Raw genomic sequence first — 57,671 nt, 5'->3', positions numbered from 1 at the left:
GCGATCTACTTCACCCTCCGCAGCACGTCACCCGAGCTCTGGGCGTCGCAGAGCGCCAAGCTCGACGTCCCGTTCGCGGCCTTCAACACCATCACGCTGGTTCTCTCCAGCGTCACCTGCCAGTTCGGCGTCTTCGCCGCCGAACGCCTGCAGGGCAAGCGCACGGGCAAGCTCTTCCAGGTGTCGAAGTGGGGCCTGGTCGAATGGTTCTTCCTCTCGTACGCCATGGGCGCCGTCTTCGTCTCCCTGCAGACCTACGAGTACACGAACCTGATCGCCGAGCACGTGACGCTCCAGTCGAGTGCCTACGGCTCGGCCTTCTACCTGACGACCGGCTTCCACGCCGCGCACGTCACGGGCGGTCTCCTCTGCTTCCTGTTCATCATCGGCCGCGCCTATGCGGTCAAGAACTTCAGCCATCGAGAGGCCACCAGCGCCATCGTCATCTCGTACTACTGGCACTTCGTCGACGTCGTGTGGATCGGCCTGTTTCTCGTCGTCTACATCTTGAAATAAGCATCGTCTCAAATAGGCATTGGATTCCCACAGCAGAATGTTCTCCTCCTCTAAAGCCACCGCCACGGCCGGCCGCAAGCGCGTCGGACGCCGCTCGCCGCTCGCCACCGTCTCGCTCATCGTCGTCGGCCTGCTGACCACCGGCGGTGCGTACGCGCTCTTCACCTCGACCGCCACGGCCGAGACGGGCAGCGGCACCACCTCCGCCGTGTCGCAGGACAAGGTGAACGAGGGTCAGAAGCTCTTCGCCGCCAACTGCGCCACGTGCCACAACATGAGCGGCTCTGGCACGACCGAGGGCCCGAGCCTCATCGGCGTCGGCGCCGCTGCCGTGGACTTCCAGGTCGGCACCGGGCGCATGCCCGCCGCGGCGAACGGTCCGCAGGCTCTCGAGAAGCCCGTGCAGTTCACGAACGAGCAGATCCAGGCGATGGCCGCCTATGTGGCCTCGCTGGGCACCGGCCCTTCGGAGCCTCAGTCGAAGTACCTCAAGGAGAACGGCAACGCCGCCAACGGCGCCGAGCTGTTCCGCATCAACTGCGCCATGTGCCACAACGTCGCCGGCGCCGGTGGCGCGCTGACGGAGGGCAAGTTCGCTCCCTCGCTCAAGGGAGTCTCGTCCAAGCACATCTACGAGGCCATGCTGACCGGCCCGCAGAACATGCCCGTGTTCAACGACATGAACATCACCCCGCAAGACAAAGCGGACATCATCACGTACCTCAAGTACCTCGAGAAGAACCCGTCGCCGGGCGGATTCCAGCTCGGCGACCTCGGTCCCGTCTCCGAAGGCCTCTTCATCTGGATCTTCGGCCTCGGCGCGATCGTCGCCATCACGGTCTGGCTGACGGCCCGCTCGCACTAATCCCCTCTCGCGGGCACGGCGATCAGACCGGCTCGCGAGCACCGAAGTCAGTACCACCGATTTTTTGAGTCACGAGCTCACCGAAAGGCAGCACCATGGCAGATCACGACGACGAGACCCTCGCGGGCTCGGCTGTCGAGAAGGCTGAGCCGCAGAAGATCTCCGCGGGTACCGCGGTCATCCCTGCAGACCCCTTCGAGAATCCGGGCGAACCGCAGCATCACATCCGGATGACCGACAAAGACCCGGCGGAGGAGAAGCGTGCGGCCCGTCAGGTCTCGACGCTGTTCTTCGCGTCGATCGTCTTTAGCTGCCTGGCTGTGGCCGCCTACATCGCCTTCCCGATCAAAGACGGCGACACCGGCTCCATCCGCCTGAACAACCTGTTCCTCGGTCTCGGCATCGCACTCGGCCTGCTCGCCATCGGCATCGGGGCCGTCCACTGGTCCAAGACGATCATGCCCGCGCGCGAGATCACGGAGCAGCGTCACCTCACACGCGGCTCGGATGCGACCCGCGCCAAGGCCGTCGAGGTCTTCGAGCTCGGCAACAAGGAGTCGGGCTTCGGTCGCCGCAGCCTGATCCGCAACAGCCTCTTCGGCGCCCTGTTCGCCTTCATCCTCCCCGGCGTGGTCATCTTCCGCGACCTCGGCCCGAAGGTCGACCCGAACGTCGTTCTGAGGCATACACTCTGGAAAAAGGGTATGCACCTCACCCTCGACCCTTCCGGCACTCGCATCAAGGCTGCCGATGTGACCCTCGGCTCGGCTTTCCACGTCATCCCCGAAAGCCTGCTCGACTCCGAGGATCTGCTCGAAGAGAAAGCCAAGGCTGCCGTTCTCCTCATGCGCCTGAAGCCTGAGGACCTCCACGAGCCCGAGGGCCGCGAGGACTGGCAGTACAACGGAATCGTTGCCTATTCCAAGATCTGCACGCACGTCGGCTGCCCTGTGGCGCTGTACGAGCAGCAGACACACCACCTGCTCTGCCCCTGCCACCAGTCCACGTTCGACGTGACCGAGAACTGCAAGGTCATCTTCGGACCGGCCTCACGGCCCCTGCCGCAGCTGCCCATCACGGTCGACGACCAGGGCTACCTCGTGGCACAGAGCGATTTCCACGAGCCGGTTGGCCCGAGTTTCTGGGAGCGTGACCGCGCATGAGCGCCACGACCGAATCACCCGTAGAGACCCACGAAGTGGGCTACGCCGAACAGGGCAACATGCCGCTGCGCCCCGCCAAGGGCAGCAAGCTCATGGGTGCCGCCGCCAACTACATCGACGAGCGCACGAGCGTCTCCGGCCTGGTCAAAGAGGTGGGTCGCAAGATCTTCCCCGACCACTGGTCGTTCATGCTCGGAGAGGTCGCCCTCTACAGCTTCGTCGTGATCCTGCTCTCGGGCACTTTCCTGACGTTCTTCTTCCAGCCATCTATGGCCGAGGTCACCTACAACGGCTCGTACGTGCCTCTCAAGGGCATCGACATGTCGGCGGCCATGCAGTCGGCCCTGAACATCTCGTTCGAGATCCGCGGTGGCCTCCTCTTCCGCCAGATCCACCACTGGGCGGCCCTGCTGTTCATCGCTGCAATCGGCCTGCACATGCTCCGCATCTTCTTCACGGGTGCGTTCCGCAAGCCGCGCGAGATCAACTGGTTCATCGGCTTCGTGCTCTTCATCCTGGCGCTGGCCGAGGGTTTCACCGGCTACTCGCTCCCCGACGACCTGCTCTCGGGCAACGGTCTCCGAATCATCGACGGCATGGTCAAGGGCATCCCCGTCCTGGGCGTGTGGATCTCGTACCTCCTCTTCGGCGGAGAGTTCCCCGGAACCGCGATCGTGAGCCGCCTGTACTCGCTGCACATCATGTTGCTGCCGGCGCTCCTCATCGCGATGCTCGGCGCCCACCTCCTGCTGCTCGTCATCAACAAGCACACGCAGTTCTCGGGCCCCGGCAAGACGAACAACAACGTCGTCGGCGTGCCGGTCATGCCGGTGTTCGCGGCCAAGGCCGGTGGGTTCTTCTTCATCGTCTTCGGTGTCATCGTCCTGATCGCGTCGCTCTTCACGATCAACCCGATCTGGAACTACGGACCCTACGACCCTTCCCCGGTCTCCGCGGGCACGCAGCCCGACTGGTACATCGGCTTCGCCGACGGCGCGCTCCGACTGGCGCCGCCTCACTGGGAAGTCGTCTGGGGCGGGTATACCGTCTCGTTCAACATCCTGGTTCCGATCGTCGTCCTGATGGGCCTTCTCGCAACCGTCGCCTTCTATCCCTTCATCGAGGGCTGGGTCACCGGCGACAAGCGCGAGCACCACATCCTCGACCGTCCGCGAAACGCTCCGACGCGCACGGCCATCGGTGCCGCTCTCATGACGCTGTACGCAGCGCTGTGGGCCGCAGCCTCGTCCGACCTCATGGCGACGCACTTCAAGCTGTCGATCGATCAGGTGATCCACGTCATGCAGTTCTTGACCGTGGTAGGCCCGTTCATCGCCTTCTGGATCACGAAGCGCGTCTGCCTCGGCCTTCAGCGCAAGGACCGCGAGATCGCTCTCCACGGCCACGAGTCGGGCCGCATCGTCCGCCTCCCCGGTGGCGAGTTCATCGAGGTCCACACCCCGCTCACCGAATACGAGCGCTGGACCCTGGTCAGCTACAACGAGTACGAGCCCCTCATGGTCCGCCCCAACGAGCGCGGAGTCATCACGCCCGTCGAGCGTGTTCGGGCCGCCGTCTCGGGGTTCTTCTTCGAAGACCGTATCTCCCCCGTCACCAAGGCTGAGATCGAGGCGTCGCACCACGACAGCCAGGGAGCCATCGACGCTGGCGACTCGCACCACTGAGCGCTCGGCCGCTCGCACAACCCCCGTCTGCACTCCGGTGCGGGCGGGGGTTTTGCGTTGGCGGAGCGACCGGTACTGCGCTGGTGGCGTGAGCGGGGTCGTGCCGTGGTGGCGTGAGCGGGTCGTGCGCCGGCGCCGTGCGCGGGGTCGTGCGCCGGCGCCATGAATCCGAGAGCTCTGCGGTGCAGATTCGCGGCGTAGGGCCAGCCTGGGCACTCAGGAGGCAGACCTCCGCCGGCCTCAGCGCCGGGCTCCCGCCGGGACTCCCGGCGGCGGCGAACCCGCTCCTAGCGGGACTCCCCCGCCGTCCGGCCGGTACCTCGTCGGCGGGCTCCACTTGCGGCCCGCAGTGGCGTTATCACCTCCGCCAGGTCACTCTCCGCCCGGCGCGGTGTCGCTAGGTGGCCCTGCGGACTACGCAGCGCGGCGATAGGGCAGCCCCTGACAGGCCATTGTGGACGTCGCGCTCCTCCGCCTCCGCGGAGGCCTCTTCCCGGCAATCCCTGCCCCGCACCACGATCGGGACTCGGCGCCACTATCATTCGTGGCGCCGAGTCCCGATCATGGATCGGCACGCAGCAGGCGCGCCCAGCTACTCGGGCTCCCTTGGCGAGCATGGACCCGCAGAGCCGCGCCACGATCGCGACGTGAAACCACGATGTGGAGTGGTGTCATGTCGAGATCGTGGGCGGGGCGGCCGATGGCGGGGTGAGCGACCGCGGCACTGGCAGCGGCGGCGGTTTGCCGTTCCTGCGCCCGAGGGAACGGCCGGGACGCGAAAGCGGGGCACCACCCGAAGGTGATGCCCCGCTAGGAGAACGCGCAGTGCGACTCAGTGCTTGTACACGCCCCGGTAGTTCTCGTAGACCCAGCCGACGAGGGCGACGGCGGTGAGAGCCGCACCGATGAAGATGAGCCACATGCCGACCGCGAGGGCAAGGAAGACGATGGTGCAACCAGCCGCGAGGAAGATCGGCCACCAGCTGAACGGGTTGAAGAAACCGATCTCAGGGTCGCCGTCGTCGATGTTGGCGTCGAGACGGTCTTCGGGCAGCTCACCGCTCTGCGCGAAGTGCGAGCGGTTCATGTAGAACCCGAGGAAGACCGACATGATTCCGGCGAGGCCGATACCGAGGGTTCCGGTCCACTCGACGGTCTGGAACTCCCGCGAGAGGAGGCTCCAGACCGTGTAGCCGGCATCAGCGACGAAGAAGAAGACCGCGAGGATCCAGAAGATGTTCGATTGAGCTCTCATGACGCGTCTTTCTACTTGACCGTGTTGTCGCCAGCGTCGTACGTGGGGGCATCAGGCGCATCTTTCAGCGGGCCCACGCCGACCGGGATGCCGGCCTCGGGGTGGTTGAGGTCGAACGCCGGGGACTCGGAGCGGATACGCGGGATCGACTCGAAGTTGTGGCGCGGGGGCGGGCACGACGTCGCCCACTCGAGCGAACGCGAATAGCCCCAGGGGTCGTTGACAAGCACCTTCGGCGCCAGTCGAGCCGTGATGTAGACGTTGTAGATGAACGGGAGCATCGACACGCCGAGCAGCATGGCGCCCATCGTGGAGAGCTGGTTCATCCACTCGAAGCCGTCTTCAGGCTGGTAGGTGGCGTACCGACGCGGCATGCCCAGGACGCCCAGCCAGTGCTGGATGAGGAACGTCGTGTGGAACCCGATGAAGAGCAGCCAGAAGTGGATCTTGCCGAGACGCTCGTTGAGCATCTTGCCGGTCCACTTCGGCCACCAGAAGTAGAAGCCGGAGAACATCGCGAAGACGACCGTGCCGAAGACCACGTAGTGGAAGTGCGCGACGACGAAGTACGAGTCGGAGACGTGGAAGTCGAGCGGCGGCGAGGCCAGGATCACGCCGGTGAGACCACCGAAGGTGAAGGTGATGAGGAAGCCGATCGCCCAGAGCATAGGAGTCTCGAATGTGATCGAGCCCCGCCACATCGTGCCGACCCAGTTGAAGATCTTCACGCCGGTGGGCACTGCGATGAGCATCGTCATCAGAGAGAAGAACGGCAGCAGGACAGAGCCGGTGACGTACATGTGGTGAGCCCACACCGTGACCGACAGAGCGGCGATCGCGAGCGTCGCGTAGATGAGGGTCTTGTAGCCGAAGATCGGCTTGCGGCTGAAGACCGGGAACACCTCGGAGACGATGCCGAAGAACGGCAGCGCGATGATGTACACCTCGGGGTGGCCGAAGAACCAGAACAGGTGCTGCCACAGGATGGCGCCGCCGTTGGCGGGGTTGAAGATGTTCGCGTCGAAGACTCGGTCGAAGCCGAGGCCGAACAGGGCTGCGGCGAGGACGGGGAACGCCATGATCACGAGGATCGAGGTGACGAGGGTGTTCCAGACGAAGATCGGCATGCGGAACATGGTCATGCCCGGGGCGCGCATCGTGATGATCGTCGTGATGAAGTTGACACCACCGAGGATCGTCGAGAAGCCGGTCAGCGCCAGGCCGAAGACCCAGAGGTTTCCGCCGAGACCTGGAGTGAATGTCGTGTCGGACAGCGGCGCGTAGGCGAACCAGCCGAACGAGGCCGCACCCTGCGGGGTGAGGAAGCCGGCGATGACGACGAGCGCGCCGAAGAAGTACAGCCAGAAGGCGAAGCCGTTGAGCCGCGGGAACGCGACGTCGGGCGCGCCGATCTGGAGCGGCATGATCGCGTTAGCGAAACCCGAGAACAGCGGCGTCGCGAACAGCAGCAGCATGACCGTGCCGTGCATCGTGAACAGCTGGTTGTACTGCTCCTTGGTCTGGACGATGTCGAGACCCGGGGCGAACAGCTGCGCCCTGATGATCAGCGCCATGACGCCGCCGATCAGGAAGTAGATGAACGAGGTGATCAGGTACATGTACCCGAGGACCTTGTGGTCGGTGGAGGTGATCCACCGCACGACGACGTTGCCCTTGCGGCCGACGCGAGTCGTGTTGAAGTTCTGACCGGAGGACTGGCCGCCTGTCTCGGGGCGGGTAGCAGTGGCTGAGCTCATCGAATGCGCCTTACTTGCTCGAGGTGCTGTCGGCGCCTGCGGCGACCGGGGTCTTGTTGTCGGGCTCGTTGGTGTTGGTGTTGTACTGGTCGCCCAGATCACCGACGTTGCCCTCGTTGCGGAGCGTGTCGAGGTACGCCTCGTAGGCGGACGGCGAGACGACCTTCACGTTAAAGAGCATCAGCGAGTGGTACTCGCCGCACAGCTCGGCGCACTTGCCGGTGTACGTGCCCTCTTTCTCGGGCGTGAAGTACTCGTAGTTGGTCTTGCCGGGGATCATGTCTTTCTTGTACAGGAAGTCGACCACCCAGAAGGAGTGGATGACATCCCGCGACTTGAGGATGATCTTGACCGTCTTGCCCTTGGGCAGGTAGAGCACGGGAAGCTTCGACTCGTCGACGTTTCCGTCGCCAAGCTCCTGCGCCTGGATGCCCTGGTAGTAGACGCTGTTGGCCTTCGTCTGGGTGTCCATGTAGTTGAAGTCCCAGGCCCAGCGCTTCCCGTAGACCGTGATGGTCACGTCGGGGTTGGCGGTGGGCTTCTCGATGTCGGCCTGGTCGCGGGCCGTAAAGAAGAAGAAGCCGAGCACGAGGAACAGCGGCACGATCGTGTAGAAGATCTCGATCGGCATGTTGTACCGGAGCTGGACGGGAAGGCCCTTGTCGGCCTTGCGGCGACGGTAGACGACGACGGCCCAGATGATGAGGGCCCACGTGATGACGCCGACGCCGAGGAGGACTATCCAGGACGTGACCCAGAGGCCGATCGTGGCGTTGACGTGGTTCGTCGTGCCGCGCTCGGTGGGAAGCCAACCCTGAAGCTGCTGCTCAGTACAGCCGGACAGGGCCAGAATCGAGATCGCTGCCACAGGAATGGCGGCGAGTAGACGACGTTTTGAGCGCACTGTTACCTCTCGGATGACTCAGCTGTAGGGCACGCTCCCCCGCCGACCAGAGCCGGAGCTCTCAGTAAGAGAAGGAACATGCTTAGCCTACTCGCAGGCAAGGGGTGCATTCGTCCCACCCGGCCGCGGTTCGCTTGATGATGAGACGAAAAAACGGCAGGGCCCCATCCGTCTGGATGAATCCCTGCCGTTCTCTGGATGAACGCTCAGTGGAAGCTGTCGCCGCAGGCGCAGCTGCCCTGCGCATTGGGGTTGTCGATCGTGAAGCCCTGCTTCTCGATGGTGTCCTCGAAGTCGATCGAGGCGCCCTCGAGGTACGGGACGCTCATCTTGTCGACGACCACCTCGACGCCGTCGAAGTCGACGGTCGCGTCGTTCTCGAGCAGGCGCTCGTCGAAGTAGAGCTGGTAGATGAGGCCCGAGCAGCCGCCAGGCTGGACGGCGACGCGAAGGCGCAGGTCGTCGCGGCCCTCCTGCGTGAGGAGGCTCTTCACCTTGTTTGCTGCGGCGGCCGAGAGGCCGACCTTGTGCGCGGGCGCGTCAGCGACGATGGGTGCGGTGGCGATGTCAGTCAAAGTGCCTCCAGGTTCAGGGGTTGTCACACAAGTGTAAGCAGGTCAGGATCGCGCGTCGAGCCTCGCGAGCAGGAGCGCCTCGCTCAGGATCGAACGGTGGAAGACGCCGAGGTGCTGCGACTCGTTCGGGCTGTGGGCCCGTGTGTCGGGGTCCTCGACGCCGGTGACGAGGATCTGCGCCTCCGGGAAGACCTCGGCCAGGTCGGAGATGAACGGGATCGAGCCGCCGGCACCCGTCTGGACGGGCGTCTCGCCCCATCCCTCGGCCAGCGCAGCGAGCCCTTCGGCGAAGCCCCACCCGGAGGTGTCGACGAGGAACGGGTTGCCGGTGTCGACGTCGCTGATCTCGAGGTGCGCTCCGAACGGCGCGTTCGACTCGAGATGCGTCTTCAGCGCCTGGAACGCCTCGACGGCCGGCTGGCCCGGCGCGACGCGGGCGCTGATGCGCACCGAGACCGTGGGCAGGAGGGTGTTCGACGCGTTGGCGACGCTCGGCGCGTCGATGCCCGTCACGGTGACGGTGGGCTTCGACCACATGCGGCTCAGGATCGGGCCGTCGCCGATCAGCGAGACGCCCTCGAGCAGGCCTGTCGTCTGACGGATCTCGGCCTCGTCGAACTCCGGGTACTCGGCCTCGCGCGAGGTCATGCCCTCGACGGCGACGGAGCCGTCTTCGGCGTGGAGGGAGGCCAGGAGGCGGACCATCGCCAGCATCGCGTCGGGGACGGCGCCGCCCATCATCCCGGAGTGCGACGCGTGCGCCAGCGTCGACACGGTGAGCTTGAAGGTCACGTTGCCGCGCAGGCCGACGGTGAGCGCCGGCACGGAGGTGGTCCAGTTGTCGGCGTCGGCCACGACGATCACGTCGGCGGCGAGCTCGTCGTGGTGCTGGGCCAGGAAGTTGGTGAACGAGCGCGACCCGAACTCCTCCTCCCCCTCGATGAAGACGACGATGCCGAGGTCGAGGTCGTCGCCGACCACCTCGTGGATGGCGCGGAGAGCTGCGACATGGCTCATGACGCCGGCCTTGTCGTCAGAAGCCCCGCGCCCGTAGAGGCGCTCGCCCCGCACCGTCGGCTCGAAAGGCAGAGTCTCCCACAGCGCCTCGTCGCCCTCCGGCTGCACGTCGTGGTGCGCGTACAGGAGGACCGTCGGCCGGCCGTTCTTCGCGGGGCGCTTCGCGAGCACGGCGGGGTGGCCGAGCTGGTCGCCCTCGATCGGGGCGCGGCTGGTCGTCACCGACTCGAAGAGGCCGGTCGACTCGATCAGCGCCGCAACCGCCTTGGACGACACGACGACGTTCTCCGGGTCGAAGGTGTCCCACGAGACGCTGGGAATCCGCACCAGGGCCGAGAGGTCGGCGATCGACGCGGGCAGAGCCCCCTGAACGCTCTCCCGGAGCTTGGCCGAGAGTTCGGGATCCAGCGGGGCAGGAGAATAGGAGGTCTCAGTCATGACAGGTAATCTTAGGTTCTCCGACGAAACCAAGGATCTCCCCGTGGCCAAGGCACCCATCATCTCCCCCGACAACTCGACGAAGAAGTCGACCGAGTCCGACGAGCCGATCACGATCGGCAAGGGCCGAGCCACTCCGACCCGCAAGGAGCGCGAGGCCGCGAACCGCCGCCCGCTCGTGCCGGTGGGCAAGGAGGCCCGCAAGGAGCAGCGCGACCGGGTCGCCGTCGAGCGCAACAAGGCCCGGCTCGGCCTCGCCAACGGCGAAGAGAAGTACCTCCCGGCCCGCGACAAGGGCCCGCAGCGCAAGTTCGTCCGCGACTACATCGACGCGCGCTACTCGGTCGGCGAGATCATGCTGCCCCTGATGGTGATCGTCATCGTGCTCAGCTCGGTGCCGGCCCTCGCCAGCATCGCGCTCTTCGCGATCTGGGGCTTCGTGCTCCTGGCCGTCATCGACTGCTTCTTCGTAGGCCACCGCATCGTCAGGAAGCTCGAGGCGAAGCACGGCAAGGAGCACGTCGAGCGCGGACTCCGCTGGTACGCCGCGATGCGCGCCCTGCTCATCCGCCCGATGCGCACGCCGAAGTCGCAGGTCAAGCGCGGCTCGTTCCCCGCCTAGCCGGTCCCCGGCCTAGCCGGTCCCCGGCCTAGCCGCTTCCCCGATCAGCCGCTCCCCCGCGTCGTCCAGGGTCCTAGCGGCGCAGGTCGCGCAGACCACGGTTGATCTCGCGTGCCCACAGCGGCCCGCGATACAGGAACGCCGTGTAGCCCTGCACGAGCGTGGCGCCGGCGTCGAGGCGCTCCTGAACGTCGGCGGCAGTGGTGACCCCGCCGACCGAGATGACGCAGAGAGTCGCAGGAACTGCCTGGCGGATCACGCGCAGCACGTCGAGCGACCGCTGCTTGAGCGGGGCACCCGACAGGCCGCCGGCCCCCGCCTTCTCGACGAGCTTCAGGTCGCTGACCAGACCGTCGCGCGACAGCGTCGTGTTCGTGGCGATGATCCCGCCGAGACCGAGCTCGACCGTCAGCTCGGCGACGCGGCGCACGGCATCGTCGTCGAGGTCGGGCGCGATCTTCACGAGCACCGGCGTGCGGCCGGCGGCGTCGCGGACGGCCGTGAGAAGAGGGGCGAGCTTGTCCAGCTCCTGCAGGCCACGGAGCCCGGGCGTGTTGGGCGAGGAGACGTTGACGGCGAGGTAGTCGGCCAGCGGCGCTAGCAGGCGGGTCGAGACGAGGTAGTCGTCGACGGCGTCGTCGACCTCGACCACACGGCTCTTGCCGATGTTGACGCCGATGACCGGGCGGTGACGGAGATGGCGGGCGCGGCCGACGACCCCGGCGGCCCTGAGAGCACCGCCGTTGTTGAAGCCCATGCGGTTGATCACGGCACGGTCGGCGACCAGCCGGAACAGACGCGGCCGGTCGTTGCCGGGCTGCGCCTTCGCAGTGATCGTGCCGACCTCGACGTGGCCGAACCCGAGGGCTCCGAGGCCGGCTATGCCCTTGGCGTCCTTGTCGAAACCGGCGGCGACGCCGAACGGCGAGGGGAAGGTCAGGCCGAGCGTCTCGACGCGGAGCGAGCGGTGGGGCTTCGTGGCGCGACGGATGAGCGTCGACACGACGGGGATGCCCGGGATCGCCTTGATGAAGCCGAACGCCAGGTGATGCGCGCGCTCGGGGTCCATGCGGACGAAGAAGTGCCGGAAGACGAACCCGTACACGCCGGCGTCGTCGTGGGCGTCGGTCTGGCTCACTTGTCTGCCGCCGACGTCGCCTTCGGATGATTCGCGTGGTCTTCTCGGAGGACGCGGATCGACTCCTCGAAGTCGTCGAGCGAGTCGAAGGCCTGGTAGACGCTGGCGAAGCGGAGGTACGCGACCTCGTCGAGCTCACGGAGCGGAGGCAGGATCGCCAGGCCCACCTCGTTCGCGTCGATCTGCGAGGCGCCGCTCGCGCGAACGGCCTCCTCGACCTTCTGGGCCAGGACGGCGAGGTCGCCGTCGGTGACCGGACGGCCCTGGCAGGCCTTTCGGACACCCGAGATGATCTTCTCGCGGCTGAACGGCTCGAGGACCCCGTTGCGCTTGATCACGGCGAGGCTCGCGGTCTCGGTCGTGGAGAAGCGGCGGCCGCAGTTCGGGCACTGGCGGCGTCGACGGATCGACGTGCCATCGTCGCTGGTGCGGGAGTCGACGACTCGGGAGTCGGGGTGGCGACAGAATGGACAGAACATATGCGACCAGGCTATCGCGAGAGGCCGGGTGCCTACGGGCGCTCGAGGCGCGCGGCGACGGCCTCGCCGTGCGCGGGCAGCAGCTCGGCGTTCGAGAGCGCGACCAGTCGCTCGGCGACATCCGCCAGCGGCGCGGCGGTGTAGCGGACGATCTGCTGCGGGCGCAGGAACGTGTACGCCCCGAGGCCCGACGAGAACCGCGCTTGACCGCCGGTGGGCAGCACGTGGTTCGAGCCGGCGAGGTAGTCGCCCAGGCTCACGGGCGTGTCGGGCCCGACGAAGATCGCGCCGGCGTTGGTGATGCGCGCCAGCACGGAGTCGTCGTCGCCGGTCTGGATCTCGAGGTGCTCGGGACCGTAGGCGTTGCTGAAGTCGGCGGCGCGTTCGAGATCGTCGACGAGCACGACGGCCGACTGGGGCCCCGCGAGAGCGGTCTGCACGCGTTCGGCCGAGTGAGTCAGCGGCGCGAGTCGGCCCACCTCGGCGACGACGGCCTCGCCGAAGTCGGCGGAGTCGGTGACGAGCACGGCCGAGGCCTGCTCGTCGTGCTCGGCCTGGCTGATGAGGTCGACCGCGACGAGCGTGGCGTCGGCGGTCGCATCGGCGATGACGAGGATCTCGGTGGCTCCCGCCTCGGAGTCGATGCCGGTGACCCCGCGTACGAGGCGCTTCGCAGCGGCGACGTAGTTGTTGCCCGGACCGGTGATGACCTGGACCGGCTCAAGGTCGGCATCGTCGACGCCGTACGCGAGGGCGCCGATGGCACCGGCCCCGCCCATCGCGTAGACCTCGTCGATTCCGAGGAGCCCGGCCGCGCCGAGGATGGTCGGGTGCACCGAGCCGCCGAACTGCGCCTGCGGCGGAGACGCCAGGGCGATCGAGGTGACGCCGGCGACCTGCGCGGGGACGACGTTCATGACGACGCTCGACGGGTAGACCGCCTTGCCGCCGGGCACGTAGACCCCGGCGCGGGCGACGGGCTGCCAGCGCTGGACGATGGTGGCGCCGTCGGCGGGGTGGGTGGTCTGCGATGCCGGCACCTGCGCGGCGGACGACGCCGTGACCCGCGCGATCGACTCGACGAGCGCGGCCTTCACCAGCGGATCGAGGGCTGCGACGGCCGCGTCGATGTCGGCCTGCGGCACGCGCAGCGAAGCGGGGCGCACCCGATCGAAGCGCTCTGCCTGGTCGAGCAGCGCCCGGCTGCCGTGCTGACGGACCTCGGCGATGAGCGTCGCCGCGGCGGCGCTGGCGGCGGCGACGTCGACGGTCGCACGAGGGATCAGGGCGAGCAGCTCGCTGGAGGTGGACGTCTGGCCGCGGAGGTCGAGGGTAGCGATCATGGCCCGGTCAGCCTACCGGGAACGGGTGAGTGGGGCGGCCGTCAGACAGCCGACGGCAGGGTCGCCGCCAGACGGCGGAGAGCCGTCTGATCGGCCGCCGAGGCCGACTCCAGCAGCGCCTCGATGCGCGGCTCGACGACGGCCTCGATGCGCACGGCGGCCTCGCGACCCGCGGCGGTGAGACCCACGGTCACGACGCGGCGGTCGGTCTCGGAGGGAGCTCGCTCGACGAGCCCCTTGGTCGCGGCGCGGTCGACCAGACCCGATACCGACGACCTGTCGAGCGCCAGCTGGTCAGCGAGCGACGCCATCGTGGGAGTTCGGTCGCGGAGGATCCCCAGCATGCGCAGCTGCGTCACCGACAGGCCGAGCTCGGCCGCAGCCCGGGTCAGCACCTCGTGCACGGCGAAGGTGAGCTGAGCTGCGGCATCGACGAGCGAGAGGTCTTCGGGCATGCCCCCAGCCTACTTGACATGGTTGGTAGCACCAACTATATGATTGGTGATACCAACTACTTTCGCCAGTCAGGAGCTCCCTATGAAGGCCGCAGTCGTCACCTCGTTCGAACAGCCGCCCCGGTACGGGGAGTTCGCGTCTCCCGTTCCTGCGTCCCCTCACGACGAAGTCGTCGAGGTGCTGGCGTCGGGGCTGCACCCGCGCGTCCGCTCCCAGGCCGACGGGTCGCACTACACATCGACCGACGAGCTGCCGCTCGTGCCCGGGATCGACGGGGTCGGCCGCCGTGAGAACGGGGAGCTCGTCTACTTCGTGCTCGGCGACGGGCCCCTCGGCGCCATGGCGGAGCGGACGCTGATCGACACGCGCCGCAGCGTCACACTGCCGGCCGACGTCGATCCCGTCGCGATCGCCGCGGCGATGAACCCGGCGATGTCGTCGTGGATCCCGCTGCGGACGCGCGTCGACTTCCGGCCCGGGCAGTCCGTCCTCGTGCTCGGCGCGACGGGGTCGGCCGGCCGGCTCGCGCTGCAGACGGCCAAGCGGCTGGGCGCCGACCGCATCGTCGCCGCCGGTCGCGGGGCCGAGCGCGTCGAGGCCCTGCGCGACCTCGGTGCCACGCACGTCGTCGACCTGTCGGCGGAGCCCGACGCCGTCGCCGCGCAGATCGCCGCCACCTCCGCGGAGGTCGACGTGGTGCTCGACTACCTCTGGGGCTCGCCGACCGAGGCCGCCATTCCACCCCTCCTGAAGGCGCGCGGTGATCGCTCTCGCGCGCTCGACTGGATCGAGATCGGCGCCGTCGCCGGCCCGGAGATCGCGCTGCCGTCGACGGTGCTGCGGCAGGCGAACGTGCGGTTCCTCGGCAGCGGGCAGGGGTCGGCGAGCGTCCGCGCGATCGTCGAGTCGCTGCCCGCGCTCGCGGCTGAGATCATCGCGGGCACGTACCGGCTCGACGCAGACGCCGTCCCCCTGCGCGACGTCGAGGCCGCGTGGGCGACGCGGGCCTCGCAGCGCGTGGTGCTCGTCCCGTAGCCGCGATGCTCGTCGGGTTCGGCGGGCGCTCGTCAGTCAGGGCGTGTCGCCGGGGGGCGCGCCGATTACGACGCGGACCCGCACGAGCATGATTCCAGCCCCCGCACGATCCCGCCCCGGCGAACCACGGCCCTCCCGCTGACGACGGCAGGAACTCGACGTGGCCAGGCAGGCAGGCCCCTCCCGCTCGGGGCCGCGCCCCGCCTAGCCTGAGCGCGTGACCGACATCGACGCCCTCCTCGCTCCCCCGACCCCCGCCGCCGCGCTCGCCCTCGAGGCGGCGCGCGAGTGGATGAGCCCCGCGCTCGTCGCCCACAGCCTGCGCTCGTGGGCCTGGGCCGTCGCGCTCGCGGAGCGAATCGACCTGCCTTACGACGCCGAGCTGCTCTTCGTCGCGGGGATGCTGCACGACGCCGGGCTGGCTCCGCACTTCGACGCCGTCGCCGTGCCCTTCGAGGAGGCGGGCGGTGCCGTCGCGGCCGTCTTCGGGGCCGGAGCGGGCTGGGCTCCTGTGCGGCGCGGGCGCGTGCGCGAGGTGATCGAGCGGCACATGTGGAGGTCGGTCGACCCCGCATTCGATGCGGAGGGGCACCTGCTCGAGATGGCGACGTCGCTCGACGTGCGTGGTTCCGGGGCCTCCGACTGGGATCCCGCGCTGCTTCGCAGCGTGACGGAGCGGCTGCCGCGGTCCGGGTTCAGCGACGAGTTCGGCGGCTCGATCGCGGCGCAGGCGGCGCGCAAGCCGGAGTGCAGCGCCGTGCGGCTGCACTCCGCCGGCGGAGCGGCGGCCGGCGCCGTCGCGTGGGCAGCGCTGCTGCCTTAGCCGCGCGGATCAGACCCCCGCGATCGGCCCATCTGCCAGTCCGCGGTCCGGCGAAGAGGACGGATCGGTGGGTCTAGCGGACGGGCACGCCGCCTAGAGCAGGCAGCTGGGCCCGAGCAGGCTCTTCAGCTCGCCGTAGAGATCGGCCGTGATATCGACGGGCATCGGGATCTCGAACGTCCGGGCGTTGTCGCCCTTGAGCAAACGCAGGCGCACCTCGGTCGCACCGGCGTGGCGGCCGAGGACGGCCCCGAGCTCGGTGACGACGTCGGTCGTGGCGCGGAACTCTGGCATGCTCAGCACCAGCGGGCCGCTGCTGGCGGCGACGCCGAGGTCGGGCATGAACATGCTGACGGCGTGAAGGTTCTTGCCGTCGTCACGGACGCTGACGCGGCCCTTGAGCACGATGACGGAGTCGCCGACCAGCGAGGGCCCGAACTCCTGGTAGGTCTTGCCGAGGAACATCGCGCTGATCTCGCCGCCGAAGTCTTCGACGGTGATGATGCCGTAGGGGTTGCCCGAGTTGCGGGCGACGCGGTGCTGGACGCTCGTGATGAGGCCGGCGATGGTGACCGTCTCGCCGTCGATGGAGTCGTCGGCGGCCGTGATGGTGGTGACCGTGGTGGAGGCGTGCTTGGCAAGCGGCAGCTCGAGGCCGGCCAGAGGGTGATCGGACACGTAGAGGCCTAGCATGTCGCGCTCGAAGGCGAGCTTGTCGCGCTTCGTCCACTCGGGGCGCACCGGCACCTGCTGGGCGTGCGCCGGTTCGTCCCACAGCGAGTCGAAGTCGAAGCCGACCTGGCCGTTGGCCTCGGCCCGCTTCTCGCTGACGGCGCCCTCGACGGCGGCCTCGTGGATCTCGACGAGGGCACGCCGGGTGTCGCCCATCGAGTCGAACGCGCCGGCCTTGATCAGCGACTCGACCGTGCGCTTGTTCGCGACGGGAATCGGGACCTTCGACAGGAAGTCGTGGAACGAGGTGAACGCGCCCTTGCTCTCACGGGCGGCGATGACATGGTCGACGACGTTGAAGCCGACGTTGCGGATGGCGCCCATGCCGAAGCGGATGTCTTCGCCGACCGCGGCGAAGAAGCCGATCGACTCGTTGACGTCGGGCGGGAGCACCTTGATGCCCATGCGGCGGCATTCGTTGAGGTAGAGGCCGAGCTTGTCGCGGGAGTCGCCGACGCTCGTGAGGAGCGCGGCCATGTACTCGGCCGGGTAGTGCGCCTTGAGGTACGCCGTCCAGTACGACACGACGCCGTACGCCGCCGAGTGCGCCTTGTTGAACGCGTAGTCGGAGAAGGGAAGCAGGATGTCCCAGATCGCCTTGACGGCATCGGCCGAGTAGCCGTTGTCGAACATGCCCTGCTGGAAGCCCGCGTACTGCTTGTCGAGCTCGGACTTCTTCTTCTTGCCCATCGCGCGACGGAGGATGTCGGCCTGGCCGAGAGAGAAGCCGGCGAGCTTCTGCGCGGCGCTCATCACCTGCTCCTGGTAGATGATGAGGCCGAAGGTGCCGCCGAGGACCTCGCTCAAGGGCTCTTCGAGCTCGGGATGGATCGCTGTGATCGCCTGGAGGCCGTTCTTGCGCAGCGCGTAGTTCGTGTGCGAGTTCGCACCCATGGGCCCGGGTCGGTAGAGCGCGATGACGGCCGAGATGTCTTCGAAGTTGTCGGGCTTCATCAGCCGCAGCAGGCCGCGCATGGGCCCGCCGTCGAGCTGGAAGACGCCGAGGGTGTCGCCGGAGGAGAGGAGCTCGTAGGCGCCGACGTCGTCGAGCTCGAGGTCTTCGAGCACCAGGTCGAAGTCGCGGTTCGACTTGATGTTGTCGAGGGCGTCGTTGATGATCGTGAGGTTGCGGAGCCCCAGGAAGTCCATCTTGATCAGGCCGAGCGCCTCGCTGGCCGGATAGTCGAACTGCGTGACGATCTGGCCGTCCTGCTCGCGCTTCATGATCGGGATGATGTCGAGCAGCGGGTCGCTCGACATGATCACGCCGGCCGCGTGGACGCCCCACTGGCGCTTCAGCCCCTCGAGGCCGAGCGCCGTGTCGAACACGGTCTTCGCCTCGGGGTCGCCCTCGACGACGGCGCGGATGTCGCCGGCCTCCTTGTAGCGCTCGTGCTCGCGGTCGAAGATGCCGGTCAGCGGGATGTCTTTGCCCATGATCGCGGGCGGCATCGCCTTGGTGAGCTTCTCGCCCATGCCGTAGGGGAAGCCGAGCACGCGCGAGGAGTCTTTCAGCGCCTGCTTCGCCTTGATGGTGCCGTACGTGACGATCTGCGCGACGCGCTCGGAGCCGTACTTGTCGGTGACGTAGTTGATGACCTCCGTGCGCCGACGGTCGTCGAAGTCGACGTCGAAGTCGGGCATGGAGACGCGGTCGGGGTTCAGGAACCGCTCGAAGATCAGACCGTGGCGGATGGGGTCGAGATCGGTGATCTTCATCGCGTAGGCGGCCATGGAGCCGGCTCCGGAGCCTCGGCCCGGCCCGACGCGGATGCCGTTGTCTTTCGACCAGTTGATGAAGTCGGCGACGACGAGGAAGTAGCCCGGGAACCCCATCTGCGCGATGACGCCGACCTCGTAGTCGGCGCGCTCCTGGACGTTCTGCGGGATGCCGTCGGGGTAGCGGTACTTCAGGCCCTCGGCGACCTCCTTCTTGAACCAGGTCTCTTCGGTCTCGCCCTCGGGGACGGGGAACCGCGGCATGTAGTTCGCCTCGGTGTCGAACTTGACCTCGCAGCGCTCGGCGATGAGCAGCGTGTTGTCGCACGCCTCGGGGTGGTCCCGGAAGAGGTGGCGCATCTGCGCCGCGGTCTTGAGGTAGAACTCGTCGGCGTCGAACTTGAAGCGGTTCGGGTCGGAGAGCGTCGAGCCGGACTGGACGCAGAGGAGGGCCGCGTGGCTGGTGGCGTCGTGCTCGTGCGTGTAATGGAGGTCGTTCGTCGCGAGGAGCGGCAGGTCGAGCTGCTTGGCGAGCTTCACGAGGTCGTCCATGATGCGGCGCTCGATGCCGAGGCCGTGATCCATGATCTCGGCGAAGTAGTTCTCTCTGCCGAAGATGTCGCGGAAGTCGCTCGCCGCCTTGAGCGCCTCGTCGTACTGGCCGAGGCGCAGGCGGGTCTGCACCTCGCCGCTGGGGCAGCCCGTCGTGGCGATGAGACCCGTGGAGTACTGCGACAGGAGCTCGCGGTCCATGCGCGGCTTGAAGTAGTAGCCCTCGAGCGACGCCTTCGACGACAGGCGGAACAGGTTGTGCATGCCCTCGGTCGTCTCCGAGAGCAGGGTCATGTGCGTGTACGAGCCGGCGCCCGAGACGTCGTCACGGCCCCCGTCGCCCCACTTGACGCGGGTCTTGTCGCCCCGGTGCGTCCCCGGCGTGATGTAGGCCTCGGTGCCGATGATCGGCTTGATCCCTGCGGCGGTGGCCGTCTTGTAGAAGTCGAACGCACCGAAGACGTTGCCGTGGTCGGTGACCGCCACGGCCGGCATGCCCTGCTTGGCGGCCTCCTCGATCAGGGGCTTGACGCGTGCGGCGCCGTCGAGCATCGAGTATTCGCTGTGGACGTGCAGGTGCACGAAGGAATCGCTCGAAGACAACTTTTCTCCCCTGGGTCAAGGCGTGCGACAAGCGTAACCGGGGCCGCCGACATCCCTCGGCGCGTCGCTCCAAATCGCAGTCAGGAAGACCGAAGGACCTCAAGCGCGTGTTGAAGGTCTGCCGGGTACTCGGACCGGAACGACACCCAGTCACCCGTCGCCGGGTGATCGAAGCCGAGCTGGACGGCGTGCAGCCACTGCCGCGTGAGCCCGAGCTTGGCCGACAGCGTCGGGTCCGCGCCGTAGAGCGCGTCGCCGACGCACGGGTGGCGCTGTGCGGCCATGTGGACCCGGATCTGGTGCGTGCGGCCGGTCTCGAGGTGGACCTCGAGCAGCGACGCGGCGGGGAACGCCTCGACCGTCTCGTAGTGCGTGACGGACGGCTTGCCGTCGACGACGACCGCGAACTTCCACGACGACGAGGGATGGCGGCCGAGCGGCGCGTCGATGGTGCCGATCAGCGGGTCGGGGTGCCCCTGCACGACGGCGTTGTAGATCTTCTCGACGGTCCGCTCGCGGAAGGCCTGCTTGAGGAGCGTGTAGGCGCGCTCCGACTTCGCGACGACCATGAGGCCCGAGGTGCCCACGTCGAGGCGGTGGACGATTCCGGCGCGCTCGGCCGCACCGCTGGTGGCGATGCGGAACCCTGCCGCGGCGAGACCGCCGAGCACGGTCGGGCCCGTCCAGCCCATCGACGGGTGCGCGGCGACGCCGACGGGCTTGTCGACGACCACGAGGTCGTCGTCGTCGAAGACGATGCCCATGCCGGGCACGTCGACCGCGACGACCGTCGGCTCTTCTTTCGGTTGCCAGGTGACCTCGAGCCACGCGCCGGCCTCGAGGCGGTCGGACTTGCCGACGATCCGCTGGTCGACGCTCACTCCCCCGAGCCCTGCCACCTCGGCGGCGAAGGTGCGGCTGAAGCCCAGGAGCTTGGCCAGGGCGGCGTCGACGCGCTCCCCCGCCAGGCCGTCGGGCACCGGCAGCGAGCGGGACTCCGTCACGAGGCGTCCCGGGAGGACGGCTCGGGGCTCGTCGCGGCGGCGTCGGGTCGGGCGACAGCGGCGGGATCCTGCGCCGGAGTGCCTTTCGGCACGCGCACCACGCGCTGGCCGTCGAGGCCGATGCCCAGAAGCGTCAGCAGGAGCAGAAGGCCCATGCTCGAGACGATGAAGGTGTCGGCGACGTTGAAGATCGCCGGCAGGAGCTTCGGGAAGTAGATGAAGTCGACCACGTGGCCGACGCCGAAGCCCGGCTCGCGGAACAGGCGGTCGGTCAAGTTGCCGAGAGTGCCGCCCAGCAGCATGCCGAGCATGAGCGCCCAGCGGAACGAGCGGATGCGCCGGGAGAAGACGATGATCGCGACGACCACGGCGGCCGCGGCGATCGAGAACACCCAGGTCGATCCGGTGGCGAGCGAGAACGCGGCGCCGGGGTTCTTCACGAAGTGCAGCTGCAGGAACTCGCCCAGGACGTCGACCTGCTCGCCCACGATGAGGCTGTGCACCACGAGGTACTTGCTGCCCTGGTCGAGCGCATAGACGACTACCGCGACGAAGGCCAGTGTCAGCAGGACGCGGACACTGGCCTTCGGGGTAGCCGTTCTAGTTCGAGCCAAAGCCCTGGAAGCTGGCCGGAGCGGCGGACTGCGCCGACACCGGCTCGGGGGCGCCTTCGCCGTCGAGCTCGCGAAGCTGGCCCTCGATGTAGCTCTTGAGCTTGGCGCGGTACTCGCGCTCGAAGCCGCGCAGCTCGTCGATGCGGTGCTCGAGGCCGATGCGCTCGTTGTCGAGGCGCTCGACCTGCACGCGCTGCTCGCCCTCGATCTTCTCCTGGCGGGCGCGGAACTCGGTGTCGAACTGGTCGGCCTTGGCCTTCTGCTCGGCCTCGAGCGCGGCCACGCGGGCCTGGTGCTCGGCCTCGAACTGCTCGGTCTTGGTGCGCGAGGTGGTCTCGGCCTCGGAGACGAGCTGAGCGGCGGTGGCGTGACCCTCGGCGATGAGCGCGTCGCGCTTCTCGATGCCCTCGCGGACGTGCTCCTCGTGGAGGCGGCGCGCGAGCTGCAGGAGGTTGTTCGTGCTGGTCGTCTCGTCGACGGTCGGCGCGGAGTAGGCGGGAGGAGCAGAGACGGCGGCGGCCGCCGGAGCGGGCTCCGGCTCCGGCTCGACGACCGGGGCGGCCGCGACGGGCTCCGGGGTCGGCTCGGGCTCGGGGGCCTTCTCGATGGCGACGGGAGCGGCCGCTGCCGGGGCGGCGGACGCCTGGCGCTGAAGGTCTTCGGCCTTCGACTCGCTCGTAGCGAGACGCTGGCGCAGCTCTTCGTTCTCCTGGCCGAGACGACGAAGCTCGACCACGACCTCGTCGAGGAAGTCGTCTACCTCGTCTTGGTCGTAGCCCTCACGGAACTTCGTCGGCTGGAACCGCTTGTTGACTACGTCTTCAGGCGTCAAAGCCATTGCCGTCACCTCGTGAATCTCTGGTACATGGTCTGGGAATGGTGTCTGTCGCTTCGTCTCGCCCTGAACGAGAGAGGCCGATGGGGACACCGTAGTGACTCAGCCTACAACGACAACAGTCGACCTGACCTGAAGGCTGAGGGTCATCCGCGCGTCGCGGTAGTCGCGAGACGAACCGGCCGTCAGCGCTGGAGGGCCGAGGCGACGCTCATCAGCACGACGACGAGCAGCATCACGATGCTCCAGCCGAAGTCGAGCGCGACAGCACCGAGGCGGATCGGAGGGAGCACCCGCCGGATCGCCTTGATGGGCGGATCGGTGACGGTGTAAGTCACCTCGGCGAGCAAGAGGAGCGGACCCTTGGGGCGGTACGTGCGGCTCACCGACTGGGTCAGGTCGAAGATGAACCGCGCCCACATCAGCAGGAAGAAGATGAGGAGCGCGACGTACACGATCGTGGCAATGGGCTGGACGATCATCGAGGGGATTCAACTCGCTGTGGTAGTGCGGGGAGGCCCCGCCGGCGGAAGCCAGCCCCGGGGAGGTTCTCAGGACTGGGCGAAGAACGACGCGTCGATGTCGGACTCTGCCTCGGCCTGGTCGCCGCTGACGGCGATGTGCGACGGCGAGAGAAGGAACACCTTGTTCGTCACCCTCTCGATCTTGCCGTACAGACCCTGGGAGAGTCCGCTGGCGAAGTCGACTAGACGACGAGCATCGCCCTCGCTCATCTGCGAGAGGTTGATGATGACGGGGATGCCGTCGCGGAAGCTGGCCGCGATCGACTGGGCGTCCTTGTACTCGCGCGGGTGGACGGTGAGGATTTCGTTCATCTCGGTGGCTACCGCATTCTTGGTCGACGTGGGGCGCCTCAGGGGCGTCACAGGGGCCTTGTTCGCCACGGGAGCCGGGACCGGCTGCACGGGCGAGGCCGGAGCCTGCTTGTGGGGGTGCGCGGACTTCTGCGCGGGGTGCGCGACAGCCGGCTGCGGCGCCGTCTGCTGCACGGCGGCCGGCTGGGGCCGCGACTCGCTCTGGGGGGCGTTGCCGTCGTATTCGAGTTCTTCGTCGGCAAGCCCGAGGTAGATCAGGCTCTTCTTGAGGGGGTTCGCCATGGTGTCCTCCGGTCGTGGCTCGTCTGCATCGACATTAACGAGCGTCGGGGCGGTTTCCGGTGATTGCGGTGCCGATTCGTAGGTGTGTCGCGCCTTCGGCGATGGCCTCGGCGAAGTCGAGAGACATCCCGGCGGAGATCCGGTCGGCCCCGGGCGACAGGGAGCGCACGCGCTCGGAGAGACCCCGGAGGCGTGCGAAGGCGAGCCGGGGGTCTCCTTGCACGGGAGCGACCGCCATGACGCCGCGGAGCACGATGCCGGGACACTGGAGGACGCGCTCGGCGACCGATTCGAGGTCGTCCGCCTGCACTCCGCCGCGACCCGGATCGTCGGTGAGGTTCACCTGCACGAAGCCGTCCACCACAGTGCCGTCGTCGGTCGCCAGGGCGTCGATCACACTGGCGCGGTCGAGCGAGTGCACGACAGAGGCGTAGGCACGAGCCTGACGGGCCTTCTTCGACTGGAGCTGTCCGACGAAGTGCCACCGGAGCCCGTCGAGATCGCTCGTCTCGGCGGCCTTGGCCTGCGCCTCCTGATGGCGGTTCTCGCCGACATCTCGGATTCCGAGCGCGTGGAGGTCTCGAACGAGCTGCGCCGGATGGAACTTCGTCACGACGATCGTCGTGAGCTCGTCCGGGTGCCGACCAGCCGAGCGGGCCGCATCGGCGATGCGTCCGAAGACGTCGTCGACACGGCCCGCGAGGTCGGAGGGCGCAGCCATAGCCGGAGGGATGGCCGCTACTTGAGGAAGTCGGGGACGTCGAGGTCGTCGTCGCCGTCGTCGAACACCGGGTCGGGGCTCTGGGCGGGCTCCTGGGGGCGGGTGTACGTCGGGGCCGCGCCGCTGTCGGCGATGGCCGAGACACCGGCGACCGTGGTGGTGGCGGGGCCGTCGGTCTCGACGAAGCTCGCGCGGCGCTCTTTGGTCTTGGTGGTCGGCTCGCCGCCGTCGAAGCCGGCGGCGATGACGGTCACCCGGACCTCGTCGCCGAGCGTGTCGTCGATGACGGCACCGAAGATGATGTTCGCCTCGGGGTGCACGGCCTCCTGGACCAGGCGCGCAGCGTCGTTGATCTCGAAGATGCCGAGGTTCGAGCCGCCCTGGATCGAGAGCAGCACGCCGTGGGCTCCGTCGATGGAGGCCTCGAGCAGCGGCGACGCGACGGCCAGCTCGGCTGCCTTGATGGCGCGATCGGCGCCGCGCGACGAGCCGATGCCCATGAGCGCGGAGCCCGCGCCCTGCATGACGCTCTTCACGTCGGCGAAGTCGAGGTTGATCAGACCCGGGGTCGTGATGAGGTCGGTGATGCCCTGCACACCCGCGAGGAGCACCTGGTCGGCGGTGCCGAAGGCCTCGACCATCGAGATGCCGCGCTCGGAGATCTCGAGGAGGCGGTCGTTCGGAACGACGATGAGGGTGTCGACCTCTTCTTTGAGCTGCGCGACGCCGGCCTCGGCCTGCGCCTGACGACGACGACCCTCGAAGCCGAAGGGCTTCGTGACGACGCCGATCGTGAGGGCGCCGATCGACTTGGCGATGCGAGCCACGACCGGAGCACCGCCGGTGCCCGTGCCACCGCCCTCGCCCGCCGTGACGAAGACCATGTCGGCCCCGGCGAGAGCCTCCTCGATCTCCTCGGCGTGGTCTTCGGCGGCGCGACGACCGACCTCGGGGTCGGCGCCTGCGCCGAGGCCTCGCGTGAGCTCGCGGCCGACGTCGAGCTTGACGTCGGCGTCGCTCAGCAGCAGAGCCTGCGCGTCGGTGTTGATCGCGATGAACTCGACGCCGCGAAGCCCGAGCTCGATCATGCGGTTGACGGCGTTGACGCCACCGCCGCCGACACCGACGACCTTGATCACGGCTAGGTAGTTATGGTTCGTTGTCACGTCCGGCCTCCGCCTGGTGGAAGTTCTCGCAAACCTTCAAGTTGAACTTCAAGGTTAATGTTATGCGCAGTATGCATATCTGCAGTCACAAGGTAGGTCGACCCGGCGCGACCTGTGTCGACGTGAGCCGCGTGTCGCGCGAATCGGGTCGACCTCCACGCTACTTGGTGCGGATGATGCCGTTGTCGGGAGCCGACACGTCGTACTGCACCGACTGCTGCGGATCGCGCGCGTTGTGGTCGCGGATGAGCCCCGTCAGCAGCTGCGCCTTCTTCGCCGACCGGTCGGCGCTCCCCCAGACGACCTGCTCGCCGCCCGTGAGCGTGAGCGTGACGTCGTCGGCGGTCGACGCCGAGACCGACGCCACCTTCTTCAGCAGCTCGGCCGGCAGCGCCAGAAGCACCTCCGCGGTCGACCGGAACACCTTGCCGTCGACGCTTCCGCCCTTGAGGCCGACGACCGGGACACCGGCGGGCTTCCTGGTCGACGTCGCGATGACCACGCCGGCCGGGTCGACGAGCTCGTACGTCTTGCCGACCTTCACCGAGGCGATCGGCTCGCGCTCCGTGATGCGGATCACCAGCGTGTGCGGCGGCTTCGTCTCGGTGACGTACGACTCGATCAGCGGGAACTCCGAGAGGTCTCTCTTGACGGCAGTGAAGTCGATCAGCGCCAGCGGCTTGCCGACCTGTGCGTCCAGTGACGAGAGCACCTGCGCCCTATCGACGCGCGATGTTCCCTGGACGGTGATGGTCTGCAGCGACAGGGCCGGCGAGAACACGCTGATCGTGACCGTCGCGACCAGCGCGAGCACGACGGCGCCTGCGGTGATGAGGGTAGCGCGGCGGTGGCGCGTGCGGCGGGTGAAGCGGCGCACCTCGGTCCGCTCGACGGCTCGGCGCGCAGCGGCCGCACGCCGGGCCTGTCGGCGCGCGTCACGGGCGCGATCGCGCGCCTCGGCGGCACCGCGGTCCTCCCGGGGCAGATCGACGGGCGCAGGAACTGCGGGCTCCACCGCCGGGGCCTTCGCCCGCGGGCCCGGCACCGGCACGGCGGGCCTGCTCGCAGCCGGCCTCGACGGCGCGACCCCGGCGCGAACGGGCTTCGACGGTGCTGCCGCCTGTGGTGCTTCGGGCCGCTCGGCCGGAGCGTGACGGTCGAATCCCTCGGGGCGCTTCATGAGTCGCCTGTCACGCGGCGCTCTCCGGCGTCGCCTCGAGGCTGCCGAGCAGCTGCGGGACGATCCGGTAGACGTCTCCGCAGCCGAGGGTGATCACGAAGTCGCCCTCGCGGGCGATCTCGGCGACGCGGTCGGCGGCCGCCTGCCAGTCGGGGACGTAGTCGGCCTTGGCGGCGTTGCGGAAGCGCTCGGTGACGAGGGCACCGGTCACTCCGGGCACCGGGTCTTCGCGTGCGCCGTAGACGTCGAGCACCACCGTGTGGTCGGCGAGGGACTCGTACGCGTCGGCGAACTCTCCCGCCATCATCTGGGTGCGGCTGTAGAGGTGAGGCTGGTGGACCGCGATCAGGCGACCGTCGCCCACGACGCTGCGCGCGGCCTGCAGCGCGGCCGCGACCTCGGTCGGGTGGTGCGCGTAGTCGTCGAAGACGCTCACCCCGCGCACTGTCCCGTGCAGCTCGAAGCGGCGCTGGGTGCCGCCGAAGACCTCGAGGCCCGCGATGGACTCCTCGGGGCTGAGCCCGAGCCCCGTGAGCACGGCGTAGGCGCCTGCGGCGTTCAGGGCGTTGTGGTGGCCGGGCACGCTGAGCTGCACGCGGCGCTCGACGCCTGCGTGCACGAGGGTGAAGGCCACCGGGCCCGAGGTGGTGACGTCGGCGACGCGGATGTCGGCGTCGGCGGCCGCGCCGAAGGTGACGACCTTCGAGCGGTCGAGCTTCTGCGACACGGCGACGGCACCGGGATCGTCGCTCGAGATGGCGACGAACTCGCTCGCCGCCGAGGCGAAGGCGACGAACGCCTCGTCGAAGGCCTCGCGTGAGCCGTAGTGGTCGAGGTGGTCGGCGTCGACGTTCGTGATCAGGGCGATCGACGTGTCGTAGAGCAGGAACGAGCCGTCGGACTCGTCGGCCTCGATCACGAAGAGGTCGTCGGCACCGCCCTTGGCGCTGACGCCGAGCGACTGGATGACGCCGCCGTTGACGAAGCTCGGGTCGCGGTCGGCCTCGAGCAGAGCCGTGATGATCATGCCGGTCGAGGTGGTCTTGCCGTGCGCGCCCGCGACCGACACCAGCCGGTGCCCGCCGATCAGCCACGCGAGCGCCTGCGAGCGGTGGAGCACGGGGATGCCCCGCTCGAGGGCGAGCTGGTACTCCGGGTTGTCCTGCCAGAGGGCGCCGGTCACCACGAGGGTGTCGGCGTCGCCGACGTTGGCCGCGTCGTGGCCGATCGCGACGGTGGCTCCGAGCGCGCGGAGCGCCTCGACGTTGCCGCTCTCGCGCGAGTCGGAGCCCGAGACCGGGATGCCTGCAGCGAGGAAGACGCGGGCGATGCCGCTCATGCCGGAGCCGCCGATTCCGACGAAGTGCGCGCGCCCGATCGTCTCGGGAAGCGGCTGGTCGAGGTCGGGCTTGATCATGAGTTCGCGATTCGTGTGGAGGTGGACGCGGGAGTGGCCTCGAGGACGAGGTCGACCGTCTTGTCGGCGCCGTCGCGCACCCCGACGGAGGCCGCGCGGACGGTCATGTCGGCGATGCGGGCCCGGTCGAGCAGGATCGGCACGAGCTTCGAGCGCACCCACGCCGGCGTGAACTCGGCGTCGGCGACCAGGACGGCGCCGCCGGCGTCGACCACGTCGGTGGCGTTGAAGCGCTGCTCGCCGTTGCCGACGGGATAGGGCACGAGCACGGCGGGCAGGCCCAGGGCGGTCAGCTCGGAGACGGTCGCTGATCCTGCGCGGGAGACGACGAAGTCGGCAGCGGCGAGGGCGAGATCCATGCGATCGCAGTACTTCACGATGTGGTAGTTCGCCAGGCTGGACGGCCCGAGCTCGGACTTCTCGCCGGTGATGTGCAGGATCTGCCAGCCCGATCCGAGCACGACCTCGGCGGCCCTCGACAGCGTGTCGTTGATCCGTCGCGCGCCCGTCGACCCTCCCGTGACGAGCAGGGTCGGCAGCGACTCGTCGAGGCCGAAGAACTGGAGCGCCTCGCTCTTGACCGCGTGGCGGTCGAGGGTCTCGATCTCGACGCGCAGGGGCATCCCGACCTGGCGCGCGTGGCGCAGCTTCGTCGACGCGAAGACGACGCCGACGTGCTTCGTCGCGAACGAGCCGAGCACGTTGGCGATGCCGGGCTTGGCGTTGGCCTCGTGCACGACGATCGGAACCCTGGCGCGCCAGGCGGCCAGGTAGGCGGGCGCGGCCGCGTAGCCGCCGAACCCGATGACGACGTCGACTCCGCGGTCGCGGAGGATCGAGCGGACGCCGCGCACCGAGCCGACGATCCGCGATGGGAAGCGGAGGGCGGCCGCGTTCAGGCGCCGCGGGAAGGGAAGACGCGGCACGGTGAGCAGCTCGTAGCCGCGGGCCGGGACGAGCCGGGCCTCGAGGCCCTCGGCGGTGCCCAGCACCAGGATCGTCGCGTCGGGCTCGCGGCTGCGGAGCCGATCGGCAGTCGCCAGGAGGGGGTTCACATGCCCGGCGGTGCCGCCGCCGGCGAGGAGGTACGTCGTCACCGGAGAGACCCTACCTGCTCGTCGGAGCGCAGCGCTGACACCGGGTCGCCCGGCCGTCGGTGCACGAACGAGAGCACCACGCCGATGGCGATGAGAGTGAAGATGAGCGACGATCCGCCCGCGCTGATCAGCGGCAGGGGCACGCCGAGCACCGGCAGGAGGCCGAGCACCACCGCGATGTTGACGAGCGCCTGGCCGATCACCCAGGTCATGACGCCGCCGGTGACGATGCGGACGAAGGGGTCGTCGGTCGAGCGCAGGATCTTCATGAACGACACGGCGAGGACGATGAACAGGGCCAGGACGACGCAGGCGCCGATGAGGCCCAGCTCTTCGCCGACGATGGCGAAGATGAAGTCGTTGTCGGCCTCGGGCAGCCACGACCACTTCGCCTTCGAGTTGCCGAGACCCACGCCGAAGACCCCGCCCGAAGCGAGCGCCCAGAGCCCGTGCACGGTCTGCCAGCAGGTCGACTGGTACGCCTCTTCGGAGCTGCAGCCCGACATCCACGCCGAGATGCGATCGGTGCGCGAGCTCGCTCCCGACGTGATCACCGGGAGCACGCAGGCGAGCAGGATCAGCGGGGGGACGAAGAACCGCAGCTTGACGCCGGCCACGAACACCGCGACGGCGACGAGCATGATCAGGATCAGCGTGGTGCCGAGGTCGCCGCCCTTCATGACCAGGCCCATGGCGATCAGGACGACCGGGATCAGGGGGACCAGCAGCTCTTTCCAGTCGCCGAGCTTGCGCTCCTTCTTGACGAGGATCATCCCGATCCAGATCACGAGAGCGAGCTTCAGGAACTCGGAGGGCTGGGCGCTGAACGAGGAGCCGATGCGGATCCAGTTGCGGTTGCCGTTGACGGTGGAGCCGAGGGGCGTGAAGACCAGGAGCTGGAGGAACATCGCGAGCACGAGCAGGTGCCAGGCGTACTTCTTCCAGGCCCAGGTGGGCACTCGGCTCACGACGAGCATGGCCGGGACACCCAGCGCCGCGAAGATGCCCTGGCGCAGGAACGCGCCGAAGAAGTCGTGCGTGGCGACGTACTGCTCGACGCTCGACGACGACAGGACCATCACGAGGCCGAAGACGACCAGGAAGAGCGCGGTCCCGAGGATGACGAAGAAGCTGGTCTCCTCGGCCGCGAACAGCTTCTTGACCGCGACGCGAGCGGCCCCGGTCGGTGCCGATCTGATTCGGCCCGCGACGGCGTCCGAGAGGGTGCGGCTTCGCGCCGACCCGTCAGACTTCAGGCGTCGCGGGAGGCTCGACGGCGTGTCGGCCATCGGCGTCACCTCCCAGGTGGTCGTGCACGGCTCGGGCGAACGCGTCTCCGCGCGCGCCGTAGTCGGCGAACTGATCGAACGATGCCGCGGCCGGCGCGAGGAGGACGGTGTCTCCTGCCTCGGCGACCGCGGCCGCGAATGTCACGGCCTGCGGCATCACTCGTTCAGTGTCGGTCTCGTCGACCTCGAAGACCGGCATGCCGGGCGCGTGTCGCTCGAAGGCCTCCCTGAGGATCTGCCGGTCGCTGCCGATCAGGACGGCGGCTTTGACGCCGCGACGCACCTCGGCGACGAGCGGCGCGGGGTCGACGCCCTTGAGCAGGCCGCCGACGATCCAGACGACGCTCGGCGAGGCGGCGAGTGAGGCCTTGGCCGCGTGCGGGTTCGTGGCCTTCGAGTCGTCCATCCAGACGATGCCGCCCGCGGTCGCGACGACCTCGGAGCGGTGGTGGTCGGGCCGGAAGGCCGCCGTGGCGAGCCGGATCGCCTCGGGGGCCACGTCGAGGGCGCGGGCGAGCGCGGCCGCGGCGAGGACGTCGGCGACCAGGTGCGGGGCGGCCAGACCCGACGCGGTCAGGGTCTCGAGGGTGGACAGCTCGAGGGCGCGGTGCGCGCGGTCGGCCAGGAAGGCGCGGTCGACGAGGATCTCTTCGACCACCCCGAAGTCGCCGACCGGCGGGGTGCCGAGGCCGAAGCCGACGGCGCGGCAGCCCTCGACGACGTCTGCCTCCTGCACGAGCAGCCGCGTGGCGATGTCGGCCCGGTTGTAGACGCAGGCGACTCTCGTGTTCGCGTACACGCGGCCCTTGGCGGCCCGGTAGGCGTCGGCGCCGCCGTGCCACTCGAGGTGGTCGTCGTCGATGTTGAGGATGACGCTGGCCACCGGGCTGAGCGAGCCGGGGCCCTCGATGGGCAGGTAGTGCAGCTGGTGGCTCGACAGCTCGACGGCCAGGACGTCGAAGCCGAGCGGCTCGCGGATGGCGTCGAGCACCGGGAGCCCGATGTTGCCGCAGGCCGCGACGCTCCGGTCGTCGGCGGCGACCATCGCGGCGACGAGCTGCGTCGTCGTGGTCTTGCCGTTCGTGCCGGTGATGAGCACCCAGTCGGCGATGTGCTCGGGGGTCTTGTCGCGCACGCGCCAGGCGAGCTCGACGTCGCCCCACACCGCGGCGCGCGAGGCGGTGGCCCAGACGACGAGCGGGTGGTGCGGGGCGAAGCCCGGGCTCACGACGACCACGTCGGCGTCGAAGGCGACGAGCTCGGCGGGAGGCGTCGACAGGTCGGCCTGGACGATCAGGCGGGCGCCGATGACCGGGACGAGCTGCGCGCGATCGGACGCCTCGTCGGGCGCGACCACGACCACGTCGGCACCGAGCTCGGCGAGGGTGTCGGCCGACGAGAAGCCGGAGACGCCGAGGCCGAGCACCGCGACGCGGAGCCCCGACCAATCGGCGTGCCAGCTGATGAGCGAGTCGAGGGGAGCCGCCATCAGGACTTCGAGATCCACTCGAGGTAGAACACCCCGACGCCCGCGGCGACGAACAGGCCGGCGACGATCCAGAAGCGCACGACGACCGTGACCTCGGCCCAGCCCTTCAGCTCGAAGTGATGGTGGAGGGGGCTCATCAGGAAGATGCGCTTGCCATGGGTGAGCTTGAAGTACGCGCGCTGCAGGATCACCGAGCCGGTGACGACCAGGAAGAGCCCGCCGATCAGGATCAGCAGGAGCTCGGTGCGGCTGAGGATCGCGAGGGCGGCGAGGGCGCCGCCGAGACCCAGCGAGCCGGTGTCGCCGAGGAAGATCTGCGCCGGCGACGTGTTCCACCAGAGGAAGCCGATGAGGCCGCCCGACACGCAGGCTGCGACGACGGCGAGGTCGAGCGGGTTCGTCGTCTCGTAGCAGGCCGACTGGACGGCGCGGGCGCTCGTGCAGAGCTGATTGTTCTGCCAGAACCCGATGAAGATGTACGACCCGATCGCCAGGATCGAGGCGCCGGTGGCGAGCCCGTCGAGGCCGTCGGCCACGTTGACGCCGTTCGAGGCCGACGCGGTGATCATGATCACCCAGATGGTGAACAGGATTCCGCCGAGGAGGGGGCCGGCGAACGCCAGGTCGAGCCACGGGATGTCGCGGACGCCCGAGATCATGGTCGACGCCGAGGACTGCCCGACGCGGCTGTGCACGGAGAGCGCCAGCACGGCGAAGAGGACGGCCACGAGCACCTGCCCGAGGATCTTCGCCCAGCCGGTGAGGCCGAGGCTGCGCTGGTTGCGGACCTTCGTGAAGTCGTCGAGGAAGCCGACGAAACCGAGGCCGACCATCATCAGCAGCACGAGGAGACCGCTCGGAGTGAGTCGGTCGCCGCCGGCGAGGTGGCCGACGAAGTAGCCGATGACCGTGCCGAGGATCAGGACGATGCCGCCCATGGTCGCCGTGCCGCGCTTGGTGTGGTGCGACTGCGGACCGTCGCTGCGGATGAACTGGCCCCAGCCGAGGCGGTGGAACAGCCGGATGAACAACGGCGTGAGCAGCAGGGTGAAGACGAGCGACACCGCACCGCCGATGAGGAGGGCGATCACGCGGTCACCCCCGCGAGGCGGTCGCCGAGGAACCGGAGACCCGCCGACTTGGACGATTTCACGAGGACGACGTCTCCTTCTCGCAGATCGGCGCGGACGGCGTCGTACGCCGCGTCGATGTCAGGGACGAGGAGGGACTCCCCGCTCCAGCTGCCCTCGAGGCCGGCGGCCATGTGGACATGGCGGGCGGCGTCGCCCACGACAACCAGCCTGTGGATGTTGAGGCGCACGGCGAGACGGCCGATGCGGTCGTGCTCCTCCTGCGCGAACTCGCCGAGCTCGGCCATCTCGCCGATCACGGCGACGGAGCGCTGGCCCGGGCCGACGATCTGCGCGAGCGTCTTGAGAGCCGCCGCCACGGAGTCGGGGCTGGCGTTGTAGGCGTCGTTGATGATGGTGACGCCGGGGCCGCCGTCGAGGACCTCCATGCGCCAGCGCTCCGCGCGAGCGACGCCCTCGAGGACGGTGGCCGCGCGGTCGACGTCGAGGCCCCACTCCCCCGCGACGGCGAGGGCCGCGAGGGCGTTCATGACGTGGTGCTCGCCGAGGATGCGGAGGTGGACCGGACGCGTGAGGCCCGGCGCGTGGAGGACGAACGCGGTGCCCGAAGCGGTGACGTCGACGTCGGATGCCCGGTAGGACGTTCCTGCGCCCAGACCGAAGGTCACGACGCGAGCGTCGGTCAGGTCGGCCATCGAGCTGACGCGGAAGTCGTCGGAGTTCAGGATCGCGGTGGCGGTCTCGGGCAGGTCGGTCACCATCTCGGACTTCGCCCTCTGCGTGGCCTCGATGCCGCCGAATTCGCCCGCGTGCGCGAGACCCACCTTGAGGACGACGCCCGTGTCGGGCTTCGCGATCGCGACGAGTCGGGCGATCTCGCCGGAGCCGGAGGCGCCCATCTCGACGACGAGGTACTTCGTGGCCCCGGTGGCACGGAGCATGGAGATCGGCGCGCCGACGTGGTTGTTGAACGACCCCTCGGGCGCGACCGTGGGAGCGAGGTCGGACAGGATCGCGCGCAGCATGTTCTTCGTGCTCGTCTTGCCGTTGCTGCCGGTGATTCCGACGACGCGGAGGCGGTCGTCGCCGGACGCCGACTCGCGGACCCGGGCGACGACGGCGCGGGCCAGGTCGGCCAGCGCCGTCACGCCGTCGTCGACGACGAGGAGCGGGGCGGCGCAGGCGACCGGGCCCTCGCTGATGACGAGCGCGGCGCCGTTCTCGACGGCCGACGGCACGAACAGGCGGCCGTCGGTGACCTCGCCCGGAAGCGCGAAGAAGATCGAACCGGCCGTGACCAGACGCGAGTCGGTCTCGACGGAGCCGTCGACGATGGTCGCACCGGAGGTCTCGGAGGCGAGCGCGAGAGTGCCGCCGACGATCTGCTGGATCTCGGCGAGGGTCAGCGCGATCACTCGGCCCACCCCGCCTCACGGAGCGCCGCGCGGGCCTCCTCGCGGGCGGAGTAGGGCGTGCGCACGCCCTGGATGTCGCGATAGTCCTGGTGGCCGGGGCCGGCCCAGAGGATCGAGTCGCCCTCGCCGGCCAGCGCCACGGCGGTGCGGATGGCGGCCTCCGGCGGGCTGACCTCGTGGATCTCGTGATCGGGATACGCCTCGCGCGCCGCGTCGACGAGTGTCTTGCGGATCGCGTCGGGGTCTTCGAAGCGCGGGTGGTGGTCGGTCACGACGAGGATGTCGGAGCCGGCCGCCGCCACGCGGGCCATCTCGGGCCGCTTCGTGGTGTCGCGGTCGCCGTCGGCGCCGAACAGCATGACGACCTTGCCGGGAGTGAATCGGCGCACGGCCGCGAGGGTGGTGAGGAACGCGTCGGGGCTGTGGCCGAAGTCGACGAAGACGCTCGGTCCGCGCGCGCCCGAGACGCGCTCGGTGCGGCCGGGCAGGTAGGCGACGATGCCGCCGTCTTCGTCGAGGGCCTGGCCGATGGCCTCCAGCTCGAAGCCCGCTTCGACGAGCATGACGATGCCGAGGGCGGCGTCGGCGGCCATGTGCCAGCCGATCATCGGGACGCGGGTCACCAGCGAGCGGCCCTCGGGGCCGGACAGGCGGAACTCGGTGTAAGCGGCCTGCTCGTCGAGCAGCTCCACGCTCCAGTCGGCGTCGCGCTCGACGCCGGCGATCGCCGGCGTCATCGCGATCGTGGTGACGGGGATGCGGCTCGCCTCGACGACGCGCTGGCCGTAGTCGGAGTCGAGCGAGACGACGGCGCGCTTGGCGCGGTCAGGCTGGAAGAGCGGCAGCTTCGCCTGGAAGTACTCCTCCATGTCGGCGTAGTCGTCGAGGTGGTCGTGGCTGAGGTTCGTGAAGCCGGCGACGTCGAAGACGATCCCGTCGACGCGATTGCGGCTGAGGGCCTGCGCGCTGACCTCGACGGCCACGGCCCGCACCTCGCTCTCGCGCATGCGGGCGAGGAGGGCGTGCATCTCGGTGGCCTCGGGCGTGGTGAGGCGCGAGACGACGGTGAGATCCCCGATGTGGCGCTCGGCCGTGGACGAGAGGCCCGTGACGAGGCCGAGCTGCTTGAGGATGCCCTCGAGGAGGTACGACGTGGAGGTCTTGCCGTTGGTGCCGGTGACGGCGAAGAGCAGCGGCGCGTCTTCGCCGGTGCGGTAGACCCAGCTCGAGACGTCGCCCAGGGCGGCGCGCGGCGAGTCGACGAGGATGACCGGCAGGCCGCTGTCGGCGGCGATCTCGGCGCCATCGGCGTCGGTGAGGAGGGCGACGGCGCCGCCCTCGCGAGCCTGCGCGGCGAACTCGGCGCCGTGGCGGTTCGCCCCGGGCACGCCGACGTAGAGGTCGCCGGGGTGCAGGTCGCTGGTCGAGAGGGTCACTCCCGTGATCTCGATGCCGTCGAGCGAGCCGATGTGCTCGAGTCCGAATTCGCTGGCCAGCTGGCCGAGCGACCTCGCCGAGGGATGTTCCGGTCGCAGGACCGGGGGGATCCGGGCACTCAAAGAATCCTCATTTCTAGCTCAGGTCAGGAGCCGGGGGTGTCGTGCTGCCAGGTGGCGTGCTGCCAGGCCTGTGTCACCACGTGTCTGGCAGGTCGGTGGCCGGCGTGGTCGACGGCTTCACCCGGTAGGTCTCCAGGACCTGGGACATTATCTCGCGGAAGGCCGGAGCCGCCGCGAACGAAGTCTTCAGCGTAGTCGGCTTCGTGAAGGTCACGAGCACGACGTACTGGGGGTTCTCGGCCGGAGCGATGCCGGCGACCGAGATCACGTAGTCGTCGCCGTATCCGCCCCCGGGCGCGTCGGCGATCTGCGCCGTGCCGGTCTTGGCCGCGACGTTGTAGCCCGAGATCGGCGTCATGCCCTTGAGCGTGCCCTCGGGGATGGTGTTCTCGAGCATGTCGACGACGTCGCGCGCGGCCTTCGTCGACACGACGCGCGTGCCGCTCGTGCTCGGCTTGTCGATGACGGTCCCGTCGGCCTGCTTGCAGCCCTTGACGAGAGTGGCCGGCATGCGGACTCCGCCGTTCGCGAGCGTCTGGTATGCGCTGGCGATCTGGATCGCCGACGTGGCGATGCCCTGGCCGAACATCGAGTTGATGTCGGTCTGGCTGTCCCAGCTGCTCGGCGTGCCCAGCTGGCCGACCGTCTCTCCCTGGAAGCCGACCGCGGACTGCGAGCCGAGGCCGAACTTCTTGAGGTAGTCGTAGCGCGTCTGCTTCGAGAGCCGCTCGCCGACCTGGGTGATGCCCACGTTGGACGAGTTCGCCAGGATGCCCGCGAGCGTCAGGTGCTCGGTCTGGTGGAACTCGGCGTCGCTGATCCGGCCGCCCCACGGGAACGTTCGGCTGTAGGGGACGGTCTCCGGCGTGCCGGTGTTCGCGACGCCCTGGTCGATGGCTGCGGCGGCGATCAGCGACTTGACCGTCGAACCGGGCTCGTACGAGTCGGTGAACGCCTTCGAGCCAAGGTTCGTGACCGGCGTGCCGTCGACGTCGTTCGGGTCGACCGAGTCGGAGTCGGCCACGGCGAGGAGCGATCCGTCGGAGACCTTCATGACGATCGCGGTGCCCGACTGCGCGCCGAGAGCCGTGACCTGCTCATCGAGGTCCTGCTGCACCTGGTACTGGAGGTCTTCGTCGATGGTCGTCATCAGAGTGCCGCCGTCGACCGCCTCCTTGGTCGTGACCGTGCTGCCGGGCAGCTTGACGCCGTCGGCGCCGCGCTCGTAGGTCTGCTCGCCGTTCGTTCCGGCGAGGCACTTGTCGTACATGTACTCGAGGCCCTGCTGCGCGCCGTCGGTGCCGAGGAATCCGACCAGGTTGCCCGCCACCCCGCCGTTGGGGTAGACCCGCGAGGTGGTGCGCTGCGGGGACAGCCACGAGATGCCGAGCTTGACGATCCGGTTGTAGGAGTCGACGTCTACGGCGCTGGCGACCTTCGCGTACAGGCTCGTCTTGTCGGCCGTCAGAGCTTTGAGCACGGTCGAGGACTTCTGCCCGGTCGCGGACGCGATCTGCTTCGACGCCTGCGCCAGCGTGTAGGTCGTCTTCACGCCCTTCTTGGACGTGACGCTGTAACCCGCCTGCGCGTACTTCGGAACGGCGAGGATGTCGTAGCGGAGGACGGTCGCCGCGAGCACCTTGCCGTTCGTGTCGAGGATGTCGCCGCGGTCGCCGTAGAGCGTCTGCGGGACGCTCCTCTTGTCTTGGCTGTCCGTGTTCAGCGACGCGGCCTGGACCACCTGGATGTCGACGAGGCGGACCACGAAGATCGCGACGAGCGCGAAGATCACGATGCCCGCGACCGTCGCGCGACGGCGACGCCCCCGGTGCGCGATCGCGGCCGGACTCAGCTTGCCTCGTCGGGCGTTACTCACAGAGCATTCCTCACCGCTAGCGGGTCTCTGGTGCCGCCAGCTCGTTCGAATTCGACGTTACGGAACCGGTGGCGGATTTCACGTCTGCCGCGCCCGTCGTCGACGTAGAGTCGGCTGAGTCTTTCGCCGCGGTGCTCTTCGTGGACTTCGTCACGACGGGAACGCCCTTGAGGAGGCTGTTCGCCACGAGGTTGTCGCTCGTCGCGGCGTCGGAGGCCGCGGGAGTGGGCGTGCCGAACACCTTGAGCGTGTTCAGGTCGAGGTAGACCGGGTTCTGGTTGCGGACCATTCCGAGGGCTGTCGCGTTGTTGGCGATGTTCTGCGGCGACGACAGCACCTGCAGCTTCTCGGAGTACTTCGCCTCGGACCGGTTCAGAGTCGTCTGCTCGTTCTGCAGCGCCGAGATCTGGTACGCACCCTGGCTCAGGGCGATGCTGATCGCGAGCTGGGTCAGGAGCAGCACGAACAGCGCCGCGGTGGCGATGAGCGCGTAGACGAGCCGGGGTCGCGCGCGGCGCTGGGCCAGGCTCGACACGATCTCGATGGGACTGCGGCGCGGACCCAGATCGTCGAGGACGCTCTCATCGGGCTCGAGGCCGATCTGCGCGGTGGCGAGGGTGGTGCTCATGCCTGTCTCCGGATTCGCTCGGCGGCGCGCAGCCGCACGGGTGTCGCACGAGGGTTGACGTCTTTCTCCTCATCGCTGGCGAGCTCGGCGCCTCGCACGAGGAGGGAGAACTCGGGGCGGTGCTCGGGCAGCTCGACCGGCAGCCCGCGGGGTGCCGTCGACGTCGTCCGTGCCGCGAGCTCGCGCTTGACGAACCGGTCTTCGAGCGACTGGTAGGCGAGCACGACGATCCGCCCGCCGACCGCGATGCGGTCGAGGGCGGTCGGAAGGGCCGACTCGAGGGATGCCAGCTCGGCGTTGACCTCGATGCGCAGGGCCTGGAAGACGCGCTTGGCGGGGTGGCCGGCGCGGCTGAGGGCGGCCGGGGTGGCCTCCTGGAGAAGGTCGACGAGCTCGCCGCTGCGGACGAGAGGCGTGTCGGCACGACGCTCGACGATGCGGCGGGCGTAGCGCGGAGCCAGCTTCTCCTCGCCGTACTCGTAAAAGATGCGGCGGAGCTCCGCCTCGGAGTACGTGGCCAGGATGGTCTCGGCGGTCGTGCCCTGGGTCGGGTCCATCCGCATGTCGAGCGGGGCGTCCTTCGAGTACGAGAACCCGCGGTCGACCTGGTCGAGCTGCAGCGAAGAGACGCCGAGGTCGAAGAGGACCCCCGTCACCTCCGGGATGCCCAGCCCGTCGAGCGCGCGGCCGATGCCGTCGTACTCGGTGTGGACCAGCTTCGCGCGGTCGCCGAACGGGGCGAGCCGCTCCCCCGCGATCGCCAGGGCCTCGGTGTCGCGATCGAGCCCCACGAGGGTGAGCTCGGGGAAGCGCGACAGCATCGCCGACGAATGGCCGCCCATGCCGAGCGTGCAGTCGACGACGACGGCACCGGGCGTGGAGATCGCGGGGGCGAGGAGCTCGAGGGTGCGCTCGAGCAGGACGGGAACGTGGATCTGGTCGTCTGCCATGAGTGACGGAGTCTGATTCCTCGGCCCTGATCCCCATCCATCCCACCTGGCACCGGGGAAGGTGTGCCAGGGGTGGACGGCTGGGAGTCAGGGCCGAGGGCGTCAGAGGAGCCCGGGGATCACCTCCTCCGTGGTGTCGGAGAAGGAGGATTCGTGCTCGTCGTAGTAGCTGTTCCACGCCGCGGTATCCCAGATCTCAGCCCGGTTGCCGGCGCCGATCACGGTGAGGTCGCGGCTGAGGCCGGCGTACGCCCGGAGGTTCGCAGGGATCGTCACACGGTTCTGCTTGTCGGGGATCTCGTCCGAGGCGCCGGACAGGAACAGGCGGAGGTAGTCGCGGGCCTGCTTGCTCGTGATGGGCGCCTTGCGGATGTTCGAGTGGACGACTTCGAACTCGCGCTGACTGAAGACGTACACGCAGCGCTCCTGCCCACGCGTCATCACGAGGCCGGAGGCCAGCTCGTCGCGGAACTTCGCAGGAAGGATGATCCGGCCTTTCTCGTCGAGGCGCGGCGCGTAGGTACCGAGGAACACTGCACGTCACCCCCACTCGCCCGCCGTTTCCTCCACTTTACTCCACACTGCGCCACCAAAGCGATGCCTTGGCCCGAACGGGGGGTCGATGACATGCAAAAACCCCGCAGACACAAGGGTCTGCGGGGTGGAGGAAAATGGAGTGAATCAGGCGTCCGAGGCGCGTTTCACCACAAAAAAGGACCGACCCGGAGGTCGGCCCTTTCAGAAGAAGAGGAGGTCAGCGCTCGTCGCCGCCCTGGCGGCGGTCCCAGCGATCGTTGAGGCGGTCCATCATGCTGCCGCCACCCGCCTTGCGGCCATTGCGCCCGGCGGAGCCGCCCGGAGTGGAGGACTGGGGAGGGACCGGTGCAGGCCCGAGGGAGCCACGTCGACGGGGAGGAGCAATAGCGAAGAGGGCACCCGCAAGAAGGAGGATGAAGCCCGCGACGCCGATGAGCGGCTGGCGGAAGGCGACGCCGGCGACGACGACGGCGACACCTGCCAACGCACCGAGGATGCCCACGACGACCAGCGTGTAACTCGGTCGTCCTCGACGCGAGTTCATGGTGGTGACGAAGTCGGAGTCGTTGTTGTAGAGGCTGCGCTCCATCTCTTCGAGCAGCCGCTGCTCCTGTTCGGAAAGAGGCATCTTGATTTCCCTTCAGGCTGAGCCTCTTCAGGCGGAGCCCCTTCGGGCTGAGCCTCTTCAGGCAGAGCCCCTACAGGCTGAGCCTGAGACTGGTGGTGCTGGCACGGAATCGCCCGGTCGGACCGGTCGTTTCGTGCGCGGCTGGTGGCTACCGATCTTACGACCGCCAGCTGTGGTTAGGCTAGGCGGCGTGGCTGAGAGTACGCGGTTAGTAGACGTCGTTCAAGACCGGATCGATACCTTCCTCCGGGGACAGCGTCCGCATCTGGACAGCATCGGCTCGGACCTCGACCCCTTCTCCCGTTTCTCGGCCGATCTGCTGCACGGCGGCAAGCGGTTCCGGGCCCTCTTCTGCTACTGGGGATGGCAGTCCGTCGCGGGTCTGGCCACCAGCTTCGACCCGCTCTCCAGCGGCTCGGGTCGAGAGGCGCTCGCGAGCGTCATGACGGCGTCGGCCGGCCTGGAGTTCTTCCACGCAGCGGCGCTCGTGCACGACGACATCATGGACAACAGCGACACCCGTCGCGGGCAGCCGGCAGCCCATCGCCGCTTCGAAGGCCTTCACCGCGACGAGTCCTGGCTCGGCGACGGCGAGGCCTTCGGGCGCAACGCCGCGCTCCTCTTCGGCGACCTCCTCCTCTCGTGGAGCGACGAGCTCGTCTCGGAGGCGTTCGACTCGCTCGAGTCGCGCGCGGCTGCCCTCGCGGCGCGGCGCGAGTTCAACCGCATGCGCACCGAGGTGACGGTCGGGCAGTACCTCGACATCCTGGAGGAGAGCGCCTGGGGCAGCGTCGACGACGAGCTCCTGCTGTCGAGGGCGCAGCGCGTCATCGTCTACAAGTCGGCGAAGTACTCGGTCGAGGCGCCCCTGCGGATCGGCGCGGCGATGGCCGGGGCCGAGACGCCGGCGCTCGACGCGCTGAGCGCCTTCGGCCTGCCGCTCGGCATCGCCTACCAGCTGCGCGACGACCTCCTGGGCGTCTTCGGCGACCCGCAGGTGACCGGGAAGCCCGCCGGCGACGATCTCCGCGAGGGCAAGCGCACCGTGCTGATCGCGACCGCGCGGGCTACCCTCCCCGCCAACGCGGTCCGGCTGCTGGACGAGCTGCTGGGAGACCCGGAGCTCGACGACGACCAGGTCCAGATGCTGCAGGCGACGATCCGCGAGTCGGGTGCTGTCGACGCGATCGAGGAGTCGATTGCCGAGCAGGTCGAGAAAGCGCAGCGCGCGATCATCTCGGCGCCCCTGTCGGGCAGTGCTCGGCAGCAGCTCTCGCAGCTGGCCGAGACCGTCACGGCCCGCAGCGCCTGAGGGCGTCGCTGCCGCGGGGGGCGCCAGCCCGACAGATCAGAGCATCGACTGCGCGACGCGCCGCACCTCGGCCTTCCGCCCCGCCTGAAGCGCCGCGACCGGGCTCGTCCCCAGCGCGTCGTCGTCCGACAGAAGCCAGTCGAGGGCCTCGTCGTCGGTGAAGTGGTTGTCGGCGAGCACCGTGAGGGTGCCGCGGATCTCGTGCATGGGCTCGCCGTCGACGATGAGCACCGCGGGGATCTTGCGGACGCCGTCGACCCGGGTCGCGATGAGCACGTGCTCTTCGAGGAGGCGCCGCACGCGGCTTGCGGTGGTGCCGAGCTTCTCCGCTGCATCGGGGAGGGTCAGCCAGGCCGTGTCTGCGAACCAGGGTCGCGTCGAGAGTTCGGTCACCCCTCAAGAGTGCCACGGGTTCGCGGGGGCCGGTGCCCCTCCCCCGCTTTGGGGCCCGAGTCACATCAGCCACACCCGCCTCATGAGTTGACTCGCCTATACAGGTGTGTCACGGTTGACGACGTCGACACGCCGGTCGGGCGCCGTCGGATCACACCAGGGGACATCAATGACCGAACAGGAACGACCCGCATCCCGCACGGCCGCGTACCGGATCGGACGCGGCATGCTCGGCACCGTCCCGATCGTGCTCGCCTCGTCGATGCTCGTCAGCGCGAACGTCACCGGACCGCTCCTGGCGGCCGACCACGTCCAGCCGCACCAGAAGCGCCCTGGCGTGAGCCCCGACCCAGTGAGGGCGACGGAGTCGACCACGTTCGACCTGACGGCCGTCACCACCGACACGCCCGACGTCGAACTCGCCTCGGCGCACATCGAGACGGCCTCCGCGCCCACCACCTACTCGGTCAAGAAGGGCGACACGGTCTCGAGCATCGCCGGCCGGTACGGCCTCTCCACCGCGTCGGTGCTCGCGATGAACGGCCTGAGCTGGAAGTCGACGATCTACCCCGGACAGACGCTGCACCTGTCGTCGGCCAAGGCGAGCGCCGGCACGACGACGAAGAGCACCGCCTCGACGACGAGCGCCGGAGGCCGCTACACCGTGGTGCGGGGCGACACGCTCTCGTCGATCGCCGCGCGGCACGGTGTGACCACGGCCGCCCTGTTGAAGGCGAACGGCCTGGGGCTCGCCAGCATCATCTACCCCGGACAGAAGTTGACGATCCCGGGAAAGGGGACCACCTCGAGTTCCAGCGTCCCCTCTGCCTCGTCGTCGAGCTCGTCGAGCTCGCACTACGTCATCCGGTCGGGCGACACGCTCTCGTCGATCGCCAAGGCGCACTCGACCACGGTCGAGAAGCTGATGAGCGCCAACGGCCTCAGCTGGACCAGCACGATCTACGCCGGCAAGAAGCTGACGATCCCGTCGAAGGCGGCGACCGTCACGGCGGCCTCGACCGCGACCAGCCCCGTGCAGAAGTCGGGCTCGGTGCCCGCGTCGGCCCTCGACGCCGAGCAGCGCGCCAATGCCCGCACGATCATCGCCGTCGGACGGTCGCTGGGCGTCAGCGACTACGGCATCGTCATCGCCCTCGCGGCGGCGGCCCAGGAGTCGAGCCTCTACAACCTGTCGTCGGGCGATCGCGACTCGGTGGGGCTGTTCCAGCAGCGGCCGAGCCAGGGCTGGGGCTCGAGGAAGCAGCTGCTCGACACCGCCCACGCGGCGCGGCTGTTCTACGGCGGATCGCACAACCCGAACGCCGGGTCGACGTCCGGGCTGCTCGACGTGCGCGGCTGGTCGCGCATGACCGTGACGCAGGCCGCGCAGTCGGTGCAGCGCTCGGCGTACCCGACGGCGTATGCCAAATGGGAGCGGTCGGCGCGCATCTGGCTCGCGAGCCTGTAGGGGCTGCCCGCCGTACGCCCAGAACGGGGCAACTCGACGCCGAGAACGCCCGGAACTGGGCAACTCGTTGCCGGGAAGGCCCGGATCCGGGCAACTCGCACATAACGGTTTGACCCTCGGCGGTGAGCCGCGACTGGGGGTCGCCCCGCTTTCCGTAGCATTCTCGGCGTGAGCTCCAGCCAATCCGACCCGATGATCGGCCGTCTGATCGACGGTCGATACCAGGTCCGCTCACGCATCGCCCGCGGCGGCATGGCGACGGTCTACCTCGCCTCCGACCAGCGGCTCGAGCGCCCGGTCGCCGTGAAGATCATGCACGGCCACCTCGCCGACGACGAGAACTTCAAGGAGCGCTTCATCCAGGAGGCGCGCTCGGCCGCCCGGCTGGCGCACCCCAACGTCGTCAACGTCTACGACCAGGGGCAGGACGACGAGTCGGCCTACATCGTCATGGAGTATTTGCCCGGCATCACGCTGCGCGAGCTCCTCCAGGACCACCGCGTGCTCACCGCCGACCAGGCGACCGACATCCTGGAGGCCGTGCTCGCCGGTCTCGCGGCCGCCCACCGCTCCGGCATCGTGCACCGCGACCTCAAGCCCGAGAACGTGCTGCTGGCGGACGACGGCCGCATCAAGATCGGCGACTTCGGCCTCGCCCGCGCCGCCTCCGCCAACACGGCCACCGGTGCGGCGCTGCTCGGGACGATCGCGTACCTCTCTCCTGAGCTCGTGACCCGCGGCATCGCCGACACCCGCAGCGACATCTACGCCCTCGGCATCATGCTCTTCGAGATGCTCACCGGCGAGCAGCCGTACAAGGGCGACCAGCCGATGCAGATCGCCTACCAGCACGCCAACGACACCGTGCCGATGCCGAGCTCGGTGAATCCGCGCGTTCCCGCCGAGCTCGACGAGCTGGTGCTGTGGGCGACAGCCCGCGACCCCGACCAGCGGCCCCGCGACGCCCGCGCCATGCTCGACCACCTGCTCGAGCTGCAGCGCGGCGGCGGAGCGCCCACGGGCATCCAGAAGACCATGGTGCTGCCGGCCGCGATGGCACCGGTCGGCCCGGCCCCGGCGCAGAGCACCGGGCCGACGTCCGGCCCCGGCTCCACCGGCGACACCCTGATCCTCGCGAAGGGCCGCCACCGCACCGGGCCGGTCCTGCCCGCCGGAGCGCCGACCGACAACGCCGCCGCCCTGACCCGCAAGGCGCGCGCCCGCCGCCGCCGCGGCGTCGTCTGGCTCGCCATCGTCATCGTCCTCGCCCTCGTCGCCGGCGCGGTCGGCTGGTGGTTCTCGAACGGCCCGGGCGCCCACGCCGTCGTCCCGTCGATCGCGAACTCCAGCGTCGCGCAGGCGACGTCGACGCTCGAGGGCGACGGCTTCGCGGTCAGCTCCCAGCGGGTCAAGCAGTTCGACCCCGACATCGCCATCGGCCAGGTGCTCGGCACCCGGCCCCGCGGCGGCGCGACGGTGGCCAAGGGCGCCAAGGTCGTGCTCGTGATCTCGCAGGGACCGCAGTCGCTGCCCTTCCCCGCCGTCGTCGGCGAGGCCGAAGACACCGCGAAGTCGCAGCTCGGCTCGTTCACCGTAGGCGACTCGACCTACCGATTCGACGGGTCGGCCGCTAAAGGCACCGTGCTGTCGGTCGCCGGCAAGAACTCGGCCGGCGACACCGTCGACCTCGGCTCGGCCACGACATACAAGGAGAAGCGTCCGGTCACTCTCACCGTGTCGCTCGGCGGAGTACCCGACGTCACGGGCAAGGCGCTCTCTGACGCGCAGTCCACGCTCGAGGCCGTCAACCTGCAGGGCGTCGAGGCGTCGAGCGAGTACAGCGACAGCGTGCCCCAGGGTCAGGTGATCCGCCAGGCGGCGGCGGCCGACGGCGCGGTCGTCGAAGGCTCGACGATCGACCTCGTCGTGTCGAAGGGGCCGCAGCCGATCACGGTGCCCGACGTCACAGGCAAGTCGATCCGCTCCGCCGAGGAGCAGCTCACCGGGCTCGGCTTCAAGGTCGCCTACAAGGCGTGCACGCCGGCGGCGGCCTGCGTGCTCGTCAACTGGAAGTCGCTGCTCACCGTGTCGAGCTCCGACCCCGGCGCGACAGCGACCGGCTTCCGGGGCGACACGATCACGCTCAAGTACAACGCGTTCGGGATCGGCTAGGCCGGAGGGCCGGCCGCCCGAAATTCAAGGAGATTCTCGGCCTCGTCGACGGCGCGACAGCGATCTCGGGCCGCTGCGGCAAATATCTCCTTGAATTTTGGCGGGGGGCACAAGACGAGACCCCCGCCGACGGGAGTCGACGGGGGTCTCGGGGCTGGGCGCGGCGCCGCTAGTTGTTGCCGGCGAGCTCTTCGGCGACGAGGAACGCGAGCTCGAGCGACTGCATGTGGTTCAGGCGCGGGTCGCAGAGGCTCTCGTAGCGCGTCGCGAGGGTGGCCTCGTCGATGTGCTCCGATCCGCCGAGGCACTCTGTGACGTCGTCGCCGGTGAGCTCGATGTGGATGCCGCCCGGGTGGGTGCCCGCGGCGCGATGCGACTCGAAGAAGCCCTTGACCTCGTCGACGATCTCTTCGAAGCGCCGGGTCTTGTAGCCGGAGGGCGTCGTCATGCCGTTGCCGTGCATGGGGTCGCTGACCCACAGCGGAGTCGCGTCGGCGCCCTTGATGGCCTCGAGCAGCGGCGGCAGGGCGTCGCGGATCGTGCCGGCGCCCATGCGCGTGATGAACGTGAGACGGCCGGGCTCGCGCTCGGGGTCGAGCTTGTCGATGAGCCGCATCATGTCGTCGGGCGTCGTCGTCGGGCCGAGCTTGACGCCGATCGGGTTGCGCACCCGCGACAGGAAGTCGACGTGCGCACCGTCGAGGTCGCGCGTGCGCTCGCCGATCCACTGGAAGTGGCTCGACAGGGCGTACGGGGTGCCGGTGCGCGAGTCGATCCGGGTCATGGGGCGCTCGTAGTCCATGAGCAGCGCCTCGTGGCAGGTGTAGAACTCGGCGCGCTTCATCTCGTCGAAGTCGGCGCCGGCGGCCTCCATGAAGCGGACGGCCTTGTCGATCTCTTTGGCGAGGTGCTCGTACATGACGTTCGCGGGGTTCGAGGCGAAGCCCTTGTTCCACGAGTGCACCTGGCGCAGGTCGGCAAACCCGCCCTGGGTGAAGGCCCGGATCAGGTTCAGCGTCGAGGCGCTGGTGTGGTACCCGCGGACGAGGCGCGCAGGATCCGGCTGCCGTGACTCGGGGGTGAAGTCGTACCCGTTGATGATGTCGCCGCGGTACGCCGGAAGCGTCACGCCGTCGCGGGTCTCGAAGTCGCTGGAGCGCGGCTTCGCGAACTGGCCGGCCATGCGGCCCATCTTGATGACGGGCACGCTGGCGCCGTAGGTGAGCACGACGGCCATCTGCAGGATCGTCTTGACCCGGTTGCGGATGTTGTCGGCCGTGGCGTCGGCGAAGGTCTCGGCGCAGTCGCCGCCCTGGAGGAGGAACGCGTTGCCGGCGGCCGCCTCGGCGAGACGGGCGCGGAGCGTGTCGACCTCGCCGGCGAAGACCAGCGGCGGGTACGTGGCGATCTCGGCCGAAGCCGCTTCGACGGCCGTCGAGTCGGCCCACTGCGGCTGCTGCTTGATGGGGAGCGTGCGCCAATAGTCCAGTCCTGCGATCACGTCGGGATCGGCGGAGATGACTGGGAAATCGGTCTGGAGCACGGCGTCCTCAATTAGGTGATGGCAGGTCGTCGATCAGTCGATCTCGACCAGGGGAGCCTATCGCGAAAGGACGGCTCGCCTCTCCTTGACCGAAGACGCGTAGACGTCGGCGTATTCCTGCCGACTGAGGGTCGCCAGCTCGTGCATGATCTCGTCGGTGATGGAGCGCAGGATGAACCGGTCGCCCTCCAGACCCTCGAAGCGGCTGAAGTCGAGGGGCTCGCCGAAGACGACCCCGATGCGGTGCAGGTGAGGCCGCTTCGAGCCGGTGATCATGACCTTCTGGGTGTCGATCATGGCGACGGGGATGACGCGGACGCGACCCTCGAGGATCATGCGCGCGACGCCGGTGCGACCGCGGTACAGGCGCCCGTCGGGGCTGCGCGTGCCCTCAGGGTAGATGCCGAGCTGCTCGCCCCGGGCGAGCACGGCGAGGCCGGTGTTGAGCGAGGCCTCGGAGGCCTTGCCGCCAGAGCGGTCGATCGAGAGCTGGCCGGTGGCGTTGAAGAACAGCTTGGTCAGCATGCCGCGCACGCCGCGCCCGGTGAAGTAGTCGCTCTTGGCCAGGAACGAGATGCGGCGCTCGAGCACCAGGGGCAGGAAGATCGAGTCGACGAACGAGAGGTGGTTCGACGCGAAGATCACGGGGCCCGACTCGGGCACGTGCTGCTTGCCGACGACCCAGGGCCGGAAGACGGACAGCAGGATCGGCCGGAAGAGGAACGTCTTCATGATCCAGTAGAACATCGGCGGTCTCCCTTGGCTGCGTCGGGCGTAGGCAGTCTAGAGCTTGGCCGCGTGCGTGCGGGCCAGGTCGGCGGCACCCACGACGCCGGCGTCGTTGACGAGCTCGGCGATGACGAAGTCGGGCTCGGGGTGGAAGCCGCGGGCTGGGAGATGCTCGAGGTAGGCGTCGCGCACGGGCTTCAGCAGCAGCTCGCCGGCCTGGGCGACGCCGCCGCCGAACACGAACAGCTGCGGGTCGAGGATCACGCTGAGCGACGCGCACGCCTGGCCGAGCCAGGTGCCGAGCTCGGCGAGGGCCTCGAGCGCGCCGGGGTCGCCTGCGGCCATGAGGCCGGCCACGTCGTGGCCGGTCAGCTCGCCGTTCTTCACGCGGATGTCGCCAAGCGCCTTGCCGGTCGCGCCGCCGCGGTCGGCGACCTCGCCGGCCATGCGCAGCAGGGCACGGCCCGAGCCGTACTGCTCGATGCAGCCGCGGGCCCCGCAGCCGCACTCGAGGCCGCCGGGCACGATGCGCATGTGGCCGAGCTCGCCGCCGGTGCCGAAGCCGCCGCGGAACAGGCGGTCTTCGGTGACGATCGCTCCGCCGACGCCGGTGCCGATGGTGAGCATGGTCATGTCGCTGACGAGGCGGCCGGCTCCGAAGCGGAACTCGGCCCAGCCGGCCGCGTTCGCGTCGTTGTCGATGGTGATGTCGAGGTCGAGCTTCTCGCTCAGGCGCGCGCGGAGAGGCTCGTTGCGCCACGGGATGTTCGGCGTGTAGTAGACGGTCGACTGGGCGGCGTCGATGAAGCCGGGTGCGGCGACGCCGGCGGCGATCACGTCTCCCCCGGAGGTCGGCGCGACCTGCTGGAGCTCGTCGATCATGGCGACGACCGCGTCGACGATCGCCTGCGAGTCGTTGCCGGTGGGGGTCGGAACCCGCCTCTCGGCGACGATCTCGCCGAGCTCGGTGACCACGCCCCCTGCGATCTTCGTCCCGCCGATGTCGATTCCGATTGCCTGCACGAGCAATCACTCTACCCGGCGCGGCGCGGGCAGAGGGCGGCCCCGCCACGGGTCCGGACGGGTGGCCGCTACAGTGGAACGGCCCGACCCCGGGCGAGAGGAGCTGCCCGTGGACGACCCCGTCGAGGCCGAAGTCTCACAACCGGCGCTCCTGCCCGACGGCACGATCGGCGCCCTGGTCGTCCCGGCTCTCGAGGCCGCGCCCGAGGCCGCTCTGATCGCGATCCCTGACGCGTTCGGCGGCTGGTTCGATCTGACGGCGGGCGAGTTCCTGCATCGGGCTCGCTCTCTGGCGTCCGGATTCATGGCGGCCGGGCTGCAGGCGGGCGACGTGATCGCCGTGCTCAGCACCAGCCGGTTCGAGGTGGCCCTCGTCGACCTCGCCGCCGCTCTGGCCGGCGCCGTCGTGCTCTCCCTCTCTCCTCTCGACGGGCCCACCGAGCTGCTCGCCGTGCTCGAGGAGACCCGTGCCCGCGCCGTCGTCGTCGAGACGGTGCGCGACTTCGCCCGGTTCGACGAGATCCACGGCGACCTGCCCCTGGTGGCCGAGGCCTGGCAGATCGGCCTCGGCGACCTCGACAAGCTCGCCGAGCTCGGTGCCGGGATCAGCGCGCAGGAACTCGCGGCTCGCGCCGCGGCCGTCGACCCCGCCTCCGTCGCCGCGCTGATGGCCGACTCCGCCGGCGTCGTCGTCGAGCTCACGCACGCCGACCTGGTGTCGCGGGCCGTCGAGCTCGGCCTCGCCCTGGCGGGGTCGGGGGCCCTCGACGGGGAGGACGCCGCCGTGCTGCAGATCCTGCCGGGTACAGACGCCTTCGCCCGCGTCACGACGCTGCTCGCCCTCTCGACCGGCTCGCGCCTGGGCCACCTCGCCGACCCGGCGCGGCTCATCGAGTCTCTGGCGTCGTTCCGGCCGACGCTGCTCGTCGCCCGCCCGGCGACCTATGAGGCCGTCGAGGAGGCCACGCTCGCTCGCGCCGAGCAGACCAGCCGGGGCCCTGCGCTGAAGCAGGCGCTCGAGGTGGCGGTCGAGCACTCGGCCGCGCTCGAGGCCGGGACCGTGCCGCGCGGGCTCAAGACCCGGTTCGCCCTCGCCGACGCGCTCGTGCTGAGGGGCCTGCGGAAGGCCGTCGGCGGCCGCGTGCGCGTCGTCGTGTCGTTGGCCGACGAGGAGTCGCTGCCGCTGCGGCTGCGGCACCTGATGCGCGCGCTCGACGTGCGACCCCTCGAGGCGCTCGGCGGAGTGCGGACCACCGGCCCGGCCCTCGTCGAGCGGTACGACGACGCGTTCGAGCGGCCCGTCGGCGGGGTCGGCGCCCCGCTCGCCGGCGTCGAGGTGGCCGTGGGCCCCGACGGCGGCATCGGCCTGCGCGGAGCCGGCGTCGTCCCGCCCGACGGCGCGGACTGGCTCGACACCGGCCTCTTCGGCGAGGTCGAGGGCGGTCGGGTCTTCCTCGCCGACCGCTGACTCGCCTGGCGGCTTCGCCGGGGTCGGCCGCGCGCCGAGATGGCCCCTGCCGTCGCCGAGCCACCGCCGACCCGACGCCCACGGCCACCTCGCGCGCCCCGGCGCCGGCCGGCCTGACGTCGCCGTGCCCACGCACGCGCCGAGATGGCCCCCGCCGTCGCCGAGCCTCCGGCAGCCCGACGCCCACGGCCACCTCGCGCAGCCCGGCGCCGGCCGGCCTGACGTCGCCGCGCCGCGCGCACACGCCGAGATGGCCCCCGCCGTCGCCGAGCCACCGGCAGCCCGACGCCCACGGCCACCTCGCGCGCCCCGGCGCCGGCCGGCACCACGCCCCCGCGGCGCAGCCGCGAAGGGCGCACGGGGTCAGAACCAGTCGCTCTCCCGGATCTGCCTCATGGCATCGCGCTTGATCTCGGGATCGAGGCCCATCACGTAGAGCTGCCCGTCGAGGTGGTCGGTCTCGTGCTGGAGCGCCTGCGCCATGAGGCCCTCGCCCTCGAGCACGACGGGGTTGCCGTCGAGGTCGACGCCCTCGACGCGAGCCCATGGGAACCGCCGGCGCGGGAAGTAGAACCCGGGCACCGAGAGGCAGCCCTCGTCGACGAGGTCGGCCTCGCCTCGCGTCTCGACGAGCACGGGGTTGAGCACGTAGCCGATCTCGCCGTCGACGTTGTAGCTGAACGCCCGGAGGCCGACGCCGATCTGGCAGGCGGCGACTCCCGCGCGGCCGGGGAGGGTGACGGTGTCGAGGAGATCCTGCACCAGATCGGCGAGGCCGGGGTCGCCGACCGTCACCGGGTCGGAGGGGCTGCGCAGGACGGGGTCGCCGAACAGGCGGATGGGGCGGTCGGTCATTCCGGGAGACTCCAGTGCGGCGAGATCAGGGGGCGGACTATTTCACCACGACCAGGAGGTCGCCGGCGTCGACCTGCTGCGTCACGGGGATGGCGAGGCGCTCGACGACGCCGGCCACCGGGCTGGTGATCGCCGCCTCCATCTTCATCGCCTCGATGGTCGCGATGGCGGCCCCGGCCTCCACGCGATCGCCCGCGGCGACCTTGAGCGTCACGACGCCCGAGAACGGCGCCGCGACCTCGCCGGGCTGCGTGCGGTCGGCCTTCTCAGCCGACTTCTGCGAGACCTCGATCGACCGGTCGCGGATGAACACCGGGCGCAGCTGGCCGTTGATCGTCGTCATGACCGTGCGCACGCCCTTGTCGTCCGCCTCGCCGATGGCCTCCAGGCCGATGTAGAGGTTCACGCCGCGCGAGACGGGCACCGTGTGCTCGACGCCGGGCTTGAGGCCGTAGAGGTAGTCGGGCGTGGCGACGACCGACAGGTCTCCGTAGGTGTCGACGACCTCGCGGTACTGCTTCGTCGGGCCGGCGAACAGGAGGCGGTTCAGGGTCTCCTGCCGTGCGCGGCCGGGCTCCTTCAAGAGCTCCAGGTCGGCAGGATCGACGGGCTCCACCCCGATCTTCACGTCGCGGCCCGCCAGCACCTTCGTGCGGAACGGCTCGGGCCACCCGCCGGGCAGATCGCCGAGCTCGCCGGCCATGAAGCCGATGACGCTGTCGGGGATGTCGAACTTCGACGGGTCGGCCTCGAACTCGGCAGGGTCGGCGTCCGCCGCCGCGAGCTGCAGGGCGAGGTCGCCGACGACCTTGGACGACGGCGTGACCTTCGTCGGGCGGCCCAGGATCCGGTTGGCCGCGGCGTACCAGTCCTCGACCTTCTCGAACTGGTCGCCGAGGCCGAGGGCGATGGCCTGCTGGCGCAGGTTCGACAGCTGGCCGCCGGGGATCTCGTGCGAGTAGACGCGGCCGGTGGGGCCGGGCAGGCCCGACTCGAACGGCTTGTAGACGCGGCGCACGGCCTCCCAGTACGGCTCGAGGTCGCTCACGGCGGCGAGCGAGAGGCCGGTGTCGCGCTCGGTGTGCGCGAGGGCTGCCACGAGAGCCGAGGCGGACGGCTGCGACGTCGTGCCGGCCATCGGCGCGCTGGCGACGTCGACGGCGTCGGCTCCGGCGCGCGCCGCGGCGAGCAGCGTGGCCAGCTGGCCGCCGGCGGTGTCGTGCGTGTGCACGTGCACGGGCAGGTCGAAGCGCTCGCGCAGGGCGCCGACGAGCTTCTCGGCGGCGCTGGCGCGGAGAAGACCCGCCATGTCCTTGATCGCGATGATGTGCGCGCCGGCGTCGACGATCTGCTCGGCGAGGCGGAGGTAGTAGTCGAGCGTGTACAGCTCTTCGCTCGGGTCCAGGAGGTCGGCGGTGTAGCACAGGGCGACCTCGGCGACGGTGGTGCCGGTCGCCAGCACGGCGTCGATCGCCGGGCGCATCTGCGACACGTCGTTGAGCGCGTCGAAGATGCGGAAGATGTCGACGCCCGTCGCGGCGGCCTCGTGGACGAACGCCTCGGTCACCTCGGTCGGGTACGGCGTGTACCCGACGGTGTTGCGGCCGCGCAGGAGCATCTGGATGGCGATGTTCGGGAGCGACTCGCGGAGCGACGCGAGCCGCTGCCACGGGTCCTCGCCGAGGAAGCGAAGGGCGACGTCGTAGGTCGCCCCGCCCCAGGCCTCGACGCTGAAGAGGTCGGGGGTCATGCGCGCGACGTACGGCGCGACGGCGAGGAGGTCCTTCGAGCGGACGCGGGTGGCCAGGAGCGACTGGTGGGCGTCGCGCATCGTCGTCTCGGTGACCGCCAGGCGGGTCTGGGCGCGGAGGGCGCCGGCGAACCCCGCCGGGCCGAGCTCGAGGAGCTGCTGTCGAGTTCCTGCGACCGGGGCCTCGGTGAGGTCGATCGACGGGAGCTTGAGCGCGGGGTCGATCGCGCCCTCGCCGTGGCCGTTGGGCTGGTTCACCGTGACGTCGGCGAGCCAGGTGAGGATCTTGGTGCCGCGGTCGCGCGAGACGTGGCCCTCGAAGAGCTGGGGTCGCTCCTCGATGAAGGCGGTGCTGAGGTCGCCCGCGGCGAAGGCCGGGTCTTCGAGGACGGCCTGCAGGAACGGGATGTTCGTCGAGACGCCGCGGATGCGGAACTCGGCGAGCCCGCGCTTGGCGCGCGTGACCGCCGCCGTGAAGTCGCGGCCGCGCGCGGTCATCTTGACCAGCATCGAGTCGAAGTGCGGGCTGATCTGCGTGCCGGGGTTGATCGTTCCGCCGTCGAGGCGGATGCCCGAGCCGCCCGGCGATCGGTACGTCGTGATGCGGCCGGTGTCGGGGCGGAAGCCGGCGTTCGGGTCTTCGGTGGTGATGCGGGTCTGGAGGGCCGCGCCGTGCAGGTGGATGTCGCTCTGCTCGAGGTGCAGGTCGGCGAGGGTCTGGCCGGACGCGATGCGCATCTGCGTCAGGACGAGGTCGACGTCGGTGACCTCTTCGGTGACCGTGTGCTCGACCTGGATGCGCGGGTTCATCTCGATGAAGACGTGCTGGCCGGCGCGCTCCCCCGCGGTATCGAGCAGAAACTCGACCGTGCCGGCGTTGACGTAGCCGATCGACTTCGCGAAGGCGATCGCGTCGCGGTACATCGCCTGGCGGATGCCCTCGTCGAGGTTCGGCGCCGGGGCGATCTCGACGACCTTCTGGTGGCGGCGCTGCACCGAGCAGTCGCGCTCGAAGAGGTGGACGGTCTCGCCGGTCGCGTCGGCGAGCACCTGCACCTCGATGTGGCGGGGACGCACGACCGCCTGCTCGACGAACATGGTCGGGTCGCCGAACGCGCTGTCGGCCTCGCGCATGGCTGCCTCGAGCGCGGCGCGGAGGTCTTCGGGCTCATCGACCCGGCGCATGCCGCGCCCGCCTCCGCCGGCGACGGCCTTGGCGAAGACGGGGAAGCCGATCTCGTCGGCACCGCTGATGAGCTCCTCGATGTCGCGACTGGCGGGCGTCGACTTCAGGACGGGCACTCCGGCGGCGATCGCCTTCTCTTTCGCGGTGACCTTGTTGCCGGCCATCTCGAGCACGTGCTGGCCCGGGCCGATGAAGGTGATGCCGGCTCTGGCAGCGGCCTCGGCGAGCTCCGGGTTCTCAGAGAGGAAGCCGTAGCCCGGGTAGATGGCGTCGCAGCCCGACTCGACGGCGACGCGCACGATCTCGGCGACGTCGAGGTACGCGCGGACCGGGTGGCCGATCTCGCCGATCTGGTACGCCTCGTCGGCCTTGAGCCGGTGCATCGAGTTGCGGTCTTCGTACGGGTAGACGGCCACGGTGCGGGCACCGAGCTCATAGGCCGCCCGGAAGGCGCGGATCGCGATTTCGCCGCGGTTGGCTACGAGGATCTTGGAGAACACAGGGTTCGTGCCTTTCGGAGGGGCCGGCGCCGCACCTGGGAATCCCTCGGATCGCCCCGCGGTTCGCTGTCGGCTTTTAGGTGCTTCAACAGTAGTGAAGCTATCGTGTTCAACGTGCATGTACTCAGCGTCAGCTCACTCAAAGGCGGCGTCGGCAAGACGACCGTGACGCTCGGACTCACGTCGGCGGCCTTCGCCAAGGGCCTACGGACCCTGGTCGTCGACCTCGACCCGCAGTCCGACGTGTCCACGGGCCTCGACATCACGGTGGCCGGACACCTCAACGTCGCCGACGTCCTCGCCTCCCCGAAAGAGAAGACGGTGCGCGCGGCGATCGCGCCCTCCGGCTGGACGAAGGGGCGCCAGGGCAAGATCGACGTCATGATCGGCAGCCCGTCGGCCATCAACTTCGACGGGCCGCACCCGTCGATCCGCGACATCTGGAAGCTGGAGGAGGCCCTCGCGAACGTCGAGGCCGACTACGACCTCGTGCTCATCGACTGCGCGCCGTCGCTCAACGCACTCACGCGCACCGCGTGGGCGGCGTCCGACCGCGTCACCGTCGTCACCGAGCCCGGCCTCTTCTCGGTGGCCGCCGCCGACCGCGCCCTCCGCGCGATCGAGGAGATCCGCCGCGGCCTCTCGCCTCGCCTCCAGCCCCTCGGCATCATCGTGAACCGGGCGCGCGTGCAGTCGCTCGAGCACCAGTTCCGGATCAAGGAGCTGCGCGACATGTTCGGGCCGCTCGTGCTCTCGCCTCAGCTGCCGGAGCGGACGTCGCTGCAGCAGGCGCAGGGTGCCGCGAAGCCTCTGCACGTGTGGCCCGGCGAATCGGCGCAGGAGATGGCGCGCAACTTCGACCAGCTGCTCGAGCGCATCATGCGCACGGCCAAGATCGGCGACTACGCCGAGACGCCCGCGCCCCGCTAGAGACCCTCCTACGGCGCCAGACACACTGCAACGGCGAGAACGGCAGTCCGCGGACTGCCGTTCTCGCCGTTCTCGGGTGTCTAGGCCGTACGGGTGCGGCGGGCCGCGAGTTCGTCGGCTGGGTCCATCGCGGGCGTCGAGTCGAGCTCGACCAGGCTGTGCTCGACCTCGCGCAGCACCTTGCCGACGGCGATCCCGAAGACGCCCTGACCGCGCGACACGAGGTCGATGACCTCGTCGTTCGAGGTGCACAGGTAGACGGAGGCGCCGTCGCTCATGAGCGTCGTCTGGGCGAGGTCGTTGACCCCGGACTCGCGGAGCTGGTTGACGGCGGTGCGGATCTGCTGGAGCGAGATGCCGGTGTCGAGGAGCCGCTTGACGAGCTTGAGCACGAGGATGTCTCGGAAGCCGTAGAGGCGCTGCGATCCTGAGCCCGATGCACTGCGGACGGTCGGCTCGACGAGGCCGGTGCGGGCCCAGTAGTCGAGCTGGCGGTAGCTGATGCCGGCGGCGCGGGCGGCGGCGGTGCCGCGGTAGCCGTGATCGTCTTCGAGCTCGACCATTCCGTCGGTGAACAGCAGCTCTTCGCCGTAGGCCGGGGTGGTCGAGGGGCGAGAACCGTCGCTGAAGGCCTCCTCGGGGGAACCTGTCTCGCTCATGAAGTGCCTCTCACGTTGCCGACCACGCTGGACATTGACACATTAACGTTCAACATCGGGTTGATGGTTGTACCTGGGTCAACCGTACAGGCGGGCCCGCCTCGACCCGGCGACATTCGCCACCCTCGGGGCGGCGTGTCGCAGGTCGTCAGAGCAGTCTACGTATCGAGGCGGCCGAGCGCAGTGCGGATCAGCGATCCGCGCACGATCTCGAGCTGCTCGGCGATCTCGCGGGCCATCTCGGCGACGCGCGCGCGACCGGCGGCGTCGCGCCGACGGGCCGACGGTGCCACGGCGCTCTCGATGAGGCCGAGCTCGCGATCGGCGGCGGCGCGGAGGGCCCGGAGGTGACGCGGCTCGATGCCCGACTTCTTCAGCTCGACGAGAGCGGAGACGACGTGCACCGACTCGTCGCCGTAGAGATCGGTGGCCGGAATCAGCGAGGTGCCGACAGCGTCGTCGACGAGCGCCGCCGTGGCACCGGTCTCGGCGATGAGCTCGTCGCGGCTGAGCCGGCGGGGCTGAGCCAGCATCGAGGTCGGCGCTGCGCCCGTGGGGAGGTTCACGGGGCGGCCGGCGTCGAGATCGTCGAGGTGCCCCCGGATCACCTTCAGCGGGAGGTAGTGGTCTCGCTGGAGCCCGAGGATGAACCGGAGGCGCTCGACGTCGTCGGGCGAGAACTTGCGGTAGCCCGAGGCGGTGCGCACGGGGGTGACGAGCTGGCGCTCTTCGAGAAACCGGAGCTTGGAGTTCGAGAGGTCGGGGAAGTCAGGCTTGAGGCGCGCGAGGACCTGACCGATGGTCAACAGATCCGGCGCAGCCTGGGCGGTGGACGCCCGGGCCAGAGCGCGCGGCACTACTTCGTCGCCAGATTCGCGAGATCGACTCGGGACGCATAGAAGGTGAGCCGGAACTTGCCGACCTGGACCTCGGCGCCGTCGCTGAGGAGGGCCTCGTCGATGCGGACGCCGTCGAAGTAGGTGCCGTTCAGCGAGCCGAGGTCTTTGACGCTGAACGAGGTGCCGTGGCGGTGGAACTCGGCGTGCTTGCGGCTGACCGTGACGTCGTCGAGGAAGATGCCGGCGTCGGGATGACGGCCGGCGACGGTGACGTCGGCGTCGAGCAGGAAGCGGGCTCCGATGTTGGGACCGCGGCGGACCACGAGAAGGGCGGAGCCGGAGGGCAGGGCGGACACGGCCTCGCGCTCGTCGGACGACACGCCGCCTTCGAGGGCAGCGAGCTGCGCCTGGAACTCTTCGTTGAAGCTGAGGGTCGTATCTACCTCGGGGCGGGCGTCACCGTGCGCGCTATCCGCGCCGGACGACGGGGTGGCTGACTCTGCCATCGTGGACCTCCTGTGGCCCCCAAGCGTAGCGGAATCGTTACCGAGCT

General features: G+C 69.4%; 51 protein-coding genes (1 of these 51 running past the window's edge). 12 read left to right on the top strand and 39 right to left on the bottom strand.

Features of this window, described 5'->3' with window-relative positions; all coding sequences use genetic code 11:
• From ctaE to qcrB, 4 genes are all read left to right on the top strand, one after another.
• Positions 1-516 carry the 3' portion of an aa3-type cytochrome oxidase subunit III gene (gene ctaE / locus AC3CBB_RS04500; RefSeq protein WP_123504456.1) on the top strand. Its footprint begins 129 nt before the window's first position, so the window shows 516 of its 645 coding nt (coding positions 130-645); the start codon falls outside the window, past its left edge; it ends in the stop codon at positions 514-516.
• A gap of 37 nt (positions 517-553) precedes the next feature.
• Positions 554-1,381: a cytochrome bc1 complex diheme cytochrome c subunit gene (gene qcrC, locus AC3CBB_RS04495; RefSeq protein ID WP_123504455.1), complete on the top strand. Its 828-nt coding sequence runs from the start codon at positions 554-556 to the stop codon at positions 1,379-1,381.
• A gap of 95 nt (positions 1,382-1,476) precedes the next feature.
• The gene (gene qcrA, locus AC3CBB_RS04490; RefSeq protein WP_488626149.1) at positions 1,477-2,544 is read left to right on the top strand and encodes a cytochrome bc1 complex Rieske iron-sulfur subunit; all 1,068 of its coding nucleotides are present in this window, start codon (positions 1,477-1,479) and stop codon (positions 2,542-2,544) included.
• A 59-nt stretch (positions 2,545-2,603) separates the two neighbouring features.
• Complete coding sequence (gene qcrB / locus AC3CBB_RS04485; protein WP_488626713.1) at positions 2,604-4,229, top strand: cytochrome bc1 complex cytochrome b subunit; 1,626 nt, start codon at positions 2,604-2,606, stop codon at positions 4,227-4,229.
• 832 nt (positions 4,230-5,061) lie between these two features.
• Here the strand turns inward: qcrB and AC3CBB_RS04480 are convergent.
• The 5 genes from AC3CBB_RS04480 to AC3CBB_RS04460 form a co-directional block, all read right to left on the bottom strand.
• A complete protein-coding gene (locus tag AC3CBB_RS04480) occupies positions 5,062-5,484 on the bottom strand; it encodes a cytochrome c oxidase subunit 4 (protein WP_123504452.1) in 423 nt (140 codons plus the stop codon).
• Positions 5,485-5,495: 11 nt separating this feature from the next.
• Positions 5,496-7,241 carry an aa3-type cytochrome oxidase subunit I gene (gene ctaD, locus AC3CBB_RS04475; protein ID WP_123504451.1) on the bottom strand — a complete coding sequence of 582 codons (1,746 nt, stop codon included), beginning with the start codon at positions 7,239-7,241 and terminating at the stop codon, positions 5,496-5,498.
• Positions 7,242-7,251: 10 nt separating this feature from the next.
• On the bottom strand, positions 7,252-8,145 hold the full coding sequence (gene ctaC / locus AC3CBB_RS04470) for an aa3-type cytochrome oxidase subunit II (RefSeq protein WP_123504450.1): 894 nt from the start codon (positions 8,143-8,145) through the stop codon (positions 7,252-7,254).
• Positions 8,146-8,351: 206 nt separating this feature from the next.
• A complete protein-coding gene (gene erpA, locus AC3CBB_RS04465) occupies positions 8,352-8,720 on the bottom strand; it encodes an iron-sulfur cluster insertion protein ErpA (RefSeq protein ID WP_123504449.1) in 369 nt (122 codons plus the stop codon).
• A 42-nt stretch (positions 8,721-8,762) separates the two neighbouring features.
• Complete coding sequence (locus AC3CBB_RS04460; RefSeq protein WP_488626148.1) at positions 8,763-10,175, bottom strand: M20/M25/M40 family metallo-hydrolase; 1,413 nt, start codon at positions 10,173-10,175, stop codon at positions 8,763-8,765.
• 43 nt (positions 10,176-10,218) lie between these two features.
• Here AC3CBB_RS04460 and AC3CBB_RS04455 point away from each other — a divergent pair, with 43 nt between their 5' ends.
• A complete protein-coding gene (locus AC3CBB_RS04455; RefSeq protein ID WP_488626147.1) occupies positions 10,219-10,797 on the top strand; it encodes a DUF3043 domain-containing protein in 579 nt (192 codons plus the stop codon).
• A 73-nt stretch (positions 10,798-10,870) separates the two neighbouring features.
• Here AC3CBB_RS04455 and AC3CBB_RS04450 read toward each other — a convergent pair whose 3' ends face one another.
• From AC3CBB_RS04450 to AC3CBB_RS04435, 4 genes are read right to left on the bottom strand one after another with little or no spacing between them, the layout of a single operon-like run.
• The gene (locus AC3CBB_RS04450; RefSeq protein WP_488626712.1) at positions 10,871-11,902 is read right to left on the bottom strand and encodes a quinone-dependent dihydroorotate dehydrogenase; all 1,032 of its coding nucleotides are present in this window, start codon (positions 11,900-11,902) and stop codon (positions 10,871-10,873) included.
• A 29-nt stretch (positions 11,903-11,931) separates the two neighbouring features.
• On the bottom strand, positions 11,932-12,414 hold the full coding sequence (gene nrdR / locus AC3CBB_RS04445; protein ID WP_123504446.1) for a transcriptional regulator NrdR: 483 nt from the start codon (positions 12,412-12,414) through the stop codon (positions 11,932-11,934).
• Between the two features lie 32 nt (positions 12,415-12,446).
• Positions 12,447-13,757: a histidinol dehydrogenase gene (gene hisD / locus AC3CBB_RS04440; RefSeq protein WP_488626146.1), complete on the bottom strand. Its 1,311-nt coding sequence runs from the start codon at positions 13,755-13,757 to the stop codon at positions 12,447-12,449.
• 41 nt (positions 13,758-13,798) lie between these two features.
• Entirely contained in the window at positions 13,799-14,212 is a 414-nt protein-coding gene (locus AC3CBB_RS04435) for a MarR family winged helix-turn-helix transcriptional regulator (protein WP_488626145.1), read from the bottom strand.
• Between the two features lie 82 nt (positions 14,213-14,294).
• Here AC3CBB_RS04435 and AC3CBB_RS04430 point away from each other — a divergent pair, with 82 nt between their 5' ends.
• Both AC3CBB_RS04430 and AC3CBB_RS04425 read left to right on the top strand, forming a co-directional pair.
• Positions 14,295-15,248: a quinone oxidoreductase family protein gene (locus AC3CBB_RS04430; protein ID WP_123504443.1), complete on the top strand. Its 954-nt coding sequence runs from the start codon at positions 14,295-14,297 to the stop codon at positions 15,246-15,248.
• A gap of 217 nt (positions 15,249-15,465) precedes the next feature.
• Positions 15,466-16,071, top strand: coding sequence for an HD domain-containing protein (locus AC3CBB_RS04425; RefSeq protein ID WP_488626144.1), 606 nt, complete (start codon positions 15,466-15,468; stop codon positions 16,069-16,071).
• Between the two features lie 93 nt (positions 16,072-16,164).
• On the opposite strand, the gene dnaE is transcribed toward AC3CBB_RS04425, so the two are convergent.
• From dnaE to AC3CBB_RS04320, 21 genes are all read right to left on the bottom strand, one after another.
• On the bottom strand, positions 16,165-19,626 hold the full coding sequence (dnaE, locus tag AC3CBB_RS04420) for a DNA polymerase III subunit alpha (RefSeq protein WP_233579842.1): 3,462 nt from the start codon (positions 19,624-19,626) through the stop codon (positions 16,165-16,167).
• A gap of 131 nt (positions 19,627-19,757) precedes the next feature.
• The gene (locus tag AC3CBB_RS04415; RefSeq protein ID WP_123504440.1) at positions 19,758-20,681 is read right to left on the bottom strand and encodes an RluA family pseudouridine synthase; all 924 of its coding nucleotides are present in this window, start codon (positions 20,679-20,681) and stop codon (positions 19,758-19,760) included.
• The gene (gene lspA, locus AC3CBB_RS04410) at positions 20,678-21,295 is read right to left on the bottom strand and encodes a signal peptidase II (protein WP_488626143.1); all 618 of its coding nucleotides are present in this window, start codon (positions 21,293-21,295) and stop codon (positions 20,678-20,680) included. The genes AC3CBB_RS04415 and lspA overlap by 4 nt, the downstream gene beginning before the upstream one ends.
• On the bottom strand, positions 21,282-22,133 hold the full coding sequence (locus tag AC3CBB_RS04405; RefSeq protein WP_488626142.1) for a DivIVA domain-containing protein: 852 nt from the start codon (positions 22,131-22,133) through the stop codon (positions 21,282-21,284). Before AC3CBB_RS04405 ends, lspA begins: the two co-directional genes overlap by 14 nt.
• Before the next feature lie 182 nt (positions 22,134-22,315).
• Complete coding sequence (locus AC3CBB_RS04400; RefSeq protein ID WP_123504438.1) at positions 22,316-22,612, bottom strand: YggT family protein; 297 nt, start codon at positions 22,610-22,612, stop codon at positions 22,316-22,318.
• Positions 22,613-22,681: 69 nt separating this feature from the next.
• The gene (locus tag AC3CBB_RS04395; RefSeq protein WP_123504437.1) at positions 22,682-23,248 is read right to left on the bottom strand and encodes a cell division protein SepF; all 567 of its coding nucleotides are present in this window, start codon (positions 23,246-23,248) and stop codon (positions 22,682-22,684) included.
• Between the two features lie 34 nt (positions 23,249-23,282).
• Complete coding sequence (locus tag AC3CBB_RS04390; RefSeq protein ID WP_488626141.1) at positions 23,283-23,969, bottom strand: YggS family pyridoxal phosphate-dependent enzyme; 687 nt, start codon at positions 23,967-23,969, stop codon at positions 23,283-23,285.
• Between the two features lie 17 nt (positions 23,970-23,986).
• Positions 23,987-25,135 (bottom strand): cell division protein FtsZ, encoded by a 1,149-nt coding sequence (gene ftsZ, locus AC3CBB_RS04385; RefSeq protein WP_123504435.1) that lies wholly within the window; start codon positions 25,133-25,135, stop codon positions 23,987-23,989.
• Between the two features lie 160 nt (positions 25,136-25,295).
• Positions 25,296-26,315: a cell division protein FtsQ/DivIB gene (locus tag AC3CBB_RS04380; RefSeq protein ID WP_488626140.1), complete on the bottom strand. Its 1,020-nt coding sequence runs from the start codon at positions 26,313-26,315 to the stop codon at positions 25,296-25,298.
• A 10-nt stretch (positions 26,316-26,325) separates the two neighbouring features.
• Positions 26,326-27,732 (bottom strand): UDP-N-acetylmuramate--L-alanine ligase, encoded by a 1,407-nt coding sequence (gene murC / locus AC3CBB_RS04375; protein WP_488626139.1) that lies wholly within the window; start codon positions 27,730-27,732, stop codon positions 26,326-26,328.
• Positions 27,729-28,829: a UDP-N-acetylglucosamine--N-acetylmuramyl-(pentapeptide) pyrophosphoryl-undecaprenol N-acetylglucosamine transferase gene (locus AC3CBB_RS04370; protein ID WP_123504432.1), complete on the bottom strand. Its 1,101-nt coding sequence runs from the start codon at positions 28,827-28,829 to the stop codon at positions 27,729-27,731. The genes murC and AC3CBB_RS04370 overlap by 4 nt, the downstream gene beginning before the upstream one ends.
• Positions 28,826-30,118, bottom strand: a complete 1,293-nt coding sequence (gene ftsW, locus AC3CBB_RS04365) for a putative lipid II flippase FtsW (protein WP_123504431.1) — start codon at positions 30,116-30,118, stop codon at positions 28,826-28,828. Before ftsW ends, AC3CBB_RS04370 begins: the two co-directional genes overlap by 4 nt.
• A complete protein-coding gene (gene murD / locus AC3CBB_RS04360) occupies positions 30,075-31,607 on the bottom strand; it encodes a UDP-N-acetylmuramoyl-L-alanine--D-glutamate ligase (RefSeq protein ID WP_123504430.1) in 1,533 nt (510 codons plus the stop codon). The genes ftsW and murD overlap by 44 nt, the downstream gene beginning before the upstream one ends.
• Positions 31,607-32,698, bottom strand: a complete 1,092-nt coding sequence (mraY, locus tag AC3CBB_RS04355; protein WP_123504429.1) for a phospho-N-acetylmuramoyl-pentapeptide-transferase — start codon at positions 32,696-32,698, stop codon at positions 31,607-31,609. The genes murD and mraY overlap by 1 nt, the downstream gene beginning before the upstream one ends.
• A complete protein-coding gene (locus AC3CBB_RS04350) occupies positions 32,695-34,113 on the bottom strand; it encodes a UDP-N-acetylmuramoyl-tripeptide--D-alanyl-D-alanine ligase (protein ID WP_488626138.1) in 1,419 nt (472 codons plus the stop codon). Before AC3CBB_RS04350 ends, mraY begins: the two co-directional genes overlap by 4 nt.
• Positions 34,110-35,672: a Mur ligase family protein gene (locus tag AC3CBB_RS04345; RefSeq protein WP_488626137.1), complete on the bottom strand. Its 1,563-nt coding sequence runs from the start codon at positions 35,670-35,672 to the stop codon at positions 34,110-34,112. The genes AC3CBB_RS04350 and AC3CBB_RS04345 overlap by 4 nt, the downstream gene beginning before the upstream one ends.
• A 73-nt stretch (positions 35,673-35,745) precedes the next feature.
• Positions 35,746-37,548, bottom strand: a complete 1,803-nt coding sequence (locus tag AC3CBB_RS04340; protein WP_233579743.1) for a peptidoglycan D,D-transpeptidase FtsI family protein — start codon at positions 37,546-37,548, stop codon at positions 35,746-35,748.
• 16 nt (positions 37,549-37,564) lie between these two features.
• Entirely contained in the window at positions 37,565-38,176 is a 612-nt protein-coding gene (gene ftsL / locus AC3CBB_RS04335) for a cell division protein FtsL (RefSeq protein ID WP_488626136.1), read from the bottom strand.
• Complete coding sequence (gene rsmH / locus AC3CBB_RS04330) at positions 38,173-39,126, bottom strand: 16S rRNA (cytosine(1402)-N(4))-methyltransferase RsmH (protein ID WP_123504426.1); 954 nt, start codon at positions 39,124-39,126, stop codon at positions 38,173-38,175. The genes ftsL and rsmH overlap by 4 nt, the downstream gene beginning before the upstream one ends.
• Positions 39,127-39,228: 102 nt before the next feature.
• A complete protein-coding gene (gene mraZ / locus AC3CBB_RS04325) occupies positions 39,229-39,660 on the bottom strand; it encodes a division/cell wall cluster transcriptional repressor MraZ (RefSeq protein WP_123504425.1) in 432 nt (143 codons plus the stop codon).
• Between the two features lie 220 nt (positions 39,661-39,880).
• On the bottom strand, positions 39,881-40,291 hold the full coding sequence (locus tag AC3CBB_RS04320) for a DUF3040 domain-containing protein (RefSeq protein WP_123504424.1): 411 nt from the start codon (positions 40,289-40,291) through the stop codon (positions 39,881-39,883).
• 190 nt (positions 40,292-40,481) lie between these two features.
• Between AC3CBB_RS04320 and AC3CBB_RS04315 the strand changes: the two genes are divergently transcribed.
• Complete coding sequence (locus AC3CBB_RS04315) at positions 40,482-41,603, top strand: polyprenyl synthetase family protein (protein ID WP_488626135.1); 1,122 nt, start codon at positions 40,482-40,484, stop codon at positions 41,601-41,603.
• Between the two features lie 36 nt (positions 41,604-41,639).
• On the opposite strand, the gene AC3CBB_RS04310 is transcribed toward AC3CBB_RS04315, so the two are convergent.
• Positions 41,640-41,996 (bottom strand): Rv2175c family DNA-binding protein, encoded by a 357-nt coding sequence (locus AC3CBB_RS04310; RefSeq protein WP_123504422.1) that lies wholly within the window; start codon positions 41,994-41,996, stop codon positions 41,640-41,642.
• Between the two features lie 169 nt (positions 41,997-42,165).
• Here AC3CBB_RS04310 and AC3CBB_RS04305 point away from each other — a divergent pair, with 169 nt between their 5' ends.
• Both AC3CBB_RS04305 and pknB read left to right on the top strand, forming a co-directional pair.
• Positions 42,166-43,464, top strand: a complete 1,299-nt coding sequence (locus AC3CBB_RS04305; protein WP_488626134.1) for a LysM peptidoglycan-binding domain-containing protein — start codon at positions 42,166-42,168, stop codon at positions 43,462-43,464.
• Between the two features lie 168 nt (positions 43,465-43,632).
• Positions 43,633-45,636 (top strand): Stk1 family PASTA domain-containing Ser/Thr kinase, encoded by a 2,004-nt coding sequence (gene pknB / locus AC3CBB_RS04300; RefSeq protein ID WP_488626133.1) that lies wholly within the window; start codon positions 43,633-43,635, stop codon positions 45,634-45,636.
• 169 nt (positions 45,637-45,805) lie between these two features.
• On the opposite strand, the gene AC3CBB_RS04295 is transcribed toward pknB, so the two are convergent.
• The 3 genes from AC3CBB_RS04295 to AC3CBB_RS04285 all read right to left on the bottom strand — a co-directional run bounded on the left by AC3CBB_RS04295 (position 45,806) and on the right by AC3CBB_RS04285 (position 48,931).
• Positions 45,806-47,137, bottom strand: a complete 1,332-nt coding sequence (locus AC3CBB_RS04295; protein ID WP_488626711.1) for a class II 3-deoxy-7-phosphoheptulonate synthase — start codon at positions 47,135-47,137, stop codon at positions 45,806-45,808.
• Between the two features lie 99 nt (positions 47,138-47,236).
• Positions 47,237-47,926: a lysophospholipid acyltransferase family protein gene (locus AC3CBB_RS04290; protein WP_123504420.1), complete on the bottom strand. Its 690-nt coding sequence runs from the start codon at positions 47,924-47,926 to the stop codon at positions 47,237-47,239.
• 36 nt (positions 47,927-47,962) lie between these two features.
• Positions 47,963-48,931 (bottom strand): ROK family glucokinase, encoded by a 969-nt coding sequence (locus AC3CBB_RS04285; protein ID WP_488626132.1) that lies wholly within the window; start codon positions 48,929-48,931, stop codon positions 47,963-47,965.
• 109 nt (positions 48,932-49,040) lie between these two features.
• Between AC3CBB_RS04285 and AC3CBB_RS04280 the strand changes: the two genes are divergently transcribed.
• Entirely contained in the window at positions 49,041-50,399 is a 1,359-nt protein-coding gene (locus tag AC3CBB_RS04280) for an AMP-binding protein (RefSeq protein ID WP_488626131.1), read from the top strand.
• Between the two features lie 363 nt (positions 50,400-50,762).
• On the opposite strand, the gene AC3CBB_RS04275 is transcribed toward AC3CBB_RS04280, so the two are convergent.
• Positions 50,763-51,254, bottom strand: coding sequence for a peptide deformylase (locus tag AC3CBB_RS04275; protein ID WP_123504418.1), 492 nt, complete (start codon positions 51,252-51,254; stop codon positions 50,763-50,765).
• A 37-nt stretch (positions 51,255-51,291) separates the two neighbouring features.
• Positions 51,292-54,690, bottom strand: a complete 3,399-nt coding sequence (locus AC3CBB_RS04270; protein ID WP_488626130.1) for a pyruvate carboxylase — start codon at positions 54,688-54,690, stop codon at positions 51,292-51,294.
• Positions 54,691-54,804: 114 nt separating this feature from the next.
• On the opposite strand from AC3CBB_RS04270, the gene AC3CBB_RS04265 reads away from it, so the two are divergent.
• Positions 54,805-55,620: a ParA family protein gene (locus AC3CBB_RS04265; RefSeq protein ID WP_123505136.1), complete on the top strand. Its 816-nt coding sequence runs from the start codon at positions 54,805-54,807 to the stop codon at positions 55,618-55,620.
• A gap of 80 nt (positions 55,621-55,700) precedes the next feature.
• Here AC3CBB_RS04265 and AC3CBB_RS04260 read toward each other — a convergent pair whose 3' ends face one another.
• The 3 genes from AC3CBB_RS04260 to AC3CBB_RS04250 all read right to left on the bottom strand — a co-directional run bounded on the left by AC3CBB_RS04260 (position 55,701) and on the right by AC3CBB_RS04250 (position 57,624).
• The gene (locus tag AC3CBB_RS04260; RefSeq protein WP_123504416.1) at positions 55,701-56,279 is read right to left on the bottom strand and encodes a MerR family transcriptional regulator; all 579 of its coding nucleotides are present in this window, start codon (positions 56,277-56,279) and stop codon (positions 55,701-55,703) included.
• A 158-nt stretch (positions 56,280-56,437) separates the two neighbouring features.
• Positions 56,438-57,136, bottom strand: coding sequence for a transcriptional regulator FtsR (gene ftsR, locus AC3CBB_RS04255; RefSeq protein WP_123504415.1), 699 nt, complete (start codon positions 57,134-57,136; stop codon positions 56,438-56,440).
• The gene (locus AC3CBB_RS04250) at positions 57,136-57,624 is read right to left on the bottom strand and encodes an FHA domain-containing protein (RefSeq protein ID WP_123504414.1); all 489 of its coding nucleotides are present in this window, start codon (positions 57,622-57,624) and stop codon (positions 57,136-57,138) included. The genes ftsR and AC3CBB_RS04250 overlap by 1 nt, the downstream gene beginning before the upstream one ends.
• Positions 57,625-57,671: the final 47 nt, after the last annotated feature.

This window comes from Frondihabitans sp. OV104, from assembly GCF_057787745.1.
Note: the sequence above shows the minus strand (reverse complement) of the source record. Positions and strands in the feature narration are given on the sequence as shown.

Excerpts from the sequence above, each read along its gene's own strand:
- AC3CBB_RS04460 (WP_488626148.1), bottom strand. The coding sequence starts at position 10,175 with ATGACTGAGACCTCCTATTCTCCTGCCCCGCTGGATCCCGAACTCTCG.
- murD (WP_123504430.1), bottom strand. The coding sequence starts at position 31,607 with ATGGCGGCTCCCCTCGACTCGCTCATCAGCTGGCACGCCGATTGGTCG.
- AC3CBB_RS04405 (WP_488626142.1), bottom strand. The coding sequence starts at position 22,133 with ATGGCTTTGACGCCTGAAGACGTAGTCAACAAGCGGTTCCAGCCGACG.
- AC3CBB_RS04390 (WP_488626141.1), bottom strand. The coding sequence starts at position 23,969 with ATGGCTGCGCCCTCCGACCTCGCGGGCCGTGTCGACGACGTCTTCGGA.
- rsmH (WP_123504426.1), bottom strand. The coding sequence starts at position 39,126 with ATGGCAGACGACCAGATCCACGTTCCCGTCCTGCTCGAGCGCACCCTC.
- AC3CBB_RS04430 (WP_123504443.1), top strand. The coding sequence starts at position 14,295 with ATGAAGGCCGCAGTCGTCACCTCGTTCGAACAGCCGCCCCGGTACGGG.
- AC3CBB_RS04395 (WP_123504437.1), bottom strand. The coding sequence starts at position 23,248 with ATGGCGAACCCCCTCAAGAAGAGCCTGATCTACCTCGGGCTTGCCGAC.
- dnaE (WP_233579842.1), bottom strand. The coding sequence starts at position 19,626 with ATGCTCGACGGCGCCGCACGCGTCAAGCCCCTGATCGAGGAGGCCGCC.
- qcrA (WP_488626149.1), top strand. The coding sequence starts at position 1,477 with ATGGCAGATCACGACGACGAGACCCTCGCGGGCTCGGCTGTCGAGAAG.
- AC3CBB_RS04305 (WP_488626134.1), top strand. The coding sequence starts at position 42,166 with ATGACCGAACAGGAACGACCCGCATCCCGCACGGCCGCGTACCGGATC.
- AC3CBB_RS04435 (WP_488626145.1), bottom strand. The coding sequence starts at position 14,212 with ATGCCCGAAGACCTCTCGCTCGTCGATGCCGCAGCTCAGCTCACCTTC.
- ctaD (WP_123504451.1), bottom strand. The coding sequence starts at position 7,241 with ATGAGCTCAGCCACTGCTACCCGCCCCGAGACAGGCGGCCAGTCCTCC.
- AC3CBB_RS04380 (WP_488626140.1), bottom strand. The coding sequence starts at position 26,315 with ATGAAGCGCCCCGAGGGATTCGACCGTCACGCTCCGGCCGAGCGGCCC.
- hisD (WP_488626146.1), bottom strand. The coding sequence starts at position 13,757 with ATGATCGCTACCCTCGACCTCCGCGGCCAGACGTCCACCTCCAGCGAG.
- AC3CBB_RS04275 (WP_123504418.1), bottom strand. The coding sequence starts at position 51,254 with ATGACCGACCGCCCCATCCGCCTGTTCGGCGACCCCGTCCTGCGCAGC.
- ftsW (WP_123504431.1), bottom strand. The coding sequence starts at position 30,118 with ATGGCCGACACGCCGTCGAGCCTCCCGCGACGCCTGAAGTCTGACGGG.
- qcrB (WP_488626713.1), top strand. The coding sequence starts at position 2,604 with ATGCCGCTGCGCCCCGCCAAGGGCAGCAAGCTCATGGGTGCCGCCGCC.
- AC3CBB_RS04480 (WP_123504452.1), bottom strand. The coding sequence starts at position 5,484 with ATGAGAGCTCAATCGAACATCTTCTGGATCCTCGCGGTCTTCTTCTTC.
- AC3CBB_RS04250 (WP_123504414.1), bottom strand. The coding sequence starts at position 57,624 with ATGGCAGAGTCAGCCACCCCGTCGTCCGGCGCGGATAGCGCGCACGGT.
- AC3CBB_RS04260 (WP_123504416.1), bottom strand. The coding sequence starts at position 56,279 with ATGAGCGAGACAGGTTCCCCCGAGGAGGCCTTCAGCGACGGTTCTCGC.
- murC (WP_488626139.1), bottom strand. The coding sequence starts at position 27,732 with ATGATCAAGCCCGACCTCGACCAGCCGCTTCCCGAGACGATCGGGCGC.
- qcrC (WP_123504455.1), top strand. The coding sequence starts at position 554 with ATGTTCTCCTCCTCTAAAGCCACCGCCACGGCCGGCCGCAAGCGCGTC.
- ftsL (WP_488626136.1), bottom strand. The coding sequence starts at position 38,176 with ATGAGCACCACCCTCGCCACCGCGCAGATCGGCCTCGAGCCCGATGAG.
- nrdR (WP_123504446.1), bottom strand. The coding sequence starts at position 12,414 with ATGTTCTGTCCATTCTGTCGCCACCCCGACTCCCGAGTCGTCGACTCC.
- AC3CBB_RS04400 (WP_123504438.1), bottom strand. The coding sequence starts at position 22,612 with ATGATCGTCCAGCCCATTGCCACGATCGTGTACGTCGCGCTCCTCATC.
- AC3CBB_RS04320 (WP_123504424.1), bottom strand. The coding sequence starts at position 40,291 with ATGCCTCTTTCCGAACAGGAGCAGCGGCTGCTCGAAGAGATGGAGCGC.
- AC3CBB_RS04290 (WP_123504420.1), bottom strand. The coding sequence starts at position 47,926 with ATGTTCTACTGGATCATGAAGACGTTCCTCTTCCGGCCGATCCTGCTG.